Origin of the sequence: Janthinobacterium sp. CG_23.4 (assembly GCF_029892305.1) — a bacterium.
Taxonomy (GTDB): domain Bacteria; phylum Pseudomonadota; class Gammaproteobacteria; order Burkholderiales; family Burkholderiaceae_D; genus Janthinobacterium; species Janthinobacterium lividum_D.
In genome coordinates, this window is record NZ_JARXUX010000001.1 from 461372 (window position 1) to 517081 (window position 55710).

Annotated in this window: 52 protein-coding genes (2 of these 52 only partly in view); 30 read left to right on the top strand and 22 right to left on the bottom strand. The window is 61.5% G+C overall.

What is annotated here, in order from left to right:
- The 4 genes in view from metW to H4V96_RS02080 are tightly spaced (at most 34 nt apart) and all read left to right on the top strand, a layout consistent with a single transcriptional unit that may run on beyond the window.
- Positions 1-313, top strand: partial view of a methionine biosynthesis protein MetW gene (gene metW / locus H4V96_RS02065; RefSeq protein WP_010393150.1) — the 3' portion only. It extends 299 nt beyond the left edge of the window; 313 of the gene's 612 nt are visible here — the last part of the coding sequence; the start codon falls outside the window, past its left edge; its stop codon occupies positions 311-313.
- Complete coding sequence (locus H4V96_RS02070) at positions 313-1572, top strand: AmpG family muropeptide MFS transporter (RefSeq protein ID WP_196856106.1); 1260 nt, start codon at positions 313-315, stop codon at positions 1570-1572. The genes metW and H4V96_RS02070 overlap by 1 nt, the downstream gene beginning before the upstream one ends.
- Positions 1553-2455 carry a M48 family metallopeptidase gene (locus tag H4V96_RS02075; RefSeq protein WP_010393154.1) on the top strand — a complete coding sequence of 301 codons (903 nt, stop codon included), beginning with the start codon at positions 1553-1555 and terminating at the stop codon, positions 2453-2455. The genes H4V96_RS02070 and H4V96_RS02075 overlap by 20 nt, the downstream gene beginning before the upstream one ends.
- 34 nt (positions 2456-2489) lie before the next feature.
- Positions 2490-3368 carry a pseudouridine synthase gene (locus H4V96_RS02080; RefSeq protein ID WP_010393156.1) on the top strand — a complete coding sequence of 293 codons (879 nt, stop codon included), beginning with the start codon at positions 2490-2492 and terminating at the stop codon, positions 3366-3368.
- Positions 3369-3374: 6 nt separating this feature from the next.
- On the opposite strand, the gene H4V96_RS02085 is transcribed toward H4V96_RS02080, so the two are convergent.
- Positions 3375-4151: an exodeoxyribonuclease III gene (locus H4V96_RS02085; RefSeq protein ID WP_010393158.1), complete on the bottom strand. Its 777-nt coding sequence runs from the start codon at positions 4149-4151 to the stop codon at positions 3375-3377.
- A gap of 108 nt (positions 4152-4259) precedes the next feature.
- On the opposite strand from H4V96_RS02085, the gene pyrE reads away from it, so the two are divergent.
- Positions 4260-4922 (top strand): orotate phosphoribosyltransferase, encoded by a 663-nt coding sequence (pyrE, locus tag H4V96_RS02090; RefSeq protein ID WP_196856105.1) that lies wholly within the window; start codon positions 4260-4262, stop codon positions 4920-4922.
- On the opposite strand, the gene H4V96_RS02095 is transcribed toward pyrE, so the two are convergent.
- Both H4V96_RS02095 and H4V96_RS02100 read right to left on the bottom strand, forming a co-directional pair.
- Positions 4919-5161 (bottom strand): GNAT family N-acetyltransferase, encoded by a 243-nt coding sequence (locus H4V96_RS02095; RefSeq protein ID WP_157998689.1) that lies wholly within the window; start codon positions 5159-5161, stop codon positions 4919-4921. The two genes, pyrE and H4V96_RS02095, sit on opposite strands and share 4 nt — an antisense overlap.
- The gene (locus H4V96_RS02100; protein ID WP_196856104.1) at positions 5161-5904 is read right to left on the bottom strand and encodes a sulfite exporter TauE/SafE family protein; all 744 of its coding nucleotides are present in this window, start codon (positions 5902-5904) and stop codon (positions 5161-5163) included. The genes H4V96_RS02095 and H4V96_RS02100 overlap by 1 nt, the downstream gene beginning before the upstream one ends.
- Before the next feature lie 125 nt (positions 5905-6029).
- Between H4V96_RS02100 and H4V96_RS02105 the strand changes: the two genes are divergently transcribed.
- The 4 genes from H4V96_RS02105 (at position 6030) to H4V96_RS02120 (ending at position 8635) form a co-directional block, all read left to right on the top strand.
- A complete protein-coding gene (locus H4V96_RS02105) occupies positions 6030-6923 on the top strand; it encodes a LysR substrate-binding domain-containing protein (protein WP_196856103.1) in 894 nt (297 codons plus the stop codon).
- A 21-nt stretch (positions 6924-6944) separates the two neighbouring features.
- Complete coding sequence (locus H4V96_RS02110) at positions 6945-7820, top strand: alpha/beta fold hydrolase (protein ID WP_010393170.1); 876 nt, start codon at positions 6945-6947, stop codon at positions 7818-7820.
- Between the two features lie 93 nt (positions 7821-7913).
- Complete coding sequence (locus H4V96_RS02115) at positions 7914-8105, top strand: YqaE/Pmp3 family membrane protein (RefSeq protein ID WP_010393172.1); 192 nt, start codon at positions 7914-7916, stop codon at positions 8103-8105.
- Positions 8106-8170: 65 nt separating this feature from the next.
- Complete coding sequence (locus H4V96_RS02120; RefSeq protein ID WP_196856101.1) at positions 8171-8635, top strand: carboxypeptidase regulatory-like domain-containing protein; 465 nt, start codon at positions 8171-8173, stop codon at positions 8633-8635.
- 59 nt (positions 8636-8694) lie between these two features.
- Here the strand turns inward: H4V96_RS02120 and H4V96_RS02125 are convergent, their stop codons facing one another.
- From H4V96_RS02125 to gatC, 4 genes are all read right to left on the bottom strand, one after another.
- A complete protein-coding gene (locus H4V96_RS02125; protein WP_196856100.1) occupies positions 8695-9732 on the bottom strand; it encodes an oxidoreductase in 1038 nt (345 codons plus the stop codon).
- A 119-nt stretch (positions 9733-9851) separates the two neighbouring features.
- Positions 9852-11327 carry an Asp-tRNA(Asn)/Glu-tRNA(Gln) amidotransferase subunit GatB gene (gene gatB, locus H4V96_RS02130; RefSeq protein ID WP_280721170.1) on the bottom strand — a complete coding sequence of 492 codons (1476 nt, stop codon included), beginning with the start codon at positions 11325-11327 and terminating at the stop codon, positions 9852-9854.
- Positions 11328-11364: 37 nt separating this feature from the next.
- Positions 11365-12861, bottom strand: coding sequence for an Asp-tRNA(Asn)/Glu-tRNA(Gln) amidotransferase subunit GatA (gene gatA / locus H4V96_RS02135; RefSeq protein WP_196856098.1), 1497 nt, complete (start codon positions 12859-12861; stop codon positions 11365-11367).
- Positions 12862-12912: 51 nt separating this feature from the next.
- A complete protein-coding gene (gene gatC, locus H4V96_RS02140) occupies positions 12913-13215 on the bottom strand; it encodes an Asp-tRNA(Asn)/Glu-tRNA(Gln) amidotransferase subunit GatC (protein ID WP_010393184.1) in 303 nt (100 codons plus the stop codon).
- A 351-nt stretch (positions 13216-13566) separates the two neighbouring features.
- Here gatC and H4V96_RS02145 point away from each other — a divergent pair, with 351 nt between their 5' ends.
- From H4V96_RS02145 to H4V96_RS02170, 6 genes are all read left to right on the top strand, one after another.
- Positions 13567-14610, top strand: coding sequence for a rod shape-determining protein (locus tag H4V96_RS02145; protein ID WP_010393186.1), 1044 nt, complete (start codon positions 13567-13569; stop codon positions 14608-14610).
- A gap of 101 nt (positions 14611-14711) precedes the next feature.
- A complete protein-coding gene (gene mreC / locus H4V96_RS02150; RefSeq protein ID WP_196856097.1) occupies positions 14712-15782 on the top strand; it encodes a rod shape-determining protein MreC in 1071 nt (356 codons plus the stop codon).
- The gene (gene mreD, locus H4V96_RS02155) at positions 15779-16291 is read left to right on the top strand and encodes a rod shape-determining protein MreD (protein ID WP_010393191.1); all 513 of its coding nucleotides are present in this window, start codon (positions 15779-15781) and stop codon (positions 16289-16291) included. Before mreC ends, mreD begins: the two co-directional genes overlap by 4 nt.
- 12 nt (positions 16292-16303) lie before the next feature.
- On the top strand, positions 16304-18271 hold the full coding sequence (mrdA, locus tag H4V96_RS02160) for a penicillin-binding protein 2 (protein ID WP_070345828.1): 1968 nt from the start codon (positions 16304-16306) through the stop codon (positions 18269-18271).
- A 73-nt stretch (positions 18272-18344) separates the two neighbouring features.
- A complete protein-coding gene (rodA, locus tag H4V96_RS02165) occupies positions 18345-19460 on the top strand; it encodes a rod shape-determining protein RodA (protein ID WP_010393195.1) in 1116 nt (371 codons plus the stop codon).
- On the top strand, positions 19460-20503 hold the full coding sequence (locus H4V96_RS02170) for an SPOR domain-containing protein (protein WP_010393197.1): 1044 nt from the start codon (positions 19460-19462) through the stop codon (positions 20501-20503). The genes rodA and H4V96_RS02170 overlap by 1 nt, the downstream gene beginning before the upstream one ends.
- Before the next feature lie 69 nt (positions 20504-20572).
- Here the strand turns inward: H4V96_RS02170 and H4V96_RS02175 are convergent, their stop codons facing one another.
- The 7 genes from H4V96_RS02175 to argS are packed head-to-tail and all read right to left on the bottom strand — an operon-like array spanning position 20573 to position 26803.
- On the bottom strand, positions 20573-21271 hold the full coding sequence (locus tag H4V96_RS02175) for an SPOR domain-containing protein (RefSeq protein ID WP_196856096.1): 699 nt from the start codon (positions 21269-21271) through the stop codon (positions 20573-20575).
- Positions 21265-22023, bottom strand: coding sequence for a type III pantothenate kinase (locus tag H4V96_RS02180; RefSeq protein WP_196856095.1), 759 nt, complete (start codon positions 22021-22023; stop codon positions 21265-21267). The genes H4V96_RS02175 and H4V96_RS02180 overlap by 7 nt, the downstream gene beginning before the upstream one ends.
- Positions 22024-22027: 4 nt before the next feature.
- The gene (locus tag H4V96_RS02185) at positions 22028-22831 is read right to left on the bottom strand and encodes a biotin--[acetyl-CoA-carboxylase] ligase (protein WP_070345826.1); all 804 of its coding nucleotides are present in this window, start codon (positions 22829-22831) and stop codon (positions 22028-22030) included.
- Between the two features lie 15 nt (positions 22832-22846).
- Positions 22847-23629: an SDR family oxidoreductase gene (locus tag H4V96_RS02190; RefSeq protein ID WP_070345825.1), complete on the bottom strand. Its 783-nt coding sequence runs from the start codon at positions 23627-23629 to the stop codon at positions 22847-22849.
- A 46-nt stretch (positions 23630-23675) separates the two neighbouring features.
- Positions 23676-24347, bottom strand: coding sequence for a thiol:disulfide interchange protein DsbA/DsbL (locus tag H4V96_RS02195; protein WP_010393206.1), 672 nt, complete (start codon positions 24345-24347; stop codon positions 23676-23678).
- A 9-nt stretch (positions 24348-24356) separates the two neighbouring features.
- Positions 24357-25073: an SPOR domain-containing protein gene (locus H4V96_RS02200; RefSeq protein WP_280720671.1), complete on the bottom strand. Its 717-nt coding sequence runs from the start codon at positions 25071-25073 to the stop codon at positions 24357-24359.
- A 20-nt stretch (positions 25074-25093) separates the two neighbouring features.
- The gene (argS, locus tag H4V96_RS02205; RefSeq protein ID WP_070345823.1) at positions 25094-26803 is read right to left on the bottom strand and encodes an arginine--tRNA ligase; all 1710 of its coding nucleotides are present in this window, start codon (positions 26801-26803) and stop codon (positions 25094-25096) included.
- Positions 26804-27179: 376 nt separating this feature from the next.
- On the opposite strand from argS, the gene rsmB reads away from it, so the two are divergent.
- From rsmB to H4V96_RS02245, 8 genes are all read left to right on the top strand, one after another.
- On the top strand, positions 27180-28607 hold the full coding sequence (gene rsmB / locus H4V96_RS02210; protein WP_196856093.1) for a 16S rRNA (cytosine(967)-C(5))-methyltransferase RsmB: 1428 nt from the start codon (positions 27180-27182) through the stop codon (positions 28605-28607).
- A complete protein-coding gene (locus H4V96_RS02215; protein WP_196856092.1) occupies positions 28579-29211 on the top strand; it encodes a DUF4390 domain-containing protein in 633 nt (210 codons plus the stop codon). Before rsmB ends, H4V96_RS02215 begins: the two co-directional genes overlap by 29 nt.
- Positions 29211-31508, top strand: a complete 2298-nt coding sequence (locus H4V96_RS02220) for an ATP-binding protein (RefSeq protein ID WP_029496041.1) — start codon at positions 29211-29213, stop codon at positions 31506-31508. Before H4V96_RS02215 ends, H4V96_RS02220 begins: the two co-directional genes overlap by 1 nt.
- 98 nt (positions 31509-31606) lie before the next feature.
- On the top strand, positions 31607-32326 hold the full coding sequence (locus H4V96_RS02225) for a response regulator (protein WP_010393218.1): 720 nt from the start codon (positions 31607-31609) through the stop codon (positions 32324-32326).
- Positions 32323-32724: a GTPase gene (locus H4V96_RS02230; RefSeq protein WP_196856091.1), complete on the top strand. Its 402-nt coding sequence runs from the start codon at positions 32323-32325 to the stop codon at positions 32722-32724. Before H4V96_RS02225 ends, H4V96_RS02230 begins: the two co-directional genes overlap by 4 nt.
- Before the next feature lie 165 nt (positions 32725-32889).
- Positions 32890-33147 (top strand): DUF3567 domain-containing protein, encoded by a 258-nt coding sequence (locus H4V96_RS02235; RefSeq protein ID WP_010393222.1) that lies wholly within the window; start codon positions 32890-32892, stop codon positions 33145-33147.
- 77 nt (positions 33148-33224) lie between these two features.
- On the top strand, positions 33225-34004 hold the full coding sequence (locus H4V96_RS02240; RefSeq protein WP_029496042.1) for a class II glutamine amidotransferase: 780 nt from the start codon (positions 33225-33227) through the stop codon (positions 34002-34004).
- 148 nt (positions 34005-34152) lie between these two features.
- Positions 34153-35433, top strand: a complete 1281-nt coding sequence (locus H4V96_RS02245; protein ID WP_070346562.1) for an EAL domain-containing protein — start codon at positions 34153-34155, stop codon at positions 35431-35433.
- Between the two features lie 111 nt (positions 35434-35544).
- Here the strand turns inward: H4V96_RS02245 and H4V96_RS02250 are convergent, their stop codons facing one another.
- Together H4V96_RS02250 and metH are read right to left on the bottom strand one after the other, a co-directional pair.
- Positions 35545-35916 carry an SPW repeat protein gene (locus H4V96_RS02250; protein ID WP_196856090.1) on the bottom strand — a complete coding sequence of 124 codons (372 nt, stop codon included), beginning with the start codon at positions 35914-35916 and terminating at the stop codon, positions 35545-35547.
- Positions 35917-36039: 123 nt separating this feature from the next.
- Complete coding sequence (gene metH, locus H4V96_RS02255; protein ID WP_196856089.1) at positions 36040-39834, bottom strand: methionine synthase; 3795 nt, start codon at positions 39832-39834, stop codon at positions 36040-36042.
- 275 nt (positions 39835-40109) lie between these two features.
- On the opposite strand from metH, the gene H4V96_RS02260 reads away from it, so the two are divergent.
- The 3 genes from H4V96_RS02260 (at position 40110) to H4V96_RS02270 (ending at position 43552) form a co-directional block, all read left to right on the top strand.
- Positions 40110-40259 carry a hypothetical protein gene (locus tag H4V96_RS02260; protein ID WP_280720672.1) on the top strand — a complete coding sequence of 50 codons (150 nt, stop codon included), beginning with the start codon at positions 40110-40112 and terminating at the stop codon, positions 40257-40259.
- Positions 40260-40495: 236 nt separating this feature from the next.
- Entirely contained in the window at positions 40496-42973 is a 2478-nt protein-coding gene (locus H4V96_RS02265) for an IPT/TIG domain-containing protein (RefSeq protein ID WP_280720673.1), read from the top strand.
- Positions 42974-43144: 171 nt separating this feature from the next.
- The gene (locus H4V96_RS02270) at positions 43145-43552 is read left to right on the top strand and encodes a 4-oxalocrotonate tautomerase family protein (protein ID WP_196856087.1); all 408 of its coding nucleotides are present in this window, start codon (positions 43145-43147) and stop codon (positions 43550-43552) included.
- On the opposite strand, the gene H4V96_RS02275 is transcribed toward H4V96_RS02270, so the two are convergent.
- The 3 genes from H4V96_RS02275 to def all read right to left on the bottom strand — a co-directional run bounded on the left by H4V96_RS02275 (position 43553) and on the right by def (position 46109).
- Positions 43553-44455, bottom strand: a complete 903-nt coding sequence (locus tag H4V96_RS02275) for a LysR family transcriptional regulator (protein WP_196856086.1) — start codon at positions 44453-44455, stop codon at positions 43553-43555.
- Between the two features lie 34 nt (positions 44456-44489).
- Positions 44490-45446: a methionyl-tRNA formyltransferase gene (gene fmt / locus H4V96_RS02280; RefSeq protein ID WP_010393238.1), complete on the bottom strand. Its 957-nt coding sequence runs from the start codon at positions 45444-45446 to the stop codon at positions 44490-44492.
- 120 nt (positions 45447-45566) lie between these two features.
- Positions 45567-46109, bottom strand: a complete 543-nt coding sequence (gene def, locus H4V96_RS02285; protein ID WP_196856085.1) for a peptide deformylase — start codon at positions 46107-46109, stop codon at positions 45567-45569.
- A 304-nt stretch (positions 46110-46413) separates the two neighbouring features.
- On the opposite strand from def, the gene dprA reads away from it, so the two are divergent.
- The 3 genes from dprA (at position 46414) to H4V96_RS02300 (ending at position 51121) form a co-directional block, all read left to right on the top strand.
- Entirely contained in the window at positions 46414-47526 is a 1113-nt protein-coding gene (gene dprA, locus H4V96_RS02290) for a DNA-processing protein DprA (RefSeq protein WP_196856084.1), read from the top strand.
- A gap of 94 nt (positions 47527-47620) precedes the next feature.
- Positions 47621-48085: a DUF494 domain-containing protein gene (locus tag H4V96_RS02295; protein ID WP_196856083.1), complete on the top strand. Its 465-nt coding sequence runs from the start codon at positions 47621-47623 to the stop codon at positions 48083-48085.
- A 357-nt stretch (positions 48086-48442) separates the two neighbouring features.
- The gene (locus H4V96_RS02300) at positions 48443-51121 is read left to right on the top strand and encodes a DNA topoisomerase III (protein ID WP_196856082.1); all 2679 of its coding nucleotides are present in this window, start codon (positions 48443-48445) and stop codon (positions 51119-51121) included.
- A gap of 152 nt (positions 51122-51273) precedes the next feature.
- Here H4V96_RS02300 and H4V96_RS02305 read toward each other — a convergent pair whose 3' ends face one another.
- From H4V96_RS02305 to H4V96_RS02315, 3 genes are all read right to left on the bottom strand, one after another.
- Complete coding sequence (locus H4V96_RS02305) at positions 51274-52011, bottom strand: hypothetical protein (RefSeq protein WP_082261021.1); 738 nt, start codon at positions 52009-52011, stop codon at positions 51274-51276.
- 76 nt (positions 52012-52087) lie between these two features.
- Positions 52088-53509, bottom strand: a complete 1422-nt coding sequence (locus H4V96_RS02310; RefSeq protein WP_196856081.1) for an alkaline phosphatase — start codon at positions 53507-53509, stop codon at positions 52088-52090.
- Between the two features lie 29 nt (positions 53510-53538).
- Entirely contained in the window at positions 53539-54939 is a 1401-nt protein-coding gene (locus H4V96_RS02315) for an alkaline phosphatase (RefSeq protein WP_261980950.1), read from the bottom strand.
- A 355-nt stretch (positions 54940-55294) separates the two neighbouring features.
- On the opposite strand from H4V96_RS02315, the gene H4V96_RS02320 reads away from it, so the two are divergent.
- On the top strand, positions 55295-55710 hold the 5' end (the start) of the coding sequence (locus H4V96_RS02320) for an MBL fold metallo-hydrolase (protein ID WP_196856080.1). It continues 454 nt past the right edge of the window; the window shows 416 of its 870 coding nt (coding positions 1-416); the start codon lies at positions 55295-55297; its stop codon lies off the right edge, out of view.

Consider the following 55710-nt stretch of genomic DNA (forward strand, 5'->3'; position numbering starts at 1 on the left):
CGAGCCGCTGCTGCGCGACATCGTGCGCGTGGGTGCCGAAGCCATAGTTTCGTTCCCCAATTTCGCCTACTGGCCACACCGCGTGGCATTGCTCAAAGGCCGCATGCCGGTGTCGAAATCGTTGCCCTACCAGTGGTATGACACGCCCAATGTGCGCTGCGCTACCATCAATGATTTCCGCGAACTGGCCGAGGAATGCGGCCTGGAAGTGATCGACTGCGTGGCCTTGGCCGAAGGCAAGATGGTCTCCGTGCTGCCGAACTTGCGCGGCGACCTGGCCGTCTTCCGCCTGCGCAAAAAAGCGGTGCATTGATGACGATCAGTCCGGTGCCAGGCTGGCGTTCCTACGCCAATGGCCGCATGCTGGCCGTGCTGGTGCTGGGCTTCAGTTCCGGCCTGCCCCTGTTCATCCTGCTGTACTTGCTGCAGGCATGGCTGGCCAAGTCGGGCTTGAACGTCAAGGCGCTGGGGCTGTTCGCGCTGGTGCAGTTCCCCTACATCTGGAAATTCCTGTGGGCGCCCCTGATGGACCGCTACCGCATTCTGGGATTGGGGCGCCGGCGCGGCTGGATGGCCCTGACGCAGGTGGCGCTGTTCTTCTCTATCGGCGCCATGGGCATGCTCGATCCACTCACGCAGATCGGCCTGATTGCCGCTGCCGCCGGCTGGGTCGCCTTTCTGTCGGCCAGCCAGGATATCGTCATCGATGCCTGCCGGCGCGAAATCCTTGCCGATAACGAGCAGGGTCTGGGCGCCGCCGTGATCGTCAATGCCTATAAAGTGGCGGGCATGGTGCCGGGCGCACTGTCGCTGATCCTGGCCGACCGCATGCCGTGGCAGCCCGTCTTTTGGATCACGGCCGCTTTCATGTTGCCTGGCCTCGTCTGTACCTTGCTGATCAAGGAACCCACCGTCTACGGCACGCCGCCAAAGACCATGCGCGAAGCCATCATTTTGCCGTTCCAGGAATTCATCGCCCGCGATGGTTGGCGTAACGCAATGTGGATTCTCGCCTTCGTATTACTCTACAAAATCGGCGACAGCATGGCCACGGCGCTGGCGACCAAGTTCTATCTCGACCTGGGCTTTTCCATGACGCAGATCGGCCTGGCCGCCAACACCACGGGTTTCTGGGCCAGCCTGGCCGGTGGCGTGGTGGGCGGTGTGTGGATGCTCAAGCTGGGCATCAACCGTGGTCTGTGGGTGTTTGGCGCGCTGCAGGCGATCGCCATCCTCGGTTTTGCCTGGCTGGCGCAGGTGGGGCCGAACACCATGCTATTGAGCGCCGTGATCGGTTTTGAAGCTTTTGCCAGCCTGGGCTTGGGTGCGGCTGCCTTTGTCGCGTTCCTGTCGCGCACCACGGACCCGCGCTACACGGCCATCCAATATGCGCTGTTTTCCAGTTTGAGTGCCGTGCCGCGCACCCTGATCAATGCCTCGGTGGGCTTTCTGGTCGCCGAACTTGGCTGGTTCTCGTTTTTCATTGTTTGCTTTTTCCTGGCCTTCCCGGCCATGCTGATGCTACCTAAAATTGCCCCATGGAGGTCTGCCAATGGCACCAATATTCCCTAAACGTTATGTCGTCCTGGCCAGCCTGTGCGCGGCCACCGCGCTGGCACCACTATCTGCCCACTCGCAGCAGCAGGTGGTGCAAGACGGCATTAATGTGCGTCCCTTGTCGAGTTCGCGCATCTTTGCCGGCGGTGCCGATTTCAATGAACAATCGAAGCAGCAATACACGCAGCTGGTCAACGAAGCGAGAGAAAAAAATGCGCTGCTGCCCGCCAGCGACCCGCAGGTCAGGCGCCTGCGCGCCATCGCCCAGCGCATCATCCCCTTCGCTACGCGCTGGAACGAGGCGGCGGCCAACTGGAACTGGCAGATCAACCTGCTCAATTCGGACGAGGTGAACGCTTTTTGCATGCCGGGTGGGCAGATCGCCTTTTACAGCGGCATTATTGACAAGCTCAATCTGACCGACGATGAAGTAGCCATCGTCATGGGGCATGAAATTTCGCACGCGCTGCGCGAACACGCACAGGCGCAGGCCGGCAAGGGCAACCTGGCGGCCGTCGGCGCCAAGCTGGCCGGCGCCGGCTTGTCGGCCTGGCTCGGCATCGATCCGAGCATCACCAGCACCGCCACGAATATGGCGGCGCAGGGGGTGATGCTGAAGTTTTCGCGCGACGACGAACGCGAGGCCGACCTGATCGGTATGGACCTGGCCGCGCGCGCCGGCTTCGACCCGCGGGCCGGCGTCATCCTGTGGCAGAAAATGGCTGCCGTAAGCAAGGGCGCGCCGCCGGAATTCCTCTCGACTCATCCTTCCGGCAAGGACCGCATCTCGCAGATGAATAGCCATATGGCGCAAGTGCTGCCCTTGTACGCGCGCAGCAAGGGCGTCAGCGTGGACGCCTTGCCGCCGTACCGCAGCAGCGCCATCGCCGCGCGCTAGGATGTCTTCGCTTCGCAGCCCTGTGCCGCTACCCATGCGCGACGGCGTCGCGCCCAGCTATCTGTGGCTGCCGGAGGGGCAGTGGCCGGACATGATCAGCTTCCTGCTCGAGCGCTATCCGCAGATCAGCGCCGCGCAATGGCAGGACCGCATGGGGCGCGGCGAAGTGGTCAACGGCGACGGTGCCGTGCTGGGCCCCGACAGCGCCTACCGGCGCGGCATGCGCATTTTTTATTACCGCGAGCTGGAACGCGAAACGCCGATCCCCTTTCACGAGGAGATCCTGTTTCAGGACGCGCATTTGCTCGTCGTCGACAAGCCACATTTTCTGCCCATGACGCCGGGCGGGCGCTTCGTGCAGGAGACCTTGCTGACGCGACTGAAGAAACAGCTCGACAGTGCCGACCTGACGCCGATCCACCGCCTCGACCGCGAGACCGCTGGCGTGGTCATTTTTTCGCGCCAGATAGCCAGTCGCGGCGCCTATCAGTCGCTGTTCCAGCGCCGCGAAGTGCGCAAGACGTACGAGGCGCTGGCGCCTATCCTGAGGCGCGGCGATTTTCCGCTCGATTTTCCGTTCACTTACCGCAGTCGCATGGTCGAGGGCGAGCAGTTTTTCCTCATGCGCGAGGAAGCGGGCGAGCCGAACTCGGAGACCGTCATCGATGTGATCGAGCGGCGCGGCGACCTGTGCCTGTACCGTCTGCAGCCGCATACGGGGCGCAAGCACCAGTTGCGCGTGCACCTGGCGGCACTCGGCATTCCCATCGTCAACGATGCGTTTTACCCGCTGGCCCTGCCATGCAAGGAAGACGATATGTCGCAGCCTTTGCAGTTGCTGGCACGCGCGATCGATTTCACCGACCCTTTGAGCGGCGAGCCGCGCCACTTTGAGAGCCGGCGCAGCCTGTGAGGGCGCTTACGCCTTGATGGTGTAATCGATGATCAAGGGCGCGTGGTCGGAAAAACGTTCGTCCTTGTACACGCTGACCGTATGCGCCTGCGCCGCGATGCCAGGGGTGGCGACGTGGTAATCGATGCGCCAGCCCACGTTCTTCGCGTAGGCCTGGCCCCGGTTGCTCCACCACGTGTACTGCTCTTCGCGTTTATCCAGGCCACGGTGCACGTCGACATAGCCCACTTCGTCGAAGACGCGCGTCAGCCACGCGCGCTCTTCCGGCAGGAAGCCGGAATTTTTCTTGTTGCCCTTCCAATTTTTCAGGTCGATTTCGTGGTGGGCGATGTTCCAGTCGCCGCAAATGACCACTTCGCGTCCCAGGGCCTTCAATTCCAGCAGGTGCGGCAGGAACAGCTCCATGAAGCGGAACTTGGCTTCCTGGCGCTCCGGGCCGGACGAGCCGGACGGGCAGTACACGGAAATGACGGATAGTTTGCCAAAATCACAGCGCACATAGCGCCCTTCGGCATCGAATTCGGGGCTGCCGAAACCGATATGCACGGCGTCCGGTTCCACCTTGCTGTACACGCCCGTGCCCGAATAGCCTTTTTTCTCGGCGTAGTGGAAATGGCCATGATAGCCGTGCGGGTTGAGGAATTCCGGCGTCATGTCGGGCAGTTGCGCCTTCAATTCCTGCACGCAGATGAAATCGGCCGTTTGCGTGCCCATCCAGTTGAAAAAGCCTTTTTTGGCGGCAGAACGGATGCCGTTCAGGTTGGCAGAAATAATTTTTGGCATAGGTCTAGAGTGAAAGGACGCTGGCCTGGGCCGGCGGGCGCGGCATGGCGATTGTCTCGCCGGTGCGCGCGGATTAAAATACAGGCACTTTTAAAAAATGAGGCTAATGTGAATAATTTACGCCAGCAGTTTATCGCGTTTTCAGTATCCAAGGGAGTCTTGCGGTTTGGCGAGTTCACCACCAAGGCCGGACGCCAGTCGCCGTATTTCTTTAACGCGGGCCTGTTCCATGACGGCGCCACCCTGGCCGAGCTGGCGCAGTTCTACGCGCAGACCCTGCTCGACTCGGGCGTCGAATTCGACATGCTGTTCGGCCCCGCCTACAAGGGCATCACGCTGGCGTCGGCTACAGCCGTGGCGCTGGCCGGCAAGTGCCGCAACACCTCGTTCGCCTTTAACCGCAAGGAAGCCAAGGACCACGGCGAAGGCGGCACCATCGTCGGTGCCAAGCTGCATGGCAAGGTCGTCATCATCGACGATGTGATCTCGGCCGGCACCTCGGTGCGCGAATCGGTAGACATGATCCGCGCCGCCGGCGCCGAGCCATGCGCCGTGCTGATCGCACTGGACCGCATGGAGCGTTCGGGTCCGGACGGCCAGCTGTCGCCCAGTTCGGCAGTGCAGGAAGTATCGAAACAGTATGGCATTCCCGTCATCTCGATCGGCAACCTGGACGACTTGTTCGGCTACCTGAATGGCGCGGGCGCCGATCCGGAACTGCTGAAATATAAAGAGGCTGTTTCCGCGTACCGCAATCGGTATGGAATTTAAGTAGTCCTCTCCAGCAGCGCCCGCAGCCGCGGGTCGCTGCAGGTAGCGCTGGCCGATGGGTGGCATTGCAACAAGCGCCGCAACAGCGCGCCGCCGATGCCGCGCCGCCGGAACGGCGGTTTCACGAACAGCATGTTCACCGTCACCCCGTCCGCGTACTTGCTGATGTCGAGCATGGCCACTTGCTGGCCGTCGATCCACGCGCACAGCGCCCTGTCGCCTTGCCAATCGATGTGCATCACGCCAGCCATGGCTTGAGCGCCGCATGCAGGCCGAGGGCGAACAGCCCGGTAAAAAAGCAGCGCTTGAATACTTCTTGTGCGATGCGCCCGCGCAGCCATTGACCGGCCAGCATACCGGCCAGCGCCGGCAGCAGCGCATACGCGGAAGCGCCGGCCGTACCGAGGCTGAAGTCGCCGTGCACGGCCAGGCTGGCCGCCAGCGCAATGGTCGATGCCGTAAAAGCCAGTTCCAGCGCCTGCACCAGCGCATCGCGTGGCAGTCCCAGTGCCTGCAGATACGGCACGGCGGGGATGACGAACACGCCCGTGGCGGCCGTCACCAGCCCCGTCGCCGCGCCCGCCATGGGTCCCAGCCAGGCTTCGTGCCGCGCCGGCACGCGCAACTGCAGCGAGAATAATCCCGCCAGCGCATACAGCATCAGCGCCACGCCCAGTGCGACGACGGCCCCGATACCGCTGTCCTGCGGCAGCAGGGCGCCACCTGCCAGCGTGCCGGCCATGACGGCGGCCAGCATGGGCCACAAACGGCGCAGCAGGGCGTGCAGGCCGGGACCGGCCGCCAGCTGCCAGACATTCGTCACCAGCGACGGCACGATCAGCAGCGCTGCCGCCTGCACGGGCGGCATGACGAGACTGAGTGTGCCCATGGCCACGGTCGGCAGGCCCAGTCCGACTACGCCCTTGACGAAGCCTGCGACGAGGAAGCTGGCGCCGACGGCCAGCAGGAATGACGTCTCCATCTTTTTATCCCAAATTGATTTTGCGTGGATTCTGCGCTTGCCCGTGACTTTCGCCAAGGTGGATTATGTTGAGTCAGCCTAAGGGATAGCCGAAGGCTGATAAGATGGCGAAAAGGAGAGCTGTCATGCGTTTTGATCTGGTCGATTTGCAGCTGTTTGTCAACGTGGTGGAGGCGGGCAGCCTGACGGCGGGCGCCGCGCACAGCCATCTCGCATTGGCCTCCAGCAGTGCACGCGTGCGCGGCATGGAAGAGATGCTGGGCATGCCCCTGCTGCTGCGCGGGCGGCGCGGCGTGGCGCCGACACCGGTAGGGCAGACGTTGCTGCATCACGCGCGCCTCGTGTTGCTGCAAATGGAGAAAATGCGCGGTGAGCTCGGCGAATTTGCGCTTGGCTTGAAAGGGCAGTTGCGCCTGCTGTGCAACACGGCTGCACTCAGCGAATTTTTGCCCGAGGCGCTGGGCGCTTTCCTCGACCGCCATCCTAACCTGACCATCGACCTGGAAGAGCGCCTCAGTTACGATATCGTCAAGGCCGTCTCGGAAGGGCTGGCCGATATGGGCATCGTGTCCGACTCGGTCGACATGCGCGGCTTGCAGACGTTTCTGTTCCGTCCTGACCGGCTGGTGGTGATCGCGGCGGCCGATGGCGTGCATCACCGCGCCTTGGGCCATGATGGCGCCGTCGACTTTGCCAGCTTGCTCGATCACGATTTCATCGGCCTGGCCGACGACAGCGCGATGCAGCAGTACCTGGGCATGCACGCGGCGCGCCTGGGCCGCCCGCTGAAGGTGCGCGTGCGCCTGCGCAGTTTCGATGCCGTGTGCCGCATGGTGGCCAGCGGCGTTGGCATCAGCGTGGTGCCTCTGGCGGCGGCAAGCCGCTGCCAGCAGACGATGGCGCTGCGCTGCCTGGAATTATCCGATCCCTGGTCGGTACGCAATCTGACTATTTGCGTGCGCCAGTTCAGTGAATTACCCCTGTATGCGCGCCAGTTGATCGATCATTTGAAAGCGTGACAGGGCATGACAGGAGCAGCGATGCGTTTTTCAGAAGACAAGATGGCCAGCCTGCTGTGCAGCGACCGGGTCGAGCGGCCCATCCACATCTGGCAGCCGCCACCGCCACTACAGCCGCGCGCCGTGATCCTGGCGATCCACGGCGGCATGGCGCATGCGGGCGACTATGTCACGCCGGCGCTGTTCTTCCGCCAGCACGACATCGCCACCGTCAGCTTCGACATGGTCGGCCATGATGGCAAGCGCAAGGTCGATATCGCTTCCTTCGACGCCTTCCTCGACGACGCGCAGCTGTTCCTCGCCTGGGTCAAGCAAACGTATCCGGGCGTGCCGATTTTTGTCATGGGCCACTCGATGGGGGGCTTGATCGCCACCCACCTGGGACTGCGGCGTTTTGCGGGCGACCCGGCCATCAAGGGATTTGTCATTTCATCGCCGTATTACGTGAATGCGATTCCCGTGCCGCAGGTGCTGCAGATGCTGTCGGGCTGGCTGGCCAGGCGTTTCCCCCTGATGAAAGTGCCGCTGGGCAATCTGACCATGTTGCTGACGCACGATCAAGCCATCACTGCACGCCATTTCCAGGACGAGCGCGACGGCATCCGCGCCAGCGCCGCGTCGGTACGCTTCGCCCATGCATTGACGTCGGCGCAAAAGCAATTGGCGGGTGGCTTGTCGGATTGGCGCTTCCCCCTGTTTGCCGCAGTGGCGGGCGACGACAAGCTGGCCAACAGCGGCGCCACGGAAAGCCTGCTGCGCAGCGTGCCCGATGGCCTGCTCGACTACCATTTCTACCCGGCCAATTACCACGAGAATTTCAATGAAGTGAACCGCGAGACGATCTTTGCCGCGATCCTGGCCTGGATGGAAAAACTGTGTGTGCCAGCAGCAGTGTGAGGCACAGGTATCGTTATAATCGGCTTAGCTGAATTGACTGCCGGCGTGCCGGCCCGGTCCCCGCGGCACAGGGGAATACTCAAGGAACGAACGATGCGCTTACTGATTGCCCTGATACTCCCGTGGCTGACCTTTTTTACCATCGGCCGCCCGATTGCCGGCATCATTTGCCTGATCCTGCAAATCACCGTGATCGGCTGGCTGCCAGCGACGATCTGGGCCGTGTATGCGCTGAGCCAGTACAAGACGGACCAGAAAATCGCCGAGGCCATGCGCCGCCGCTGATCGTGTTCTAACGCTGGCTTAAGCTGCGTTTCCCATCTTGATTCAAACAACATAAGGACAGTGAGATGGCACCAGACAAACGCGGTACCTTGAGCCTGGCGGCGGCGATGCTGGCCGGCGCGCTGTTGTTGGGAAGTGCAGCGCAGGCGCAGAGTGTTAGCGCTTTGCCGCCTGTGCAAAAGAGCGGCGCGGTGCAATACCTGAGCGGCGGCATCGGCCTCGATGAGTCGTCTGCCATCAAGAGTGCGAGCCGGCATTGGCCCTTGAGCCTGGTGTTTTCCGTGCAAACGGCGGGCAAGGCGCAATTGGCCTCCGACGTGAAGCTGGAAATACGCGATGCCAAGGGCATCATGGTGCTGGAAACGACGGCCAGCGGACCATTCCTGCTGGCGAAACTGGCGCCTGGCAGCTACAGCCTGCGCGCCACCCTGGCCGGCCAGACGTTGGAACGCCAGGTGCAGGTCAAGGCGCGATCGTCGGCGCGCGTGGAACTGGTCTGGCCGGCGGGAACGAACCAGGGCCAGTCTTGATGCCGCGCGTCGTGCTGCTGGCCGCCTTCATCAGCTGACCCTGATCCACTGAGCTTGCATCAGCTGACCGCGAGCACGCGGCCTTCTGCCGCGCTTTGCTGTGCCAGTTCGATCAGGCGTATCGTCGCCGCCGCATCTTCCGCTGCCACGGGCGCCGGTGCGTCGTGGCGAATCGCGTCGGCCATGCCCTGGTAAAAGTCCTGGTAGCGGCCCGCCTGCATTTCCAGGTGTTCGCAATGTCCGTCCGGCTGCGTGCCCAGGTGTAGCGCGCCGCGCACGGGGTCCTTGCCCCAGCCAGGCTGTCCCGGCCTGCCGCCCGCCTTCAGTGCATCTTCCTGCGGATCGAGGCCAAACTTGACGAAACTACCCTTGTCGCCATGCACGGCGAAGCGCGCCGTCGGCGCCTTCACCAGGCAGCCGGCTTGCAGCACGACGCGCAGGCGCTCGTAGTACAGCACAAGGTGGAAATAATCGACTGCCTGGGCGCCATCACGCTGCAGCACGATATCGGCAGACAGTTTTTGCGGCTGGCCGAACAGCTGCATGGCCTGGTCCAGCATGTGCGGGCCCAGGTCGTACAGCAAGCCGCCACCGGGCGCGTCGGACTCGCGCCAGCGCTGGCGGATCTCGGGGCGGAAACGGTCGAAATGCGATTCGACGCTGGTGATGCGCCCCAGCGTGCCTTGTGCCAGCAACGCCTTCAGGGTCAGGAAGTCGCCATCCCAGCGCCGGTTGTGGTACACGCTGAGCACCAGCTTGCGCTCTTGCGCCAGCGCGATCAGGCTCTGCGCTTCAAAGCTGGAAATGGTGAATGGCTTGTCGACCACCACATGCTTGCCCGCTTGCAGGGCCGCCAGGGCCAGGCTGAAATGCGCTTCATTGGGCGCGGCGATGACGACCAGCTCGATGGACGGATCGGCAAACAGCTGCGCCGCTTGCGCATACACGGTGGCGTTCGGCCAGTCCTTGTGCACGAGGTCCGGCTTGCTGGAGGCGACGGCCGTCAATTCCAGGGCGTCGACGCTGGACAGCACGGGGGCGTGGAAGGTGGCGCCGGCAAAGCCGTAGCCGACCAGGCCGGTTTTGATCTTGTTCATGGCGGGTTCACAGGTGCGTCGAAGAATCCATGATCATACCTGCAAGCGTGCGGCGCCAGCACCAATGCGGCGCATAAAAAAAGGGATGCCGCAGCATCCCTTCCTGGCAAGCGGGGAGCTTATCCCGCCAGCTTGGCCTTCAGCAGTTCCGTCAGCTGGGCCGGATTGGCCTTGCCTTTGGATGCCTTCATGGCTTGTCCGATCAGCGCGTTGATGGCCGCTTCCTTGCCGGCGCGGTACTGCTCTACCGACTTGGCGTTGGCCGCCAGGACTTCATCGACGATGGCTTCCAGTGCGCCCGTGTCCGAAATCTGTTTCAAGCCCTTGGCATCGATGATGGTATCGACCAGATTTTCGTCGTTTGATTTGTCTTCCCACATGCCGGCGAAGACTTCTTTCGCCGCCTTGTTCGAGATCGTGCCGTCGGCGATGCGCTTGAGCATGGCAGCGAGCTGCGCGGCGCAGACGGGGGCGTCGTCCAGGTCCACGCCTTCGCGGTTCAGGGTCGACGCTACGTCGCCCATCAGCCAGTTGGCGGCGGCCTTGGCGTTTTCCTTGCCGGCCTTGTCGACCACGGCGACGAAATAGGTGGCCATGGCTTTCGATTGCGTCAGCACCAGAGCATCATATTCAGGCAGCGCGTATTCGCTGATGAAGCGCGCGCGCATGGCGGCCGGCAGTTCCGGCATCGAGGCCTTGACCGTGGCGATCCACTCTGGCGAGATAACCAGCGGCGGCAGGTCAGGGTCCGGGAAGTAGCGGTAATCCTGGGCGTCTTCCTTGCTGCGCATTTCGCGCGTTTCCTTGCGATCCGGATCGTACAAACGCGTCGCTTGCACCACCTTGCCGCCGTCTTCGATCAGCTCGATCTGGCGGCGCACTTCGACGTGCACGGCTTCCTCGATGAAGCGGAAGGAGTTCAGGTTCTTGATTTCGCAGCGGGTGCCGAATTCCTTCTGGCCGACAGGGCGCACGGAGACGTTGACGTCGCAGCGGAACGAGCCTTCCTGCATGTTGCCGTCGCATACGCCCAGCCACATGACCAGCGAGTGCAGGGCCTTGGCGTAGGCCACGGCTTCGGCGGCGCTGCGGATTTCCGGTTCCGAGACGATTTCCAGCAGTGGCGTACCGGCGCGGTTCAAGTCGATGCCGCTCATGCCCGCATAGTCTTCGTGCAGCGATTTACCGGCGTCTTCTTCCAGGTGGGCGCGCGTCAGGTTCACCGTCTTGGTGACGAATTGGCCATCCTTTTCATAGCCGAAGGTCAGCGCGCCGCCGATGACGACAGGGTCTTCGAACTGGCTGATCTGGTAGCCCTTGGGCGAATCGGGATAAAAATAGTTCTTGCGCGCGAAGACCGAGTGCGGCGCCACCGTGGCGCCAACGGCCAGGCCGAAGCGGATCGCACGGTCGACGGCTTGCTTGTTCATGACGGGTAGCACGCCCGGTAGCGCCAGGTCGACGGGGCTGGCCTGTGTGTTGGCGTCGGCGCCGTACTTGATCGGCGAACCGCTGAAAATTTTGGATTCGGTCGTGAGTTGCACGTGGTTCTCAAGACCGATGACGACTTCCCATTGCATAGTGTTCTCGCTTATTTTTTGGTGGCGCCGCCATGGCGGCGCGAATTTTTTCTTAGATGCTGGCAGTTGCGTTGCCTGGAGCGCGTGTATGCCAGTCTGTCACTTGCTGGAACTGGTGGGCCACGTTCAGCAGCTTGGCTTCGCCAAAATAATTGCCGATGATTTGCAGGCCGACGGGGCGCTTGGCATTTTTTTCGCCGCTGCCGAAACCGCAAGGGATCGACATGCCGGGCAGGCCGGCCAGGCTGGTCGACAGGGTGTAGATGTCGGCCAGGTAGTTCGCCACCGGGTCGTCCGTCTTGTCGCCCAGGTCCCAGGCGACAGTTGGCGCGACCGGCCCCATGATGACGTCGCAGACGGCGTTCGGGCCATTTAGTACGGCGTCGAAATCTTGCGCGATCAGGCGGCGGATTTTTTGCGCCTTCAGGTAGTAGGCGTCGTAGTAGCCGTGGCACAGCACATAGGTGCCGACCATGATGCGGCGCTGCACTTCCGGGCCGAAGCCCTGTGCGCGCGATTTCTTGTACATGTCCTGCAAGTCCTTGTACTCGGTGGCGCGGTGGCCGTAGCGCACGCCGTCGTAGCGCGACAGATTGGACGACGCTTCGGCCGGCGCGATCATGTAGTAGGCGGGAATCGACAGGGCGGTGTTCGGCAACGAGATGTCGACCAGGGTGGCGCCCAGCTTTTCATATTGCGCCAGCGCGCCGCGCACGGCCGCTTCCACGTCCTTGGCCAGGCCCTCGCCGAAGTATTCGCGCGGCACGCCGATGCGCAAGCCCGTCAGGGGCTGGCCCAGTTCGCGTGAAAAATCTTCCGCTACGCCGCCCTGTTGCGGTGACAGGCTGGTCGAGTCGCGTTCGTCGAAGCCGGCCATGGCGCTCAAGAGCAGGGCGCAGTCTTCGGCCGAGCGGGCCATCGGGCCGCCCTGGTCCAGCGACGAGGCAAAGGCGATCATGCCGAAGCGCGAGACGCGGCCATAGGTGGGCTTGATGCCGGTGATGCCGCAAAACGCGGCTGGTTGGCGGATTGAGCCGCCCGTGTCGGTGCCGGTGGCCGCTGGCGTCAGGCCGGCAGCAACGGCGGCGGCCGAGCCGCCGGACGAGCCGCCAGGCACTGCTGTTGTATCCCAAGGATTCTTGACGGCGCCGAAGGCCGAGTTCTCGTTGCCGGAACCCATGGCAAATTCATCGCAATTGACCTTGCCCAGGGTGACCATGCCGGCCGCCTGGAATTTTTCCACCACGGTGGCGTCAAACGGGCTGGCGTAGTTGGCCAGCATCTTCGAGCCGGCCGTCGTGCGCCAGCCTTTAGTGACGAACAGGTCCTTGTGCGCGATCGGCACGCCCGTCAATGGCGTGGCCGTGCCGGCGGCGATGCGCGCATCGGCTTCGGCAGCTTGCGCCAGGGTCAGATCACGGTCGACGTGCAGGAAGGCGTTCGAAGTGTCCGCTGCGATGCGGTCGAGGAAGTGCGTCGCCAGTGCAACGGCGGAAATTTCCTTGTTCTGCAAAAGCGTGGACAGCTGTTTGATGGATTTTGTATGCATGGCGTTTCTATTTTGATATTCGACGGGAAGACAAAAGCATGGAGCTGCGCTTTACTCGATTACTTTTGGTACCAGATAGAGTCCATCCTGGACTTTCGGTGCCACGGCCTGGTAGGCCTCGCGGCGATTTGCCTCGGTGGCAATGTCCTCGCGCAAGCGCAAGGCGATATTGTCCATGTGGGCGGCCAGCGGATGGCTCAGGGGGGCCACGCCATCGGTATTGACGGCTTGCATTTGTTCCGCCAGTGCAAAAATCTTGTTCAATTGGGCCAACGACGTGACGGCCTGATCGTCGGCCATTTCGAGTTGTGCCAGGTGGGCGATGCGTTTTACGTCGGAGAGTGTCAGGGACATGGCGAATGGCGCGGAGTGCCGCGCATTAGTATTAAGTTGGCGTTTTGATAAAACGCGAGTATGTACTGCTCTTTTGCGCATAAAAGCCAAGGAATGCCGCGTAATTTGCGGCTGCAAGAGTCGCACTTTTCCATGGTTTTTGAGCAAATCGCATTCAAATTATAAGGTAGAATGGCGGGTTAATGCGTTGCCGGCGCTGATGGACTGCTGCCGCAGCATAGAAAAGATTGCGCAAGCGCTAAGCGACACCCGAGAAAATCGTCTTCATGGATTTTCATGGGGCCTGAAAGCGCCCGCTTTGAAACTCCCCATAAACAGCTTTTGCGCAGCTCGATGCGCTACAGGACACTCATGTTTGGTTTTTTACGCAGGTATATCTCCACCGATCTGGCCATTGACTTAGGCACGGCCAACACCCTTATCTATGTGCGCGGCCTCGGTATTGTCCTGGACGAACCATCGGTCGTCGCCATCCGCCAGGAAGGCGGTCCGAATGGCAAGAAGACCATTCAGGCAGTCGGCAAGGAAGCCAAGCAAATGCTGGGCAAGGTGCCGGGCAATATCGAAGCGATCCGCCCGATGAAAGATGGCGTGATCGCCGACTTCACCGTGACCGAGCAGATGCTCAAGCAATTCATTCGCATGGTGCACGATTCGAAATTCTTCCGTCCATCGCCGCGCATCATCATTTGCGTGCCGTGCGGTTCGACCCAGGTCGAGCGCCGCGCAATCCGCGAATCGGCGCTCGGCGCCGGCGCATCGCAGGTTTACCTGATCGAAGAACCGATGGCTGCGGCCATCGGCGCGGGCTTGCCCGTGTCCGAAGCGACCGGCTCGATGGTAGTCGACATCGGTGGCGGTACCACGGAAGTGGGCATCATTTCGCTGGGCGGCATGGTCTACAAGGGTTCCGTGCGCGTGGGCGGCGACAAGTTCGATGAAGCCATCGTCAACTACATCCGTCGCAACTACGGCATGCTGATCGGCGAACAAACGGCCGAAGCCATCAAGAAGGCCATCGGTTCGGCTTTCCCTGGCTCGGAAGTGAAGGAAATGGAAGTCAAGGGCCGCAACCTGTCCGAAGGCATTCCGCGCTCGTTCACCATTTCCAGCAACGAGATTCTCGAAGCGCTGACCGACCCGCTGAACAACATCGTCTCGGCCGTGAAGAACGCGCTAGAACAGACTCCGCCGGAACTGGGCGCCGACATCGCCGAAAAAGGCATGATGCTGACAGGCGGCGGCGCACTGCTGCGCGACCTGGACCGCCTGCTGATGGAGGAAACCGGCTTGCCGGTGCTGGTGGCCGAGGACCCGCTCACCTGCGTGGTGCGCGGTTCCGGGATGGCCCTGGAGCGTATGGACAAGCTCGGCTCGATCTTCTCCTACGAATAATCGGATCAACGGGCCGGAGAGCGGGTCTCCGGCTTTGGTTTTGGCGCCGGCGTTCGACCGGGGCTTGCACGTTGGCGTACTGCGCCTGATTATTGGATGTCATGGAATACAGTCCTCCGCCACTTTTCAAACAAGGCGCTTCCGCCCGCGTCAAGATGATGGTGTTCGCCGGCATTTCTATCGCCCTGTTGCTGCTCGATTCGCGCATGCACGCCTTGACGGCCGTGCGCCAGGCAGTCGGCACCGTGCTGTACCCGGTGCAGATGGCTGCCCTGGTGCCGCGCGATGTGGTGCTTGGCGTCGGCAACTACTTTTCTTCGCTGTCCGCGCTGGAAAAACAGGTGCGCGACCTGAAGCACGAACAAATCGCCTCGGCACAGATCATGCAGCAGGCGCAGCTCAATATCGTTGAAAACAAGCAATTGCGTAAATTGATGGAGGCGCGCGAACGCGTGCCCGTCAAGACCCTGATGGCTGAAGTGCTGTATGACACGCGCGATTCTGCCACGCGCAAGCTCGTGCTGGACCGGGGCATGCAGCATGGCGTCGAGCTGGGCCGCCCCGTGATCGACAACCTGGGCGTGGTGGGACAAGTCACGCGCGTGTTTCCGTTCACCTCGGAAGTGACCTTGCTGACCGATGAAGAACAGGCCATTCCGGTGCAGCTGCTGCGCAACGGCGTGCGCAGCGTGGCCATCGGCCGCGGCAAGTCCGGCACCATGGAGCTGCGCTTTACGGCCCCCACCGCCGACATCCAGATCGGCGATATCGTTATTACCTCGGGCCTCGACGGCCTGTACCCGGCCGGCCTGGCCGTGGCGCGCGTGACGCTGGTCGAGCGCAATGCGCATGGTCCATTTGGCCGCGTCGTGTGCCAGCCTCTGGCCGGCATCGAACGCAATACCCAACTGCTGATCTTGATGACCTCGCCCGAGATGCCGGCCCGCCCGCCGAGCGAAGAAGTCAAGACGGGCCGCAAGATCGCTGGCAAGATGGCGCCGATCAAGGAAGCGGCCAAGGAGCCTGCTGCCGGTGCCGTGCCCGTGCCGGCGCCCGCCACGCCGGCCGCCAAGCCGGCCGCCAAGCCACCCGCCAGCCCGCTTCCCAAACCGGCGGCGCCTGCGGCTGCCACCACACCAGTTGCCGTGCCACCGAAGGAAGCGACACGATGAACCGCCCGCATTACATCCTGCTGCCGGTCAGCCCCCTGTTCATCGGTTTTTCCCTGCTGTGCGCTTTTCTGCTGAACCTGCTGCCGTGGGGGCAGTTCGTCGGCGTGCCTGATTTCGTCGCCCTGGTGCTGGTTTTCTGGGGTGTCCACCAGCCGCGCAAGGTCGGCATCGGTATGGCGTTCTTCATGGGTTTGATGATGGACGTGCACGACTCGACCCTGCTGGGCGAGAATGCCTTGGCCTACACCTTGCTGTCCTACTTCGCCATCATGATGCACCGCCGCGTGCTGTGGTTCCCCATCCTGACCCAGGCGCTGCACGTACTGCCGCTGCTGCTGCTGACGCAGGCCTTGCAGTTGCTGACGCGCCTGATCGTCTCGGGCCGTTTCCCCGGCTGGCTCAATTTCATCGAGAGCTTCGTCGCCGTGGCCCTGTGGCCCTTCGTCACATGGCTCCTGCTGGCGCCGCAGCGCCGCGCCGTGGACCGTGACCATAACCGGCCGATTTGACGCGCGCCTGCCATGACTGAACTTAAGAATACCGAGCGCGAACTGCATTTTTTCCGCATGCGCCTGAGCATCCTGGGCGCGCTTGTCTTTCTCTGCTTTTCACTACTGCTGGCACGCTTCATCTGGCTGCAGGTGATCAAACACGAAGACTACGCGACCAAGGCCGAAGACAACCGCATCGCCGTGGTGCCCATCGTGCCCACGCGCGGTCTGATCCTTGACCGCAACGGCGTGGTTTTGGCGCGCAATTACTCGGCCTATACGCTGGAAATCACGCCATCGAAACTGAGTACCAGCCTCGATTCGGTGATCGACGAGCTGTCAACCCTGGTGCAGATCGACATCAAGGATCGCCGCCGCTTCAAGAAGCTGCTGGAAGAATCAAAGAATTTTGTCAGCGTGCCTCTGCGCACGCGCCTGACGGATGAAGAAGTGGCCCGTTTCACGGCCCAGCGTTTCCGCTTCCCCGGCGTGGAGGTGCAGGCGCGATTGTTCCGCCAGTATCCGATGGGCGAGGTAGCGTCGCACGTGGTCGGCTTCATTGGCCGCATCAACCGCAATGAAGCCAAGGCGCTGGACGAGGGCGATGACGCGGCAAACTACAACGGCACCGACCATATCGGCAAGGAAGGCCTGGAAAAAAGCTATGAAAAGCAGTTGCATGGCACCACCGGCTACGAAGAAGTGGAAGTGTCGGCCGGCGGGCGCGCCATGCGCACCTTGTCGCGCACGGCAGCGACGCCTGGCAATAACCTGATCCTGTCGATCGACATCGAATTGCAAAAAGTGGTCGAGGAAGCGTTTGGCGAATGGCGCGGTGCGGCCGTGGCGATCGATCCGGCCACGGGCGATATCCTGGCCTACGTCTCCAAGCCCGGCTACGACCCTAACCTGTTTGTCGACGGCATTGACCAGCAAAGCTGGAATGAACTCAATACCTCGCTGGACCGGCCGATGGTGAATCGCCCCCTATCGGGCACCTACGCGCCAGGCTCGACCTTCAAGCCCTTCATGGCGCTGGCCGCCCTTGAATTGGGCAAGCGTACGCCGAGCCAGTCGATTGCCGATCCCGGCTTCTTCATCCTCGGCGGCCACACCTTCCGCGATGACAAGGTGGGTGGCCATGGCACGGTGGATATGCACAAGTCCATCGTCGTATCCTGCAACACCTATTACTATCAGCTGGGCCGCGATATGGGCATCGATGCCATCCACGACTTCATGAAGCCGTTTGGCTTCGGCCAGTTGACGGGTATCGACCTGAATAATGAAAAGACGGGCGTGCTGCCGTCGATGGAATGGAAGCGCAACCGCTTCAAGGCGCCACAGCAGAAAAAATGGGTGGGCGGCGACACGATTTCGGTGAGTAACGGTTCCGGCTACAATTCCTATACGCCGCTGCAAATCGCCCACGCAACAGCCAACCTGGCCAATAACGGCGTGGTGATGAAGCCGCATCTGGTGAAGATCATCGAAGACGCCGCCACGCGCGCGCGTACCCTGACGGTGCCGAAGGAAAGTTACCGCATCGCGCTCAAGCAGGAAAACATCGATACCATCAAGCGCGCCATGGTGGGCGTGACCAGCGAACAGGGCGGCACGGCCGCGCGCATCTTCGCTGGCGTGCAGTATACGGTGGGCGGCAAGACGGGTACGGCGCAGGTGGTGGGCATCAAGAAAAACGAGAAGTACAATGCCAAGCTGCTGGCCGAGCGCCTGCGCGACAATGCCTTGTTTACGGCCTTCGCGCCGGCCGACAAGCCGCGCATCGCGATTGCCATCGTGGTGGAAAACGCGGGCTTCGGTGCCGGCGTGGCTGCGCCGATTGCGCGCAAGGCGCTCGACTATTACCTGCTGGGCAAGCGCCCAAGCGACAAGGAAAAAGACACTACCAAGGTGCCGAAGGAAGATGTCGACGAAGTGCGCACCCTGGAAGAAATCACTGATGAGCAGGCTGCCCCGGCGGCGCCTGCCAGGTAACAATGAAACGTTTCCCATTACGCGAGGCGCACGCGATGGCGGCGCGCCAGACCCCAAGGCAATAAGGAAGCACATGCCCATTAACGAGAGGCGCTCGCTGTGGCGGCGCGCCAAGCCCTATCTGGCGGTGTTTGATCCGCCGCTGATGATCATCATCCTGATGCTGCTCTGTACCAGCCTGCTGACCCTGTATTCTGCCAGCATCGGCATTCCCGGCAAGATCGAGGACCACCTGCGCAACATCTTGCTGTGCTTTTTCGTCATGTGGGTGGCAGCCAACGTCACGCCGCAGATGATGATGCGCATCGCCGTGCCCGCGTACACGGTATCGGTGATACTGCTGGTGGCCGTGGCGTTGTTCGGCACGATCAAGCTCGGTGCGCGGCGCTGGCTGCATCTCGGCGTGATCGACATCCAGCCGTCCGAGTTCCTGAAGATCGCCACGCCCCTGATGCTGGCCTGGTTCTTCCAGCACAATGCGGGCGCCCTGCGCTGGAAATCGTTCCTGATGGCGGCCGTGCTGTTGCTGGTGCCCGTCTACCTGATCGCGCGCCAGCCCGACCTGGGCACGGCACTGCTGGTGGTGGCGGCCGGCTTTACCGTCATCTTCCTGGCGGGCCTGTCATGGAAAGTACTGGCCGGCTTGCTGATCACCTTTGTTTGCTGCCTGCCGATCGCCTGGTCGCATCTGCATGATTACCAGCGCGACCGTGTAATGATGCTGATCGACCCGACCAAGGACCCGCTGGGCAAGGGCTTCCATATTATCCAGTCCATCATCGCCATCGGCTCCGGCGGCATGACGGGCAAGGGCTGGACGCACGGCACCCAGGCGCACCTGGAATTCGTCCCGGAGCGCACGACCGATTTCATCTTCGCCGTGTATTCGGAAGAGTTCGGTCTGGTGGGTAATCTGATGCTGATGCTGATGTATTTGCTGCTGGTGGGACGGGGCATGATGATCGCCGCCAACGCCCCCAGTTTTTTCACTCGCCTGCTGGCAGGAGCGATCACAATGATTTTCTTTACGTATGCGTTCGTCAACATGGGCATGGTCAGCGGCATCGTGCCGGTGGTCGGCGTTCCCCTGCCTTTCCTCAGCTATGGCGGTACCGCGCTGCTGACGCTGGGCGTGGCCACCGGTATCCTGATGAGCATCCAGCGTCATCGCAAGCTGGTGCAGACCTGATGCGCGCGCCTTTCGATACCTTCGCCATGCGCGGGCTGGGCTTGCTTGCTTTGCTGAGCCTAGCCGCCTGCGGCACCTCGCCGCTCAAGCCTGCAGCCAATAATGTGCCGCTGCCGTCAGGCGGCAAGGCCAAGTCCGCCGCGCGCCCGGATCCGACCCTGCCGGTGTTGCCGGCGGCCGGCTCCGGGCGCGGCGGCTACTACAAGGATGATGGCCCGGGCGACAATCCGCCGGCCAACCTGCGCGATGTGCCGGATGCGGAAGTGCGCAACGAGCCGTATTCGACGCGCTCGAATCGTCCCTACGTGGTGTTTGGCAAGACGTACACGCCGATTACCGACAACGAACCGTTCACGCAGAAGGGCACGGGCACCTGGTATGGCAAGAAATTCCATGGCCAGCGCACTTCGTCGGGTGAAATCTACGATATGTACAAGATGACGGCGGCCCATCCGATCTTGCCGATTCCCTCGTATGCGCGCGTGACGAGCATCGACAGCGGCGCGCAGGTGATCGTGCGTATCAATGACCGTGGTCCCTTCCACGCCACGCGTGCGATCGATGTATCCTACACGGCGGCGCTGAAACTGGGCTTTCTGGGCAAGGGTAGCCATCAGGTAGTGGTGGAACGCTTGCTGCCAGCCGATATCGACGCCATGCTGGCGGCGCGAGCGGCGCCCAAGCCTGTACCGTCGGTGGTGGCCATCTCCATCGATACGCCAGTGGAAACGGGCACCGTGCTGCAGCCGCAGGTGTCGACGCAAATGCTGCCCGTCGATGCGACGCTGGCGATGCCGGCTCCGGCGGCGCTGCTGAGCGGCTTTTATTTGCAGTTGGGTGCCTACTCGCGCGCCGATAATGCGGAAACCGGGCGTGCGCGCCTGGCACCGTACGCGGCGGGCCTCGGTACGCTGGCGGTGGTGCAGGCAGGCAATTTGTTCCGTCTGTACGGCGGACCGTTCTCCAGCCGTGCCGATGCGGCCCGCGCAGCGGCGAATTTGCCGGAATCGACAGGCATCAAGCCCATCGTCATTCAAAGATAAAGCACCTGACAAAAGCGTAGCGAGCATCGCAGCTTGCCATCGCGACGCGCACCACGTTTGGTCAGGTGCTTACTTGCAGCTGCGCAGTTCCTGGTCCGGGAACTGTACCTTGATCTTTTCGAGGCGCGCGCGCGTAGCGGCATCGAGGTCGCGGAACTGGTAGGCCATCTGCTTGCTGGCGCTGTAGCGTGGCGCGATGCGGGCGCTGTGCACGCCCTGCCTGTTGAGCGATGCCAGCTGGTTTTGCGCGCCGCCTTCCGACTTGAAGACGCCCAGTGAAATGCCCCAGCGCAGCGCGCTGCCTTCATTGATGATGAAGTAATTCGTCACGCCCAGCTGCTTCAACTCGCCGGCCTTGCGGTCGGCGCCTTCCTTGCTGCCCTGCGGCGGGATGTACACCATGTAGCTGGAAATGTCTTGTCCGGCCACGTTGCGGCGCGACTGGCGCTCGCCCAGGTCCAGCGCTGCCACTTGTGCCTCGAAGCGGCGCCCGTCAGCGAGCAGGAAATTGCCCACCTCCGTGCAGGCATACGATGTTGGCGGCTCCGGTACGGCCGGTGCTGGCGTCGCAGCTGCCTCGGCGGGCGTTGGCGCAGCCGGTGTCATGGCCTGCTCCTGCGTCAGCAAGCTGAGCTTGTCCGCCTGCAGCTGGTTTTTCAGGCGCGCCGGTTCGCGCGTCTCGCTGCGAAAACTGCCCAGATAACCCTGGCCGATGGCCAAGACCAGCAGGTTGATACCGGCCAGCAGCCAGAAGACGAATTTCAGCATACGTGGTTTCCTTGTGTTCCTGCGGCACCGGCGCGCGCGGATGCCTGCAGGCCGAGCATGACGATATTGTCCACCAGCTGCAGCGGTACCGCCAGTGCCAGCGCCGGCGCGATACGCGCGGCGGCGCCGCCTGACAGCAGGCAGGCGCTGGCGCCGTGCATGCGCACTGCCCGTTCGATGGCGCCCGCTTGCGCGGCCAGGCATCCACTCAAAATGGCATCGTCCGTGTTGTCGGCAAAGCCGGCTGGCAGCGTGATGTCGCCGGCGATTTGCGGCAGCTGCGCTGTGTTGCGCGCCAGCGAACTGGCCATCAATCCCAGTCCCGGCAAGATCATGCCGCCGAGGAAAACGCCATCGGCCGTGATGGCATCGATGGTGGTGGCGGTGCCGCAATTGGCGACGATGACAGCTTGGCCAGGCGCCAGTACACGCGCGCCGATAGCGGCGGCAAAGCGGTCGCAGCCCAGCTGCGACGGCTCGCGGTAAGCGTTCCTGATACCGGCCAGTTGCGCCAGTGAGGCAAAGTCGCGCGCAGCTACCGGCAGCAAGGCCCGCAGGCGCATGCCGATGGCGCTGCCCGCGACGTTCGACAGCAGCGCTGCGCTGATGGCGAGCTTGGCCCATTGGCCTGCCAGCGTGTCGATCTGCGCATGCGCGACAGCGCCGCTGGCCAGCCAGCCGCCGACGTCACTTTCGGCGGCCACGAGTGCCCATTTGATGCGCGTATTGCCGGCGTCTATCAGCAGTAGCATGTACTTACTCCCCGCTCAGGCGCAGCGACACGTCGCCCGATATGATTTCCTGCAAGCCGCCCTCGGTGTGCAGCAGCAGGCGTCCCAGCTGGTCCACGCCAGCAGCCATGCCTTGCTGCAGCAGCTGGCCGTTGTCGAGGATGTTCACGCGCTGGCCCTGCCAGGCGTGGAGCAGATTCCAGCGTTCGGTAAACGGCGCGAAGCCGGTGTCGTCGAATTCGGCCAGCACGCCGGCCAGACGGCTGAGCAGGGCCGCCACCAGCGTATTGCGTTCCATCTGCGCCAGCCAGGGTACGGCCGAGACGCTGCGTCCGATCTGCTGTTCCAGCGCATCGGGCATCAGCAAATTGATGCCACAGCCAATCACGGCCCACACGCCGCCACTGTCGTTGCCCTGTGCCTGCTGCGTCTCGACCAGGATGCCGGCCAGTTTATGGCCATCCTTGAGTATGTCGTTCGGCCACTTCAATTGCACCGGCACGCCCAAGGACGTCATGCTTTCTGCCAGCGCCACGCCGACGGCCAGTGGCAGACCGACCAGTTGATGCAGCGGCCCCTTGAAGCGCCAGGCTAGCGAGAACATCAGGCTGGCGTCCGGCTGCGACACCCAGCGCCTTCCGGCGCGTCCGCGTCCGGCCGTCTGCTGGCCGGCGATGCGCAGGGTCGGCCCAGTCAGTGTGGCGCAGCGCGCCAGCAGGTCGGCGTTGGTCGAGCCAGTTTCGCCGACTACTTCGATGGCTACGTGGGAGGCGCCCGCGGCGCAATGGGCGGCGATGGCCGCGCTGTTCAGGTCTGAGTGCTTCGTCATTTTTTTTGGGTGGTTTTACTGGCTGTCGCCGGATGGCTTGCTACGCGCCTTGTGCGGCGCATTCGCGAAGGCCATGTCGTAGATGGCATTGGGCAGCACGCGCAGCAGCTTGGCGACGACGCCCATCTGCCACGGGATCACGCGGTAACTGTCACCGTCGGCGATGGCGCGCGCGGCGCGCGTGGCGAATTTTTCGGCCGGCATCAGGAAGGGCATGCGGTAGGCGTTGAGGCGCGTCATCGGCGTGTCGATGTAGCCGGGTGTGATGGTGACGACCTTGATGCCGGCCGGCTTGAGTTCCAGGCGCAGCGATTCGCAGTAGCTGATGACGGCTGCCTTCGAGGCGCTGTAGGCTTCGGCGCCTGGCAGGCCGCGTATGCCGGCCACGCTGCCGATGCCCACCAGGCGTCCGCTGCCCTGGGTTTTCATGGCAGCGATGAAGGGAGCGAAGGTGGCAACGGTGGCCGTGACGTTGATGGCGATGAGGCGCGCGAAGGCGTCGAGGTCTTCCGCGTGTTCGGTCAGAGTGCCGAACGACACGCCGGCGCTGGCGATGACGATATCGATTTGCCCGGCATGGGCGATGAAGTCCTGCGCCGCGTTTTTCAGCGCGGCGTGGTCGCACACATCGACGGCGTAGGCGCGGTGGCGTTCAGGGTGGGGCAGGGAGGCGATCAGCTGCTGCAGCGTATCGCCGCGGCGCGCCAGCAAACCGAGGCTGGCACCCTGGCGCGCATATTGCCGCGCCAGGGCGGCGCCCAGTCCGCTCGACGCCCCGGTGATGAAAACGCTGCGCATCAGGCGATGCGCGCGTGCCAGGGCAGCGCCAGGGAGCTAGACATGCTTATTTCTTTTCCGCTTTGGCTTTCGCAAGCAGCACGTCCATCACGCTGAGCGCCTGGGCATTCAGCTGCTCTTCGTTCTTGGCCGACTTGCTGCCTTGATCGGCTTGCGACGGCGACGTGATGTAACGGCCATCGATGGCGATCATGGGCCAGAAGCTGACGTTATAGCCTTGCATCATGGCGTCGGCACGGCGCACGCGCGCCGAGATCCCCATCGAACGGTAGGTGTCGATGAATTTTTGGCGTTCCACGCCCTGCTTGGCGACGAAGTCGAATACGGCGTCGTCGGTGGCCAGGCGGTTGCGCTCCACATGCATGGCGTGGAAGACGCTGGTGTGCAGCTTGTCGAGCAGGCCCATCGCTTGCAGGGTGAAGAACAAGCGCTGCTGTGGCGCCACGCTGTCATCGCGCGATACGTGCACGCGCTTGAAGACGATGTTGTCGCCCTGTTTCTTGACCCAGGCCGCCAGTTGCGGTTCGAGTACATTGCAATGCGGGCAGTAATACGCAAAAAATTCTGTCACTTCGATTTTCTTGCCCGACTCCGTCGCCTGCGGCGTGGCCAGGGTTTCGTACTCGACGCCATTCTTCGGCTCGGCCGGCGAGGCCGATGCGCCCAGGGCCGCAGTGCACAGGGCGGCGGCAAACAGTACTTGCTTCAAAAAACGCATGCTGGTTCCTTATTTTTGGTTGCGCACGACGGCGACATCGATGCCGTTTTCAGACAGCTTGGTGCGCGCGCGATTCATCGATTCGAGCTGGTTGAACGGACCGATACGCACGCGGTGCAGCACGCCGGCATCGGTGTTGCGGTCACTGATGGCCGCTTCGAAGCCCAGCAGCGCCAGTTTGCCGCGCGTGCTTTCGGCATCTGACATGTCATGGAAGGCACCGGCCTGCAAATAATAAATCCATTTTTCGCTGGCGGCATCGGCCTTGGCTTCAGCCTTCGTTTCGGCCTTGGCTTGCACTGCCGGCGCGGCGGCCGGCGTTTTCGGCGTCGGCTTGTCTTTCAGGGTACCGATCAATTCCTGTAATGCGTCCGGCGGCGGTGCCTTCGGCTGCTGCGCGGTAGCTGTCGCGGGCGCCACTGGCTGCGTCGGCGTGACGATCTCGCGTGGCTCCTTGGAGAAGTCGCGCGCCGCTTCCTTGGCCGCTTCCTTGTTGCCGTACATCGGCTTGTTCGGGTCGCTGATCTGGCCGGCCGTCGGTTCGGCCGATTTGCCAGCCTTGCCCGACTTGTCGGTGAAGGGCGAGGTACCCTTGGTGATCACCAGGGCAACCGCCACGGCGATGCCCAGGCCGATGACCAGGCCGATGATGATGCCGACCAGGGTATTACCCTGCTGGCGTCGGATCGGCCAGGTGCGCGAAGCGCAAGAGGAAGCGTGATTCATAGGCGGTATGACCTTCGCGATTACATTTTGTTCGGCGCGGACACGCCGATCAGTGCCAGACCGTTGCGCAGCACTTGGCGCGCGGCGATGACGAGGGCCAGGCGGGCCAGCTTGACGGCTTCGTCCTCGACCAGCACTTTTTCGGCGAAGTAGAAGCTGTGCAGGTTGGCAGCCAGGTCGCGCAGGTAGAAGGCGACTTGATGCGGTCCCAGTTCCGCTTGCGCGCGCGCCAGCATTTCCGGATAGGCGGCCAGGGTCGCCAGCAGGGTCGCTTCGGTCGGCGCCGTCAGGGGAGACAAGTCAACGCCGGCGACCGTGCTTTCATCACCGCCCCAGTTTTCCAGGATGCGGCAGATGCGCGCATGCGCGTACTGCACGTAATACACCGGGTTTTCATCCGTAGTTTTCAGCGCCACGTCGACGTCGAAGACGAATTCCGTGTCCGCCTTGCGCGAGATCAGGAAGAAGCGCACGGCGTCGCGGCCCTTGGTGATGTCGCCGCCGCCCGACCATTCGATCAGGTCGCGCACGGTGACGTAGGAGCCGGCGCGCTTGGAAATTTTCACTTCTTCGCCGTCCTTCATGACGGTGACCATCTTGTGCAGCACGTAGTCAGGGTAGCCTTGCGGGATGCCCATGTCGACCGCTTGCAGGCCGGCGCGCACGCGCGCAATGGTGCCGTGGTGGTCGCTGCCCTGGATATTGATGGCCTGTATGAAGCCGCGCTGCCATTTCACCAGGTGATACGCCACGTCCGGCACGAAATACGTGTAGCTGCCGTCCGTCTTGCGCATGACGCGGTCCTTGTCGTCGCCGAAGTCGGTGGTGCGCAGCCACAGTGCGCCATCTTGCTCGTAGGTGTGGCCTGCCTTGATCAGCGTTTCGACCGCGCTATTGACCTTGCCGTCCGCGTACAGCGACGATTCGAGGTAGTAATTGTCGAACTTTACGCCAAACGCCTGCAAGTCGATATCCTGCTCGTTGCGCAGGTAGGTGACGGCGAACGGGCGAATCGACTCGATGTCATCGATGTTGCCATTGGCAGTGGCAGGCTGGCCGTCGCTGGCCGAGACGGTCTTGCCGGCCTTGAAGTCGTTGGCAATGTCGGCAATGTAGTCGCCGTTATAGGCGGACTCGGGCCATTCGGCGTCGCCCGGCACGAAGCCGCGCGCGCGCGCCTGCACCGAATTGGCCAGGGTCTGGATCTGCACGCCCGCGTCGTTATAGTAGAACTCGCGCGTCACCTGGTAGCCTTGCGCGTCGAACAGCGAGGACAGCGCGTCGCCCAGCGCTGCCTGGCGGCCGTGTCCCACGTGCAGCGGGCCGGTCGGGTTGGCCGAGACGAATTCCAGGATGACCTGCTGGCCGGCGCCTGCCGTGCCGCGGCCATAGCTGTCGCCTGCACCGAGGATGGCCTTCACCACGGCCTGCTTGGCGGCGGCGCAGACGCGCACGTTGATGAAGCCGGGACCGGCGATTTCCACTGCCTCGATCAGGCCCTGGCCAGCCGGATTGGCCAGTACGGCCGCGACGATGGTTTGCGCCAGTTCGCGGGGATTCTGTTTCAGCTGCTTGGCCAGTTGCATGGCGATGTTGCAGGCGACGTCGCCATGCGATGCGTCGCGTGGTCGCTCGAGCACCACGGATGGCTCAAGCGAAGTGCCGGCCAGGACGGGAGCGAGGGCGGCCTGGAACAGGGCGATGATTTCTTGTTTCTGTTGGGCGAGCATGAGCAGGATGGCGGTGGAACCGCGTTAAGAATGAATAGAATGAATCACAAAGCAAAACGGACGGCCAGTACCGAGGCCGCCCAGACTGCGTTAATTATACTGGTTTGCCGGCGGGAACAATACGCTTGCTGGCAAGGTTGCCGAGCCAGCACATTTCTCGATATTGTCAGGATAACATGCCCATGTTGGTGCATGAAAACATCAGCACGACCCATTCTGCTTGTATATATGCAGTTTTTTTCCGTAAATTGCCCTTATCGCTGCAATCGCTTGGGCCAGAGGGCGCCACAAACGCTACAATCGACCCTTTATTGATGACGCGCGGCCGCGTATTTTCCTCCATGCCGCCAGCCGCGCGCAGCCACACCGGATAACTATGAACAAGCGCCCCACGCTGAAATTGAAAACCAAGCCGGCGCCAGGCCAGGCGTCCGCCTCTGCCGCACCGAAATTGCGTCCCAGCTATCATCCTGACCTGAAACCGGTCTTGCAGCCAGGCTTTCAGCCCGATTTGCGCGCCGACTCGCTGGCGTTCTGCCTGCTCGGCGCCGCCAATGCCGTGGCGCAAGTGCGCACGGGCACGGCCTTGCCGCAGGCGCTGGCCAAGGTATTTACGCAATCGAATGCCAGCCCGCAGGCGCGCGGCGCAATCCAGGATATTTCCTACCGCACCATGCGCCAGCTGGGCCGCAGCGAAACCCTGGTCGGCCTGATGACGTCGAAGGCGCCCGAGCCGCCGATGCTCGCCGCGCTGCTGTGCTGCGCACTGTCGCTGATGTCGGCCGAGCCGGACGAGCAGCCGTACGAAGAATTCACCGTGGTCGACCAAGCTGTCACGGTGGCCACCTCGCATCCTGACCTGGCGCACGCCAAGGGCATGGTGAATGCCGTATTGCGTCGCTTCTTGCGTGAGCGCAAGTCCTTGCTGGAAGCGGCCCTGCAGCAACCGGTGGCGCAATGGAATTATCCGCAATGGTGGATCGATTCACTGCGCCTGGCCTATCCCCGCGACTGGCAAGCCATTTTGACGGCCGGCAATGCCGTGCCGCCCCTCACCCTGCGCGTGAATCGTCGCAAGAGCACGCTCGAAGCGTATCTGGCCGTGCTGGCCGAAGCGGGTATCGCGGCGCGTCAGGTGGGACCGTTTGCCGTGCGCCTGGATAAGCCCATCGGCGTGGCGCTGATTCCCGGCTTCGAGCAGGGCGTCGTTTCCGTGCAGGATGCCGGTGCGCAACTGGCCGCACCGCTGTTGGACTTGCAAGATGGCATGCGCGTGCTCGACGCCTGCGCGGCGCCCGGCGGCAAGACTTGCCATATCCTGGAACTGGCCGATGTGCAGGTCACCGCCATCGACGCCGACGCCAAGCGCCTGCCGCGCATCGCGGAAAACCTCGAGCGCCTGGGCCTGGACGCAAGATTGAAGGCGCAGGATGCGCAATCGAGCGCGTGGTGGGACGGCCAGCAGTACGACCGCATCCTGGCCGACGTGCCGTGCACTGCCTCGGGCATCGTGCGCCGCCATCCGGACATTCGCTGGTTGCGCCGCAAGGGTGATGCGTTCCAACTTGCAACACTTTCCGCCAAAATTCTGGACAACCTGTGGCAGATGCTGCGCCCCGATGGTAAATTGTTATTCGTGACATGTTCATTGTGGCCGCAGGAGTCCGAGGCGCAGGCGGCGGCATTTGCGGTGCGCAATAATGCCACCCGATTGACAGCGCCTGGCCAGCTGTTGCCAACTGGCAGCGCGGAGCAGGACCATGACGGTTTGTTCTATGCGCTATTCCAAAAAAATGCGGCTTGAGCGATCCGGCGAACCTTTTCCTACCGACACCACCGGCACACTCGTGACAACACGCATCTTCCGACTCCTGGCCCTGTTGCTGATGCTGGCATGCAGCATGCCGCGCGCGCATGCCGCCGACGTGGTCGACATCACCCGTGCCTACATCGAGTCGAGTGAGGAGGGCTACAAGCTGGCCGCCAGTTATTCGTTTGATCTCAATCACGACCTCGATGATGCCGTGCAGCATGGCGTGCCGCTGTATTTCACGACGGAAATCGAACTGACCCGGCCTCGCTGGTACTGGTTCGATGAAAAAGCCATCGTGGCACGCCAGACCAGCAAGCTGTCGTACAACGTGTTGACGCGCCAGTATCATGTGTCAGGTGGTGGCTTGCAACAAAGTTTCCCCACGCTCGACGACGCATTGTTTTTGATCCGCCGTCCCAGCCGCTGGCAGGTGGCGCGCCGCGGCGCGCTGAAAGTGGGACAGACGTATAACGTCACCTTGCGCATGGGCATGGACCGCGATTACCTGCCCAAGCCGATACAGGTCAATGCCTTCAACAATAGCGACTGGCGCCTGGCTTCGAATAAAAAAACCTTCTTGTACACGGCGGAGTAGTGAGTCAAGTATTGCGCTATCTTTTGGTGGTGGGCGGCGGCATTGTCAGTATCTTGCTGTTCCTGCTGGCGTCGGCTTCCAATAATTCCGGCTTTTTCGACCGCTATTACACCTGGCTGCTGGGCCTGAACGCCGCCGTGGCCGTGGCCCTGCTGGCGTTGGTGGGCATTTCCCTGGGGCGCCTGTACGCGCGCTACAAGAGCGGCAAATTTGGTTCCAAGCTGATGACGCGCCTGGTGATGCTGTTCGCCGCCGTCGGTATCCTGCCGGGGCTGGTGGTTTTCCTTGTCTCCGTGCAATTCGTATCCCACTCCATCGAATCCTGGTTCAACGTCAAGATCGAAGCGGCGCTGGAATCGGGGATTGAGCTGGGTCGCGCCGGCCTCGATGCGGCCTTGGTCGAACTGGACCACCGGGGACACAAGGCCGTCAAGGAACTGGGTGCCGACCCGGTGACCAGTCCGGCCGTGCTGACGAGCCTGTTGCGCGAAGAGGGCATGCAAAATGTGATGATTGTCAGCGGCGACGGCGTGCTGCTGGCCAGCGCCGGGCCGCACAGCGCGGCCGACTTACCCACCCCGGCCATGCTGGTGCAGGCTGCTGCGCCAGCCGGTTATGCCTCCGCCGAAGGGGGGCTGGAATTGCACGACGATGGCACGGAGTCGGGTGGTGGTGGTTTCCGTGGTGGCATGCCGGCATCGCTGGGAACGGCCGCCAGCCTGCGCCTGCGGGTGCTGGTGGGCGTGCCGGGACCCTCCGTCTCACCACGCTACCTGCAACTGCTGCAGGCGGTACCGCCCAAACTGGCGACCAATGGCGAGGTGCTGCGCGCCGCCTACAGCGAATACAAAGAACGTTTTGTCGCGCGCGTGGGCTTGCGCAAGATGTACATGGAAATTCTCACCTTGACCCTGCTGCTGGCGATCTTTGGCGCCATCGGCAGCGCTTTCCTGATCGCCGGGAAGCTGGCCCAGCCCCTGCTGCTGCTGGCCGAAGGCACGCGTGCCGTGGCCGAGGGCGACCTGTCGCCGCGCCCCATCGTCGCGACCAAGGATGAACTGGGCACACTGACGCAATCGTTCAACATCATGACGCGTCAGTTACTCGACGCGCGCACGGCCGTGGAAAGCAACCGCGCCGCGTTGCAAAACGCCAAGGCCCACCTGGAATCGGTGCTGGCGAACATGTCGGCTGGCGTGATGGTACTCGACGGCGATTTCAAACTGGTGACGTGCAATGAATCGGTCGAGCGCATCTTGCAGCATTCGGGCATGAGCACGGTGGGCCAGCCGTTGGCGAATATTACTGGAATGGAAGAGTTTGGCGGTGCCATCATCAGCGCCTTCACGGCGCAAAGCGCGCAATCGGCCTCGGGACGTAACCAGCAGCGCCTGCACTGGCAGCGCCAGATCGAGATTCCGCGCCGCCTCGGCAGTAGCGCCGACGAGCATGACATCACCTTGCTGACGCGCGGCTCGCGCTTGCCGCTGGAGTCTGGCAGCGGTTACATCGTCGTGTTCGATGATATTTCCGACGTCATTTCCGCGCAGCGCTCGATCGCCTGGGGCGAGGTGGCGCGCCGCCTGGCGCATGAAATCAAGAATCCACTCACGCCCATCCAGTTGTCGGCCGAGCGCCTGCAGATGAAGCTGGAGGGCAAGCTGGAGCAGTCCGACGCCGACCTGCTCAACCGCGCCACCAGCACCATCGTCAAGCAGGTCGACGCGATGAAGCGTATGGTCGATGACTTCCGCGATTATGCGCGCACGCCGCCGGCCGTGCTCATGCCCTTGCGCCTGAACGAACTGATCGAAGAGATCCTGAATCTCTATCTGCGCGGCGATGATGGCGATATCATCCACCCGCAGCTGGCGCCGAATCTGCCGATGGTGATGGGCGATCCGACCCAGCTGCGCCAAGTTATCCATAACTTGCTGCAGAACGCGCAGGACGCCATGGCCGACCTGCTGCCGGACTCGCCGCATCCGCGGATTGACGTAAGGACGGAAGCAATTCATTATCGCAGTGCGGACGGCGGCGTGAAAATCGCCGTGCGGCTCGCCATCACCGACAATGGCCCTGGTTTCGCGCCAAAAATCCTGGCGCGTGCCTTCGAACCTTATGTGACGTCGAAGGCGCGCGGCACGGGATTGGGCCTGGCGATGGTAAAGAAAATTATCGATGAGCACGGCGGACGCATCGATATCGAGAACCGGGTCGACGGCAATGGCGCTTCGCTGGTCATTTTGCTGTTAAAGTTAGCTCCCGACACTTCCGCGCAGGATTTCCTGGCGTGAGGGTCTGGTTTAGTATTTAAAACACTAATAAAATCATAGTTGTCCGCCGTGTGCATCTTGTGCGCGACGGCCGGCGAAATGAGGAAGGCAAGACACGAATGGCAAACATACTCGTAGTGGATGATGAAATGGGTATCCGTGAGTTGCTCTCGGAAATATTGGGAGACGAAGGACATGCTATCCAGCTGGCCGAAAATGCGCAGCAGGCGCGTGAAGCGCGTGCCGCGGGCGCGCCGGATCTGGTACTGCTCGATATCTGGATGCCCGACACCGATGGCGTGACCCTGCTCAAGGAGTGGCAGCGCGATGGCTTGTTGACCATGCCGGTGATCATGATGTCGGGCCACGCCACCATCGACACCGCAGTCGAGGCGACGCGCATCGGTGCCATGAACTTCCTGGAAAAACCGATTGCCCTGCAAAAACTGCTGAAAGCGGTCCAGCAAGGCTTGACGCGGGCACAGGAAACCGTGCGCGCGCCGAGTGTGGCGCCGCGTGCAGTCGCACCCGTGGTGGCCGAGGAAAGCAGCCATCCAGTGCCTAGCTTTGGCGGCAGCGCGCCGCAACAGCTGATGGTGCGTCCAGGCATCGCCGTAGCGGCGGTGGCCGAAGGCCATGGCTATAACCTGTCGTTCGATTTGCCGCTGCGCGAGGCGCGCGATGCGTTCGAGCGCATGTACTTTGAACACCATCTCGGGCGCGAAGGCGGCAGCATGACCCGCGTGGCGGAAAAAACGGGCCTGGAACGCACCCATTTGTACCGCAAGCTGAAACAGCTAGGCGTCGAACCGGGCAAGCTGGCCAAGAAAAGCCTGTGACGACAGGCGTGCGGCGTCCAACGCCGCTGACCCTGGTCAGCGGCGGGAGCGCCGCCGCACGAGAGGCAGCCATCGCGCAAGCCTTGGCGCCGCATGAAGCAGCTGCCGTGATCCTCGAAGGATTGGCCGATGGCAACGCCATGCTGGCCGACCTGGCGGCGCAAGTCCCCCCTTCTTTAGCGTTTCCATTGCAATTGTTGCGCATCGCACCCGGCTGCCTATGCTGCAGCGGTAATCTCGTATTGCGTGTAACATTGAATCGTTTGCTGCGCCATCCACCGGCGCGCTTGTTTGTCAGCTTGGCAGACGCCTCGCACATCGAACAATTGCGCATCTGGCTTACGGCCAGCCCCTATGATGGCTTGCTGGCGCTGCAAGCCGACATAGCGGTTTCCTGAGCGCGACTGATTGACGATTTCAACATGGAATGATGGCAATTGCATTTGCATCTCGTTACAACTCTGTAGCCCGTTGGATGGTGCGGCGCTTGAAATGGCGGCGTATCAGCCCCACCTCTGTTCTGAAACCGCAGGAGCCTCTCCTGCCTGAGCGAAGGATGCAAAATGAATCTGATCTATAACAGCGAGCAATACAGCGTGGTGGAATTTGGCGCCGACGTCGACCTGGAAGCGCTGCGTTTTGGCGGCTATGAAATCGTCGACAAGGGTGGCAAGCGCGAAACCTTTATCGCCGGCGTCCTGGCCCAGCATTTCCGCCGCGACGTCACCGAATTGATCGCCAGCGAACCCAGCATGGAAGAAATCGATGAATTTTTGGGCAGCTACGATTCCCTCATGAGCCAGCCAGTGCTGTTGCATTAGTCGCATGGCTATCACCACCATACCAATCCGCCGGGCGGCATGGTATGGTGGCCGGGTTATCCTGCTGCAAACAGACCATGTGCCAACTTCTTGGAATGAATTGCAATGTTCCTACGGACATTGTATTTAGTTTTACCGGCTTCGCCATGCGCGGCGGCCAGACCGATACCCACCACGACGGCTGGGGCATCGCCTTTTTCGAGGGCGCCGGCGTGCGCCATTTCGTCGACCACCAGGCGGCGATCGCCTCGCCCGTGGCCGAACTGATCAAACGCTATCCTATCAAGTCGCGCAATGTCATCGCGCATATCCGCAAGGCCACGCAAGGCCGGGTAGCGCTGGAAAACTGCCACCCCTTCGTGCGCGAACTGTGGGGCCGCTACTGGGTATTTGCGCATAATGGCGATTTGAAAGAATTCTTTCCCGTGCTGACAGGTAGTTACCGTCCCGTCGGTTGCACCGACAGCGAGCTCGCTTTCTGCTACCTGCTGCAGGAGCTGCACGCGCGCTTTGGCGATGCCCCGCCGGCGTTGCCGCAACTGCACGCTGCCTTGGCGCAGTTGTTGCCCAGCATCGCCGCCCACGGCACCTTCAACATGATGTTGTCGAGCGGCGAGGCGCTGTTTGCCCATTGCTCGACCAGTCTGCATTATTTGGTGCGACAACATCCGTTTCCAACTGCTAAACTCTCTGACGACGACCTGAGCGTGGACTTTTCCCAGGTGACGACGCCGCAGGACCGCGTGGCCTTGATCGCTACTCAGCCTCTGACGACAAATGAGCAATGGACGGCGTTTGCGCCGGGCGAATTGAAATTATTTGTCGACGCAATAGTGCAAGAGATGCCAGTGGCCTGATTTGGCCTAATTTGTTGACGACAATACGCTTGATTACTGCCAAAATACTCACAGTGCGGGCAAAAATTCAGCTAAAGTATTGTCAATAGTGAACCTTGATGCGGGCGCCGCGCTGCCGGTGTCACTCGACCTGATTGATGAAGACTTAATGATCGATATTTCCAGCAACGACATCACCCCGAAACCCTTGCGCGTGCGCGAGTTTTATCTGGGGCGACAACCTATCCTTGACCGCAATCAAGCCCTGTTTGGCTATGAGTTGCTATTCCGCAATGCTCCGGTAGGCCCCGCCAATATTTCCAGCGACCTGTCCGCCACGGCATCCGTGATCGCCCATGCCTCCCAACTGGGAATGGAACGGGTCATCGGCGATGCGCTCGGTTTCGTCAACGTCGATGCCGACGTGATCATGAGCGACATTTTCGTGTTTTTGCCGCGCGAAAAAGTGGTGCTGGAAATCGTCGAATCGATGCTCGTCACGCCGGAGGTGCGCGCGCGCATCAGCGAACTGGTCGGGCATGGCTTCGCCTTCGCGCTGGAAAACGTGGTGTCGGATACGTCGCAAGTGCAGCAGTTGTTGCCACTGGTGCAATATGTAAAGATGGACATGAGCACGGTCGACCCGCAAGTGCTGGCAGCGCTGGCACCCCGTTTCAAGCAGGAACAAAAGAAACTGGTGGCGGAAAAGGTCGAGACACGCGAAGAATTCAAATTGGCGCTGGACCTGGGCTTCGATTATTTCCAAGGCTATTATTTTGCCAAGCCCGCCATCATGACGGGCAAGAAACTGTCGCCTTCGCAACTGGCGGTCATGGAGCTGATGACCTTGGTCACGTCCGATGCCGGCAATATGGATATCGAGCGCGCCATCAAACGCGACGTGTCGCTGGCCCTGAATCTGCTGCGTCTGGTGAATACGCCTGCCGTGGGCGCGCGTCAGCGCATCGATTCGCTGAGTCAGGCCGTGACCGTATTGGGCCGTCGCCAATTGCAACGCTGGCTGCAAATCATGCTCTACGCCGAGCCAAGCAAGCGCGGCCACAGCATGACGCCGCTGCTGATGCTGGCCACCACGCGCGGCCGCTTGCTTGAACTACTCGCGCATAAACTGCGCCCTAACAATGCCCACCTGGCCGATATCGCCTTTACGGTCGGCATCATGTCCCTGATGGATACCCTGTTCGGCGTGCCGATGTCGGAAATCCTCACGCAGATCGAAGTCACCGATGAAGTGGCCGCCGCACTGCTGTCGCGCGAAGGCTTCTACGGCGACTTGCTGCGCTTGGCCGAATGCATCGAGCGCATCGAAGACATGGAAGGCGAGATCGTGCCAACCTTGCGCGACCTGGCCATGTCGCCGGACGACCTGGTGGAGCTGGAAATGGCTGCCTACGAATGGAGCGATAACGTTGTCAGGTATGCGCTGTAGGTCGGATTAGGTGGGGCCGCCGAGGCCCAAAGGGCCGTAATCCGACAACATTGTTGGCGCGTTCTTCAAAAGCCCTGCACGGCGATGCCGTGACAGGGCTTTTTTGCGCCGCTACGCTGCCGCACCGGGCCAGTGCTTGTGCAGCTCGGGGTCGGTGCGCAGTTCCCACAGGGCCAGCACGACGACGGCAATGCCGACGAGCAACTCGTTCCACAGGACGACGCGCTGTTCGGCCAGCCGCAAGATCCACGGCGATGTGGCGACCCAGACGCCCACCAGCAGGTTGACGACGACGGCCCAGAAATACGTCTTGTACAGGTCGAAGGCGGCCAGCACGGCGATCACCAGGCCCGAAACCAAGGCATTGAGCATCTGCGGCGAGCCTTCGGGATAGGAAAAAGCCCAGGGTGAGACGAGCAGCCACAGGCCCAGCAACAGGATCAATTGATCTTGCCAGCGTTTCAGTTTGAAATTGCTTGCCATATTACCTCCCTTGGTTGACCCTGAGCAGTCAGGAAACGGGCCGGAGCGGGCATGCAGCATGCCGACCGGCATACTGCGTTAGTGCGCTGCGGCGCGCGATAAGTTCCGCGCGCCTTGTACATATCATGACAGATTCGGTGCCAGCCAGCGTTCCACGTCCTCTATCTTGGCACCGCGGCGCTTGGCCATGTCTTCTACCTGGTCCATGCCGATCTTGCCGACCACGAAGTATTTCGACTCCGGGTGGGCGAAATAGAAGCCGGAGACGGCCGCGCCCGGGAACATGGCATATGATTCTGTCAACATCATGCCGATTTCCTCTGCCTGCATGACGTCGAACATCTGTTTCTTGACGGTATGCTCGGGGCAGGCGGGGTAGCCGGGCGCGGGGCGGATGCCGACATAGTGTTCGCCGATCATGTCGTCGTTGCTCAGCTGCTCGTCTGGCACATAGCCCCATAAATCCTTGCGCACGCGCTCATGCAGGTACTCGGCAAACGCTTCGGCCAGGCGGTCTGCCAGAGACTTGAGCATGATGGACGAGTAATCGTCATGCGCATCCTCGAAGCGTTTCTCGTATTTCTCGATGCCCAGCCCGGACGTGACGGCAAACATGCCGATGTAATCCTTCACCCCCGATGCCTTAGGCGCAATGAAATCGGCCAGGCACTGGTTCGGCCGTTGCACGCCATCGACCACGGGCTTGACGCCCTGCTGGCGCATGCCGTAATACGTAAACGCCACCGTACTGCGCGTATCGTCCGTGTACACCTCGATATCATCGTCATTGACGCTGTTTGCCGGCAGCAGGGACACGACGCCATTGGCCGTCAGCCAGCGCCCATCGATGAGTTTTTTCAGCAAGGCCTGGCCTTCTGCGTACACCTTGGTGGCCGCGTCACCGACTACTTCATCGGTCAAGATGGCCGGGAAGGGGCCGGCCAGGTCCCAGGTCTGGAAGAACGGACCCCAGTCGATATAGTCGGCCAGGGCGGCCAGGTCGACGTTTTTAAAGACGCGGCGACCAATGAACTTCGGTTTCATCGGCGTGCACGGGCCGTCGAAGGGCACGAGCATCTTGTTGGCACGCGCCTGCGCCAAAGGCAGGGTGGGCAGCGCCTTCTTGTTGGCGTGCTGCTCGCGGATGCGCGCGTAATCGAGTTCGATGTCTTGCACGTATTTGTCGCGCTGTTCCGGCGTCAGCAGGGATTGCGCCACCGAAACGGAACGCGAAGCGTCCGGTACGTAAATCACGGGGCCATCGTAATTGTGCGCAATTTTCACCGCCGTGTGGGCGCGGCTGGTGGTGGCACCGCCGATCAAGAGGGGAATCTTGAGCATGCGGAAATGATCGTCGCGCTGCATTTCCTTGGCGACATACGCCATTTCTTCCAGTGACGGCGTGATCAAGCCCGACAGTCCGATGATATCGGCGTTTTCCACTTTGGCACGCGCCAGGATTTCCGAGCACGGCACCATCACGCCCATATTCACCACTTCGAAGTTGTTGCACTGAAGAACGACGGTGACGATATTCTTGCCGATGTCATGCACGTCGCCTTTGACGGTTGCCATGATGATCTTGCCCTTGGGCTTGGCGACGATGCCCGTGCGCTTTTCTTCCAGCAGTTTTTCTTCCTCGATGTACGGAATCAGATGGGCCACCGCTTGCTTCATGACGCGCGCCGATTTCACCACTTGCGGCAGGAACATTTTTCCCTGGCCAAACAGGTCGCCAACCACATCCATGCCCGCCATCAAGGGGCCCTCGATCACGTGGATCGGGCGTCCGCCATTGTGCAGCAGTTCCAGGCGTGCTTCTTCCGTATCTTCGACGATGAATTGCGTGATGCCGTGCACCAGCGCGTGCGACAGGCGCGCCTGCACCGTGCCTTCGCGCCAGGCCAGGGTTTGTGCCTCGGCCTTGCCGCCCGCCTTCAGTGTGCCGGCAAACTCGATCATGCGTTCGGTCGAGTCTTCGCGCCGGTTCAGCACCACGTCTTCCACGCGCTCGCGCAATTCCGGGTCCAGGTTGTCGTACACGCCCACCATGCCGGCGTTGACGATACCCATCGTCATGCCGGCCTTGATGGCGTGGTACAGGAAGACGGTATGGATGGCTTCGCGGGCTGGATCATTGCCGCGGAAACTGAACGACACGTTCGACACGCCGCCCGAAATTTTCGCGTGCGGCAAGTTTTCCTTGATCCAGCGGGTGGCGTTGATGAAGTCGACGGCGTAATTGTTGTGCTCTTCGATGCCGGTGGCGACGGCAAAAATATTCGGATCAAAAATGATGTCTTCCGGTGGGAAGTCGAGCGCATCGATCAATAAGTGATAGGCGCGCGCGCAAATTTCAATCTTGCGCTCGAAGGTGTCGGCTTGCCCCTTTTCATCGAAGGCCATGACGATCACGGCGGCGCCGTAGCGGCGGCACAGTTTCGCTTGGCGCAGGAATTCTTCCTCGCCTTCCTTCATCGAGATGGAATTGACGATGGCCTTGCCCTGCACGCATTTCAAGCCAGCTTCGATGACCGACCATTTCGACGAGTCGACCATGATGGGTACGCGCGAAATATCGGGTTCCGAGGCGATCAGGTTCAAAAAGCGCGTCATGGCCGCCAGCGAGTCGAGCATCGCCTCGTCCATGTTGATATCGATCACTTGCGCGCCATTTTCCACTTGCTGACGCGCCACGGACAAGGCTTCGTCGTATTGCTCGTTGAGAATCATACGCGCGAAGGCCTTTGAGCCCGTGACGTTGGTGCGCTCGCCCACATTGACGAACAGTGATTCTTCGTTGACGACGAACGGTTCCAGACCGGCCAGGCGCAAGTCGTGCGATGGCGCCGGCACGCTGCGCGGTGTGTTTTTCGACAGTAACTCGCCGATGGCAGCGATGTGTTCAGGCGTGGTGCCGCAGCAGCCGCCGGCCATGTTCAAGAAGCCCGCATCGGCGAATTCGCGCAGCAGGGCCGACGTGTCGGCTGGCAACTCGTCGAAACCCGTGTCGCTCATGGGATTGGGCAAGCCCGCGTTCGGGTAGATACACACGAAGGTGTCGGCGATCTTGGCCAGCTCTTGCGCGTACGGACGCATCAGGGCGGCGCCCAGCGCGCAGTTCAGGCCGATGGTCAGCGGTTTCGCGTGACGCACGGAATTCCAGAAGGCCGGCACGGTCTGGCCGGACAGGATGCGCCCCGAGGCGTCCGTGACGGTGCCAGAAATCATCAGCGGCAGGCGTGCGACGGTTGGATTTTGCTCGTAGAACAGGTCGATGGCGAACAGCGCCGCCTTGCAGTTCAAGGTATCGAAAACGGTTTCCACCAGCAGCACGTCGGCGCCGCCTTCCACCAGGCCCTGCGTCTGCTGCAGGTAGGCCGCCACCAGTTGGTCGAAAGTGACGTTGCGCGCGGCCGGGTCGTTCACGTCGGGCGAGATCGATGCCGTCTTCGGCGTGGGCCCCAAGGCGCCGGCAACGAAGCGCGGTTTGTCGGGGGTGGAATATTTATCGCAGGCGGCGCGTGCCAGCTTGGCTGCCTGAACGTTCATTTCATAGGCCAGGTGGGCCATGTGGTAATCGTCTTGCGCGATCGTCGTGGCGCCGAAAGTATTCGTTTCGATCAGGTCGGCGCCGGCGGCCAGATAGCGCTCGTGGATTTCCTGGATGATGTGCGGCTGCGTCAGGGTCAGCAGCTCATTGTTGCCCTTGACGAACAGTTCACGCGCACCACTGTCGGCTGGCGCGGCGAAATCGATGAAGCGGCCAGCGGGGCCGCCACGGTATGCTTGTTCGTCGAGCTTGTATTGCTGGATGATCGTGCCCATGGCGCCGTCGAGAATCATGATCCGTCGCGCAAGAATGGCGCGCAAGGTGGCTTCGGTCGGGGACATGGCGGGGATCACGGTATCGTTCATTTCATGCTTTCAATAGGCAAACGGGCGGTGGCGCGGCGACAAGACAGTGACGAGGCGGTTGCGGGTCAGCCTGATCGGCTGTCGCAGATTGCCTGCCGGGTAGGGCGGGCAGGAGGTGGCAATCGCCGGATCTCACCGGGTCTAAAATTATACGGCATCAGGCTGCTTTAGTTTTCAGCAAAAGCGCTCGCAGCTCAGTTCGCCGTGGTTCGCGCAACACAACGGCGCCATGGCCAGTGCCGTGGCGGCAAGCGGGCGTCCCCGCTGACAATGACATGCCTGAAAATCCAGGCAAAAACGTTCATTTTTCCACCCGGGTTATCAGGAAAATATCTTGTCCGGGCGGTGCAGAAATGCTTCCATTGCGCGTGCCGTCTCTGCCTATTTTTAATGAGTTGAATGGCAATCGCGATAAAGGAAAATAAGTTTCAATGAATCTAATACAGAGTGAATGAAATGATTCTCTGAATGTAATTTGCCAAGCAGATTTTTAGTTATTATCGAAACCGATTAAATTAAAAGTATCAATAGTTGCCTTATGGAATCGAATTGGCTGATAATAGTCATTCCTGGAAATTAAATTCTCACTAAAAATCACCAATATGTTACATTTTACTTTTGCGCTTCCCTGTATTGCGCAGCATCAATATGGATCCCAGCCATGAAAAACCATTTTCTTATTGCATTGTTTCTCATGCTGGGCCTGTCCGCTTGCGGCGGAGGCGGGGGTGGAGGCGATAGCGTGGTGTCGACCACCGCCGGTAATCCGGTGGTGATTCCTGCCGTGACGGCCGTCTCGGCGACGAATGTTGCCGTTGGTGGCAGCCTGGTGGTGACGGGCACGAATCTGAGCCGTGTGACGGCCTTCCAGGTGGGCGGCGTGACGCTTGTCATCGGCGCCGCCAGCGACAGCAGCGTGACCTTGGCCATGCCGGGCCTGCCCGTCACGGGCGCCTTGAGCCTGGTCAGCGCCAGCGGCACGGCGGCCACCAGCTATAACGTCAATGTGTACCTGCCATTAAGCGTGGGCAGTGTCGCGCCATTGGCAGGCGAAGTCGGTTCCAGCGTGACGATCACGGGTACCGGCATGGGCGCCGTGACGGATGTGAAGTTTGGCACTGGTGCGTCGGTGAAGCCGCAAAGCCAGACCGCCAGCAGCATGACCGTGCTGGTGCCTGCGGGCGCGGCAACGGGAACGCTGACGGTGAGCGGTCCGTACAATAATGTCATCAGCAGCGACACCTACACGGTCTTGCCGAGCGTGGCAGTGACGTCGATCAGCACGTTCGTCAACGGCGCCACCTTGTCGGTGACTGTGCAGGGCAGCAACCTCGACCAGGTTAGCAGCGCTTCCGTCGGCAGTACGCCTGCGACCATCGTCAGCGCCAGTGCCAGCCTATTGGTGTTGTCCGCACCAGCTTCAGCAACGGGTAACGTGATGCTGTCTGCCACTTCGCGCATAGCCGTGAATGCGGGCACGGTGTCGGCCTTCACCCTGAGCAGCATTGATTTCGCGCAGGTATTGAACCTGAACGCCAGTAATGGAGCCTTGCGCCTGACGCGCGGTAAATCGGCCGCCGTGCGCGTGTCCGTGCTCGGCACCCAGGCGGGCCGCAGCAGCCCGGCCGTGACCCTGAACGCCACGGCTGCCGATGGCAGCAACCTCGGCAGCATCAACATGAATGGCCCGTCGGTGTTGCCGACGACGAAAAGCGATTACAGTTTCAACGGCAATTTCAGTGCCGTTTTGCCGGCAGGCTGGATCTTCCCCGGCGTGCGCGTGCGCGTGACTGCCGTGGGCAATGATGGCACGCAGGTCAGTCAGGAAGCGGCGCCGACCGTGTCCAGCGCGGCGCGCATCCGCCTGGTACTCGTGCCCTTGAGCACCGATGATGGCTTGGCACAACTGCCTGACGCCGAGGTGATTCGTACTGCACTGACTCGTGTCTATCCGTATGCAGCAGAAAATATCAGCATTACTACGCTTGCCCCACTGAGCATACCAGGTAGCAGCACGGCCGACGGTTGGTGGAACACGACGCTGGAAACCCTGAACAATAAGCGTGCTCAGGAAGATAGTGGCGCCTATTATTATGGTTTTTTGCCGAAAATGTCGTCCACCCGCGTCGCCGGCCTGGCCTACATCAACAAGCGCACCGGCAGCAGCGGCGATTTCACGGCGGCTATCGGCCTGGACGCCAGGTTCAACAACAATGCCGCTGTCGATCCCTTCGCCAATAGCTGGCCTCAATGGCTGACCACGCTGGTGCATGAGCTGGGCCACAATCACTCGCTGGAACACGTTGCCTGCGGCAGTCCTGCGAATGCGGATATCTTCTACCCGTATACCAATGGCGAGCTGGGACCGCAACCGCTGTACAACAGTGACTATGCGGGCAGCATTGGCCAGCTGAGCAAGGCAGTCTATGGCAGCACGGCGATGAAGGACGTAATGAGTTATTGCAGCGGTGCCTGGTTCTCGGACTATAGCTATGCGCGGATACAGCAATTCCTGGAAAAGCGCAGCACGCTGATGACAGGCAGCAATGTACTTGCCGCCAGCATGTCCGAGCCCGAGCATGGCTATCTGACCATTTCCGGTCGCATCACTACCGCCGGCGTGGGGCTGCGTCCTGCCGTTGCCTCCTCGGCGCGCATCGGTAGCGCTGCCAGCGGCAGTGGCCATGCATATACCTTGCGGGTGTTGACAGCGTCAGGGCAGACGATTGATTTGCCTTTCGATGGCGTGTCCGTGGCCGACCATGGCGGCACTGCCATGCGCCATTTCCGCGTCAGCTTCGCCAATCCGGGAGACATCAGTGACGTGGAAGTGCTGGAAAATGGCAAGGCTTTGGCCAAGCTGGAGCGTCCCGCGCGCCGCAGCAAGGCCGCCGCCAACGAGGCGACGTTTGAGGCGACCCAAAGCGGCGGCAAGCTGGCGCTGGCCTGGAATGCCGACCTGGAGCCATACGCAGCCGTGCTGCACGTAGGCGTCGATGGCCGCAAGACTTTGGTCGCCAGTGAGTTGACGGGCGGCAAAGCCAGTGTTGATGTGAGCGCCTTGCCGGCCGGTGGACGTTACGAGGTCAGCCTGTCGTCGTCCGTGGGCGGACGTTTGATGCAGGTGCAGCGCCGCTAGGCAAGGGCGCTGAATGCAAAAAGGGCTTGCCGCGGCAAGCCCTTTTTTTATTTCATTTTTTATAGGCGCAGGCATTGGTGCACATACTGCACAGATCCTGTGCCTGGCGCAGGCTGCCACTTTCCATCGCGCCTGCCTAGAATGTGTCTTCATCAACTTGCGGAGCTTCCCATGCCCATCCTGAACCTGCTTTTATCCAGCGCGCCTGATGCGCGCCAGTCCGCGGCCATCGCCGCTACCCTGAGCGCCTTGACGGCGCAGTTGCTGCACAAGGCACCCGAATTGACGTCGGTGGCAATCAGCCATGCCGATGCGGCGCACTGGTTTGTCGGCGGGCCATCGCTGCAGGCGCAGGGCAAGACGAGTTTTTTCCTCGATATCCTGATCAGCGATGAAACCAATACGGCAGCGGAAAAGACCGCGTATATCGCCGCCGTGTTCGCGGCCATGCAGGAGTGTCTGGGCGAATTGCATGACGTCAGCTATATCCACGTGCATGACGCGCGTCAGGCGGCCTGGGGTTATGCCGGCTTGACGCAGCAGTTTCGCGCCATGCGCAAGGCGCTGCTGCAGCCTTGATCAATCCCAGTAGCGATCCTGATAGTGCTGCACGGCAAAATCGACGAAGGCCCTGACCTTGGGCGACAACTGACGGCTGTGCGGGTACAGTGCGTACAGGGTTCGTGGACGCAAGGTGTAGCCGGGCAATACCTCCAGCAGCTTGCCGCTGCGCAGCGCATCGCGCACGATGAAGGCGGCTGCGCCGGCGATACCCATGCCGCCCACGGCGGCCTCGCGCAGTGCGATGCTGGTATTGGCTTGCAGGCTGCCGCGTACGGCAACCTTGTGCACGCTGCCGCCGGCGTCGGTGAACAGCCATTCTGCCGGCTTGTCGCCGGCTGTGTACATCAAGCAATTGTGCTGCGCCAGGTCTTGCGGCGTGGCCGGATGGCCATGGCGGGCCAAGTAGGCGGGCGAGGCAACTGCCAGCGTGCGGCTGCTGGCCAGCTGGCGCGCTACCAGAGTGGAATCGGGCAAGCCGCGCGCCAGGCGCAGCGCCACATCGAAGCCATCGTCGAGCAGGTCGACGATGCGGTCATTACAGACGAGGTCGATGTGTATGTGTGGGTAGTGCCGGGTGAAGGCAGGCAGCCAGGCGGCCAGTTCCAGCGTGCCGAAGGCCGTCGGTGCATTGATGCGCAGGCAGCCGGACGGCTGCGCCTGGTGCATGGCGACGGCGCGGTCGGCCGCATCGAGCGCGTCCAGGATGTCGCGGCTGGCCAGATAGTATTCCCGGCCGGCGGCCGTCAGGGCGAAGCGGCGTGTCGTGCGATTGAGTAACTGGGCACCCAACTGGCTTTCCAGCTGGCGGATCTGGCGCGACACAATGGAATGCGAGATGCCCAGCGCGGCGCCGGCAGCCGTGAAACTGCCCAGTTCCACGACGCGGCGCAAGGCGCGCAGGGTAGTCAGCTGGTCCATGCAGTGCTGGCCGCCGGGCTAGTTGGGGGCTGAATTAAACGAAACGTTTGCCTTCGAGCGGGAAGCCCTTGATGAATTCGGCTGCCGGCAGGCGCTTGCCGCCCGGTTTTTGCAGTTCCGTCAGGCGCAGTGAGCCATTGCCGCAGGCCACGACGATGCCGTGCTGGGCGTCGGCCGCGAGTACCTGGCCTGGCGCTTCCTTGCTGTCCGCTTCGAGCACGTCGGCGGCCCAGATCTTGATGGTCACGCCATCGACCTGGCCGCAGGCGCCGGGGAAGGGGTTGAAGGCGCGAATTTTCAGGCCCAGTTCCAGCGCCGGCTGGCTGAAGTCGAGCGCGGCCTCGTCCTTGGCGATTTTTGCGGCGTAGGTCACGCCCGCTTCCGGCTGAGGTACCGCTTCCAACGGCTGCTGCTGCATCTTGCGCAGGGTCTCGACGATCATCTTGCCGCCCAGCATGGCCAGCTTGTCGTGCAGGCTGGCGGTCGAATCGCCCGCTTCGATGGGCATGCGCCCGATGGCCAGCATGGGGCCCGTATCGAGGCCTTCTTCCATCTGCATGATGGTCACGCCTGTTTCATCGTCGCCGGTCTCGATGGCGCGGTGGATAGGCGCAGCACCGCGCCAGCGTGGCAGCAATGAAGCGTGAATATTGATGCAGGGTTTGATGTCGAGCGTGCTGCGCGGCAAGATCAAGCCGTAGGCCGCCACGACCATCACATCGTAGTCAAGCGACAGCAGGCGCGCGTGGGCCGCTGTTGCCTCGGCGGCGCGCTGCGGGTCCTTGCTGTCCATACGCAGCGACAACGGTTGCAGCACTTCGATGCCATGCTGCTGCGCGTATTGCTTGACGGCCGAGGCATGCAATTGCATGCCGCGTCCTGCAGGGCGGTCGGGCTGGGTCAGCACCAGCGGGATATCGAATCCCGCTTCGTGCAAGTCTTTCAGTGCCGTGGCGGCGAATTCAGGCGTGCCTGCGAAGATCACTTTCATATGCATCCTTGACGTGAGGTGCGCAGGCCAGTGCCGGAGGCGCCAGGCTGGCGTGGTATAACGACTACTGTTGCTGCTTAGTCTATCAGCAGTGCCGCAAAAGCGGCGGACAATGTGTTTTCAGAAACGGCGATTTTGTGCGCGCAGGCTCGCTTCGCGTTCGAGACCACGGAGTTCCTTGACCATCTTGGTCTTGATGCGGTTGCGCTTGAGCGGCGACAGGTATTCGACGAATACCTTGCCCAGCATATGATCCATCTCATGCTGGATGCAGACGGCCAGCAAGCCGTCGGCTTCCTGCTCGAACTGCTTGCCGTGGCGGTCCAGCGCGCGCACCTTGATGCGGGCCGGGCGCTCGACGCCATCGTAGACGCCAGGCACGGACAGACAGCCTTCGTCGTAGATCTGCTTTTCTTCGCTGGCCCAGGTGATTTCCGGGTTGATCAGTACTTGCAGCTGGTTTTTCTCTTCGGTGATGTCGATCACCATCATCTGGATATGCTCATCCACTTGCGACGCGGCCAGGCCGACGCCGGGGGCTTCGTACATGGTTTCTGCCATGTCGTTGATCAAGGTTTGCAGGCGCTCGTCAAATTCGGTGACAGGCTTGGCGATCGTGTGCAGGCGAGGATCGGGGTAACGCAGGATATTTAATATGGACATACGGATTCGACTGGTTAAGGTGGGCGCCGGTGCGCCAGATTATTCATGCCAGGGCCATACGGACGATGGCAGGGCTATTTGTTTTGAGTACGCTACGGTAAGGCGCGTGTGGCGCAACGGCGCGGCAGATGCGTTTGCCAGTGCGCTATTCGTTTGCTGCAAAGAGAAATTTTATCACAGACGCTCATGACGCTGTGCATGAAGGGCCGTTTTGCCGCGCCATGGCACGCATCCTTGCGCGTGTCGGTATCGCGCGTGCGCCACGGCGCTAGCATGGGATGCTACAGCACACAGTGAGGTTGTCATGCATGCAATGTCAACGACGGCAGACACGGCCACGGAATTGGCCGGCTGGCTGCGCCTGCAGCATCTGCCCGGCGTGGGGCCGGTGGCGGCGCGCGCCTTGCTAGCCCGCTTCGGCTTGCCGCCGCTCATCTTTGCCGCCCCGTTCGATACCTTGCGCGAGGTGGTGCCAGCCAGCGTGGCGCGTGCCATCGTGCAGCCGCCCAAACCGGTGGCCAACAGCCAGTTGGCGCTCACCTTGCAGTGGCTGCAGCAACCCGGCAATGCCGTGCTGACCCTGGCCGATGCCGCGTATCCGCCCCTGCTGCTGGAAATCGCCGATCCGCCGCCACTATTATATGTACGCGGGCGGGTGGAACTGCTGTCGCGTCCCAGCGTGGCCATCATCGGCAGCCGCAATGCCAGCGCGCAAGGCATGCACAATGCGGCCGCCTTTGCCCACGCCCTCAGCGCGGCAGGCTTGAGCATCATTTCCGGGCTGGCGCTGGGCATCGATACGCATGCGCACGAGGGCGGCTTGCGCGGCGTGGGCGCTACCGTGGCCGTGATCGGTACGGGCGCCGATTTGGTGTATCCGCGCCGCAACTTTGATCTGGCGCAAAGAATTGCCGAGCAGGGCTGCATCGTCAGCGAATATGCGTTGGGCTTGCCGGCCATGCCTGCTAATTTTCCGCGCCGAAACCGCTTGATCAGCGGCCTGGCGCGCGGCGTGCTGGTGATCGAGGCGGCCGCACACTCGGGTTCACTGATCACGGCGCGCCTGGCCGGCGAGCAGGGGCGCGATGTGTTTGCCTTGCCCGGCTCCATTCACGCCACCCTGGCCAAGGGTTGCCATGCGCTCATCAAGCAGGGCGCCAAGCTGGTCGAGTCGGCCGATGACGTGTTGCAAGAGTTGCGCTGGCTGGGCTGCGTTCCCGGCGTCCCTAGCGTGCGGCCAGCGGTGCAAGAAGAGACGCCGCTACTGGCCGCACTGGGCCATGATCCCCTCGATGCCGATACCCTGGCCGCGCGCAGCGGCCTGGCCATGGGCGCGCTGATGGGCCAATTGCTGGCGCTGGAGCTGGCAGGCTTGCTTGAACGCCTGCCGGGAGGCCTGTTTCAACGCTGTAAATGACAACTTGTCACTGGTGTGGCGGGCTTGCCGCGCGGCGGCGCTTTGTCGGCGCACACCCTTGTGCCGATGCGAACTTAGCTGATAAAGTAGCGTCATGTTCGATATCCTGGTGTACCTCTACGAGACTTACTATCGCCCCGACGCCTGCCCCGAGCCGGCTGTCCTGGCGCGCAAGCTGTCGGCCGTCGGTTTCGACGACGTGGAGATTTCCGAAGCGCTCGTCTGGCTGACGGACTTGAACGCCATGGCCGGCGTCGAGCAAACCCTCACTGCCAGCTGCACCGGCACGCGCTTCTACGTGAAGCAGGAAAGCGAGGTGTTGGGCACGGCCGCCATCGGCTTCATCCAGTTCCTGGAAAGCGCCAAGGTGCTTTCGCCGCTGCAGCGTGAAATCGTCATCGAGCGCGCGCTCGCGCTTGACGAGGCTCCCGTTTCGCTGGGTAAGCTGAAAGTCATCGTGCTGATGCTGCTGTGGAGCCAGGGCAAGGAACCGGATGCCCTGATGTTCGATGACTTGTTCGTCGACGACGAAGACCTGCCTCCCCGCCTGCTACACTAATAGAAACGTCCATCGCAGCGTGGCGCTTCCTTGCCCTGAATCTTGTGTGCTGAACCTGGCTATGCTGCCTGCGCTGTCTTGCGCACAATTGCCAGACTGACCTTGACCCTGACGCCGCTGCAGCGCCACCCCTTGACGATGTGCGGCAGCAGCGGGCACGCTAAGCGATGGTGTTTGCGTCTGTGCATTCCTGCTTGCAGATAACTTGCCGAATTCTTCAATAGGCGCTTATCATTGGTCGCTTGACAAGACTACAAGTCACCAGGCCTTGCGCAGACAAAAGCGTCGGCGCCTGGCAATGCACTGTATGATGCGCATGCTGAAACTATCCTAGAGCATTTTTCGAGACTAAAAAATATGACAAAAACCCTCATCATCGCCGAGAAGCCTTCTGTCGCGAACGATATCGCGAAGACGCTTGGCGGCTTCACCAAGCACGATGAGTACTTTGAATCGGATGAATACGTCCTGTCGTCCGCGGTCGGCCACTTGCTGGAGATCGCCGTACCGGAAGAATTCGACGTGAAGCGCGGCAAATGGAGTTTCGCGCACCTGCCGATGATTCCACCGTATTTCGCGCTGAACCCGATCGCCAAGACGGAAGCGCGCCTCAAAGTATTAAACAAGCTGATTAAACGCAAAGACGTTACCACCCTCATCAACGCATGCGATGCGGGGCGTGAAGGCGAGCTGATTTTCCGCCTGATCGCGCAAAATGCCAAGGCCAAGCAACCGGTCAAGCGCCTGTGGCTGCAGTCGATGACGCCGGGCGCCATCCGCGACGGTTTTTCGCACCTGCGCAGCGATGAAGAAATGCTGCCGCTGGCAGACGCGGCGCGCTGCCGCTCGGAAGCCGATTGGTTGATCGGTATCAATGGCACGCGTGCCATGACCGCGTTCAATTCGAAAGAAGGCGGTTTTTATCTGACCACCGTGGGGCGCGTGCAGACGCCGACGCTCTCCATCGTGGTCGAACGCGAAGACAAAATTAAAAAATTCGTGCCGCGCGACTTCTGGGAAGTGCGCGCCGAATTCGTCTGTGCGGCCGGCATCTATGAAGGCCGCTGGCTCGACACGAAGTTCAAGAAGGACGAGAACGACCCTGAGAAGCGCGCCGAGCGCCTGTGGAGCAAGACGGCTGCCGATTCGATTGCCACCGCTTGCCGCGGTCGCCAAGGTAACGTCACGGAAGAGTCGAAGCCGACCACTTCGATGGCGCCGGGCCTGTTCGACCTGACCAGTTTGCAGCGCGAAGCGAACTCGCGTTTCGGCTTTTCGGCCAAGAACACCCTGGGCCTGGCCCAGGCATTGTATGAAAAGCACAAGGTATTGACGTATCCGCGTACCGATTCGCGCCACTTGCCGGAAGACTACATGCCGACCGTGCTGCAGGCGCTGGAAACGGTCAAGGACAATAGCAACTACCACCAGTTCGCCAAGCAGATCATCGACAAGGGCTGGGTCAAGCCGAACAAGCGCATCTTCGACAATACCAAGATTTCGGATCACTTCGCGATCATCCCGACGACGATCGCGCCGAAAAATCTGTCCGAGCCGGAACAGAAGCTGTATGACCTGGTCACGCGCCGCTTCATGGCGGTGTTTTTCCCGCCTGCGGAATTCCAGGTCACCACGCGCTACACGGAAGTGTCCGGTCATCAGTTCAAGACTGAAGGCAAGGTCATGACCAATCCGGGCTGGCTGGCTATCTACGGCAAGGAAGCGTCGACCGATGCTGACAAGGAAAGCAATGGCAATGGCAACCTGGTGCCGGTGGCCAAGGGCGAGACAGTGCAGACGGAAAGCGTCAGCGCCAACGGCCTGGTAACCAAACCGCCAGCGCGCTACACTGAGGCGACCTTGCTGTCGGCCATGGAGGGCGCTGGTAAGCTGATCGACGACGACGAGCTGCGCGATGCGATGGCCGGCAAGGGGCTCGGCACGCCAGCGACGCGCGCCGCCACCATCGAGGGCTTGTTGACGGAACGCTATCTGATCCGCGAAGGCCGCGAACTGATTCCAACGGCCAAGGCTTCGCAGCTGATGACCTTGCTCAAAGGCTTGGGCGTCAATGAATTGACGGCGCCGGAGCTGACGGGCGAGTGGGAATACAAGCTGTCGCAGATGGAAAAAGGCAAGATTTCGCGTGAAGAATTCATGCGTGAAATCGCACAGATGACGCAAATCATCGTCAAGCGTGCCAAGGAATACGATAACGACACCATCCCGGGCGACTATGCCACTTTGGTAACGCCATGCCCGAATTGCAGTGGCCTGGTGAAGGAAAACTACCGTCGTTTCGCCTGCACCAAGTGCGAATTCTCGATGAGCAAGACGCCCGGTTCGCGCCAGTTCGAAATCGCCGAAGTGGAGCAATTGCTGAAGGACCGTACCATCGGCCCGCTGCAAGGCTTCCGCTCGAAGATGGGCCGTCCGTTCGCCGCCATCCTGCGTATCGTGCGCGATGAAGAGATCAAGAATAGCAAGCTGGAATTCGATTTCGGCCAGAATGACGAAGGCGAAGATGGCGAAGGCGTCGATTTCACGGGCCAGACGCCTGTGGGACCTTGCCCCAAGTGCAACGCTGGTGTGTACGAGATGGGCCTGGCCTATGTGTGCGAACACAGCGTCGCCAAACCGAAGACTTGCGATTTCCGCAGCGGCCGCATCATTTTGCAGCAGGAAATTTTGCCTGAACAAATGATGAAACTGCTCAACGATGGCAAGACGGACTTGTTGCCGGGCTTTGTTTCGCAGCGTACCCGTCGCCCGTTCAAGGCCTTCCTCGTGCGCGGCAAGGATGGCAAGGTGAGCTTCGAGTTTGAAGAGCGCAAGGCCAAGCCGGGCGCCAAGCCGGCAGCCAAGAGCAAGGCGGCAGCGACCGAGGCGGAAGGCGAAGCAGGCGCAGTGCCAGCGAAGAAAACGGCCGTCAAGAAAGCGGCAGCCGTGAAGAAGGCACCGGTGAAGAAGGCAACGGCAGTGAAAAAGCCGGCCGCCAAGAAGGCGCCGGCGAAGAAAGCGGCAGCGGCGCAGTAAGGCGCCGCCAGCGAGCAAAAAGCCAGGGTTTCCCTGGCTTTTTTTACGTCCTGAAGCTGTGCCTCAAGACGCAGTGTGGCAGTCTGGCACTGTGGCCGGTGTCAGCAGTCGTATTTCCTTGAGCACTTCAGGCGCGGCGTGGCGTCTTGTGCTTAGTCGAGGTAGTCCGAGTATTCGCGCTGCGCGTAGTTTTGCAAATTGGCCCACGGCTGCGCCTTGCTGACGCTCGGCTGCAGCTTGACGTCGACCCGGCGATAGAAGGTATTGGCGCGGTCGCCGCTTTCGATGAGCAGGGGAATCTGCTTTTGCTCATCCCACAGGATACGCTGGAACACGCCATTTTTTTCCACTTCGCGCCAGCGTGCGCCCGGCACGTTCGATGTCTGTTTCGACAGCGGCATGGCGTTCACCAGTTTCGGGTCCAGCAGATAAAAACTGTTTTCCCAGGAACCGTCAAAATTGACGTTTTCGTACTCGGCCTTGGGGACGGAGACGACGATCTTGTCGTGCGCATCGATGTATTCCACGCGTACGGTATTCTTTTCCAGCATCACATGGCGCGGTATCAGCACGGGATTGAAATGCTTGTGTTCATGCTGCGTGGCCGTGGCCGTGACCGAGGTTTTCAAGGCGACTTTCTTGTTCTCGCCGTGGCTGTGGCCTGCATGCGCGTCGGTCGACGGCGCCAGTACGCGCTCAACCCAGACATGGCCGGGGCGGCGCAGCATTTTTTCTTCGTAGCGGCTTTCGCGTGTCACGCCTTCCGGCGTCAGCACGCGGCTGTAATAGGTGATGGCCAGGTCCAGGTCGGCGGGAGCGGCAGGGGCGGCCGCCTGCGCGCCAGCAGCGAAGCCGGCGGCGAGGAGGACGGCGATCAGGGTCGATTTCATGGTGTTGCCTTTATCGTGCAAACGGGGCGGAGGGCATATGCCATCCGCCCCTGTGGGGTTACCGTATTGAGGCAGATCAGAGGCCGAATGCCGCCTTCAGCAAGTCAAATACCTTGGTGTTGTCCAGCGTGCCCTTGAAGGCCTTGGCACCGGCGCCCGTGGCCAGCAGCTTGACGTCGCCGCCGCCGTGGGTTTCGCTGGCCAGACGCACACCTGTTTCTTGCAGGTAGTTGTCGGACAGGGCCGTGGCGCTGTCGATGTTGGTGCGCAGGTCAGGGCGGTTCGGGCCGTTGCCAAACACCAGCGTGGTGTAGGTATTGCCGTCTTCATCCTTGCTAGGCTGGTTATCCTTGTAGCCACGGTTGATGTCGAGGATAGGATTGCCGCGCTTGCCATAGCCGTTGAACGCCAGCGTGTGGTCGTGGTCAGCCGTGACGACGATCAGGGTATTTTCCAGCTTCGGATCAGTTTCCTTGACCTTGTCGATGGCCGCCTTGATGGCGTCGTCGAAGGCGATGGTGTCCGTCAGCGCGCGCTTGGCATTGATGCCGTGCAAGGCGTGGTCGATGCGGCCACCTTCGACCATCAGGAAGTAGCCAGTGCTGTTTTTCGACAGCAGGTCGATGGCTTTCAGCGTCATTTCCGACAGGCTAGGCTGGTTGGCACCGTCGGCCGATGGCTTGGTCGTGCGGTCCAGTTCATAGTCGAGGTGGCTCTTTGCGCTGTACAGGCCGATGAACTTCTTGCCGCTTGGCGCCGCTAGCATTTCCGCTTTCGTCGCGGCCACGGTGTAGCCCTTGGCCGCGAATTCCGTCAACAGGTTGCGACCGTCGACGCGGCCGCCCTTGTTGCTGGCCGACCAAGGCGTGAAGTGATTGCGTCCGCCACCCATCAGCACGTCGACGCCGTCACCGAGGGCCGCGTTGTAGCCGGCCCCGCCCGGCGCCGTTTGCGCGGCGATGGCGTATTGCGCATTGCGGTTGCAGATGTGCGAGAAGGTCGCAGCCGGCGTGGCGTGCGTCAATTCCGTGGTGGTGATGGCACCCACAGCCTTGCCCTTGGCTTTCGCCAGTTCCAGGATGGTCGGCACGCTCTTGCCGCTTGTCGGGCAGTTGTCCACGCCCAGGTTGCCGTTAGTGTCGCGGCCCGGATCAACGGCGATGGTTTCCTTCGCCATCGAGATGACTTCATTGTTCATCTTGACGCCGGTCATGTAGGCGGCCATCGATGGGGCGCTGTCCGTCGTTTGCGCATCGTTCGAGAACGTCTTGATGCGCGCCGTGCGTTCCAGCTTGTCCATGTTCAGGCTGCCCTCTTCCTTGTACTTGAAGATGCGCGCCGCCGTCACGACGGAAGGGCCCATGCCGTCGCCGAGGAAGAAGATGACGTTCTTGGCGTCGGCGGCGTAGGCGCTGGCGACGCTGGCGGCCACGAGCGTAGTGAGCAAGGAGAGTTTCAGGGCCGATTGCAGTGCGGCGGGTTTCGATGCAAGTTTCATGTGCTTGTCCAATTCTTGTGTCTTGGGGATTACAGACCGCCGGCGGTCTTGACCAGGCCGAATACGGTGGTGTTGTCGATGGTGCCCAGGAAGGTTTCCGAACCTTTGCCGATGGCGCCCAGGAAGACGTCGGTACCGCCGTGGGTTTCATTGCCGACCGCAGTGCGTATCGCCGCTTCCTGATGGTAGGTGTTGGCGCTGGTGACGCTATCGTCCAGGCTTGCCATGGCGGCGCGGCTCGATTGCGTGCGTTTTTCGCCATTGCCGAAGCCGATGATCGAGTACGGTGCGCCGTCCAGGTCTTTCTCGACCGCGCCGGTGACGTAGTTCTTCACCACGCCCAGCACGCCCGCGTTGCCGGCAGCGGTCTTGCCCGTGCGCTTGGCGTAGCCGTTCAGCACCAGGGTGTGGTCATGGTCGGCCGTGACGACGATCAGGGTATTGGCCAGGGTCGGATCGGTGAGCTTGGCTTTTTCGATGGCGGCCTTGATGGCGTTATCGAACGCGACGGTGTCTTGCAGGGCCTTCTTGGCCGTCGTTTCGTGCAGCGCATGGTCGATGCGACCACCTTCGACCATCAGGAAATAACCCTTCTTGTTCTTGGCCAATACATCCATGGCCTTGGTGGTCATTTCTGCCAGGCTAGGTTCTTTGGTCGCATCGCGGTCCAGGTCGTAGCTCATGTGGCTGGAAGTGAATACGCCGAACAGGCGGTCCGTCTTGGCAGCATCGACGGCCTTGAAGTCGGTGGCGTTGTTGGCGATGGTGTAGCTCTTCGCTTTCAGTTCGGCCACCAAGTCGCGGTCGTCGGAACGCTTGCCGCCGTTCTTGAATGGCGTAAAGAATTGCGCGCCGCCGCCGAGCACCACTTCCAGGCCCGTGCTGCCCAGGGCGTTGTTATAGCCCGCGCCGCCTGGCACGAGGGCCGCAGCGATATCGTTTTCCAGGTCGCGGTGGCAGATGTGCGCGTAGGTGGTTGCCGGTGTGGCGTGCGTCACGCGCGCCGTACTGACGACGCCGGCCGCGTAGCCTTTGGCCTTGGCCAGTTCGATCAAGGTGGTCGCTGGCGTGCCGTTGTTGGTGCCGCAGTTGTTGACCAGCTTGTTGCCGTTGGCATCCTTGCCCGGATCGATGGCGAGCGTGTTGGCCGACATGGAAATGACTTCATTGTTCATCTTTACGCCCGTCATGTAGGCGGCCATCGAGGGCGCGCTGTCGGTGACTTGTGCATCGTTCGAGAACGTCTTGACGAAGGCCGTTTCTGGCAGCGTGTCCATGGTCAGGTCACCGTCTTCGCCCACCGAGTAGATGCGCGCTGCCGTCATGGTGGTCAGGCCCATGCCATCGCCGAGGAAGAAGATGACGTTTTTCGGTGGGACTTCGGGTGCCACGTCTTCTTTTTTGGCATCGCTGCCACAGGCGGCCAGCATCAGGGTAATGGCGACGCTGCAGCCAGCGACGGAAATTTTTCTGCGTGTCATGTGGTTCATCCGGCTTGGTTTGAAAGAGCTAGCAAGATAGCAAGCTAATGTGACATCCTCATGACGTTGTGACACCTTCTGTAACGCTGCGACGCCGACGTCGTTGGTGTCGTTTTTGCGCACACCATGACTGTAAAAAAACAGCGTATCGCACTGGCGCTGCTGCCCGCCCGTGCTGGCCAGGGGCCGATTGCAGCGATGATTGTGCCGAAATGCGCAACAAACAATTGCTATTTACTCGGTTTTTCTACCGGATTAAGCAACGTAATATGCAGGCATCCCAATCATTTCCTGAAGGTACATCATGTTCTCCAAATCCATCAGCAGCGTTCTTGTCGCCACCGTGTTTGCCGCTGGCGCCGCCTCGGCAGCCAGCAGCGCTCCCTTGACCCTGGACGTGTTCAATCCGGGCGAAGCGGCCATTTTCCCCGTCGCTTCCGTGCTGGTCGCGGGCCAGCATGATGCAGTGCTGATCGATGCGCAGTTTTCGCGCGCCGAAGCGCAAAAGCTGGTGCAAAAGATACACGCCAGCGGCAAGAAGCTGACGGCCGTGTACATCAGCCACAGCGATCCCGATTTTTACTTTGGCCTTGATGTGATCAAGGCAGCGTTCCCGCAGGCAAAAATCCTCGCCACGCCGGAAACCGTGGCCGAAATCCGTCGCAAGGCCGATGCCAAGGTCGCCTACTGGGGCCCTATCCTGAAAGACAATGCGCCGCA

What these genes read in the sequence shown, in the direction of transcription:
- H4V96_RS02070 (WP_196856106.1), top strand. Translation starts at nt 313, where the DNA reads ATGACGATCAGTCCGGTGCCAGGCTGGCGTTCCTACGCCAATGGCCGC.
- H4V96_RS02075 (WP_010393154.1), top strand. Translation starts at nt 1,553, where the DNA reads ATGGCACCAATATTCCCTAAACGTTATGTCGTCCTGGCCAGCCTGTGC.
- H4V96_RS02080 (WP_010393156.1), top strand. Translation starts at nt 2,490, where the DNA reads ATGCGCGACGGCGTCGCGCCCAGCTATCTGTGGCTGCCGGAGGGGCAG.
- H4V96_RS02085 (WP_010393158.1), bottom strand. Translation starts at nt 4,151, where the DNA reads ATGCCAAAAATTATTTCTGCCAACCTGAACGGCATCCGTTCTGCCGCC.
- H4V96_RS02095 (WP_157998689.1), bottom strand. Translation starts at nt 5,161, where the DNA reads ATGCACATCGATTGGCAAGGCGACAGGGCGCTGTGCGCGTGGATCGAC.
- H4V96_RS02100 (WP_196856104.1), bottom strand. Translation starts at nt 5,904, where the DNA reads ATGGAGACGTCATTCCTGCTGGCCGTCGGCGCCAGCTTCCTCGTCGCA.
- H4V96_RS02105 (WP_196856103.1), top strand. Translation starts at nt 6,030, where the DNA reads ATGCGTTTTGATCTGGTCGATTTGCAGCTGTTTGTCAACGTGGTGGAG.
- H4V96_RS02110 (WP_010393170.1), top strand. Translation starts at nt 6,945, where the DNA reads ATGCGTTTTTCAGAAGACAAGATGGCCAGCCTGCTGTGCAGCGACCGG.
- H4V96_RS02115 (WP_010393172.1), top strand. Translation starts at nt 7,914, where the DNA reads ATGCGCTTACTGATTGCCCTGATACTCCCGTGGCTGACCTTTTTTACC.
- H4V96_RS02120 (WP_196856101.1), top strand. Translation starts at nt 8,171, where the DNA reads ATGGCACCAGACAAACGCGGTACCTTGAGCCTGGCGGCGGCGATGCTG.
- H4V96_RS02125 (WP_196856100.1), bottom strand. Translation starts at nt 9,732, where the DNA reads ATGAACAAGATCAAAACCGGCCTGGTCGGCTACGGCTTTGCCGGCGCC.
- gatA (WP_196856098.1), bottom strand. Translation starts at nt 12,861, where the DNA reads ATGCATACAAAATCCATCAAACAGCTGTCCACGCTTTTGCAGAACAAG.
- gatC (WP_010393184.1), bottom strand. Translation starts at nt 13,215, where the DNA reads ATGTCCCTGACACTCTCCGACGTAAAACGCATCGCCCACCTGGCACAA.
- H4V96_RS02145 (WP_010393186.1), top strand. Translation starts at nt 13,567, where the DNA reads ATGTTTGGTTTTTTACGCAGGTATATCTCCACCGATCTGGCCATTGAC.
- mreC (WP_196856097.1), top strand. Translation starts at nt 14,712, where the DNA reads ATGGAATACAGTCCTCCGCCACTTTTCAAACAAGGCGCTTCCGCCCGC.
- mreD (WP_010393191.1), top strand. Translation starts at nt 15,779, where the DNA reads ATGAACCGCCCGCATTACATCCTGCTGCCGGTCAGCCCCCTGTTCATC.
- mrdA (WP_070345828.1), top strand. Translation starts at nt 16,304, where the DNA reads ATGACTGAACTTAAGAATACCGAGCGCGAACTGCATTTTTTCCGCATG.
- rodA (WP_010393195.1), top strand. Translation starts at nt 18,345, where the DNA reads ATGCCCATTAACGAGAGGCGCTCGCTGTGGCGGCGCGCCAAGCCCTAT.
- H4V96_RS02170 (WP_010393197.1), top strand. Translation starts at nt 19,460, where the DNA reads ATGCGCGCGCCTTTCGATACCTTCGCCATGCGCGGGCTGGGCTTGCTT.
- H4V96_RS02175 (WP_196856096.1), bottom strand. Translation starts at nt 21,271, where the DNA reads ATGCTGAAATTCGTCTTCTGGCTGCTGGCCGGTATCAACCTGCTGGTC.
- H4V96_RS02180 (WP_196856095.1), bottom strand. Translation starts at nt 22,023, where the DNA reads ATGCTACTGCTGATAGACGCCGGCAATACGCGCATCAAATGGGCACTC.
- H4V96_RS02185 (WP_070345826.1), bottom strand. Translation starts at nt 22,831, where the DNA reads ATGACGAAGCACTCAGACCTGAACAGCGCGGCCATCGCCGCCCATTGC.
- H4V96_RS02190 (WP_070345825.1), bottom strand. Translation starts at nt 23,629, where the DNA reads ATGCGCAGCGTTTTCATCACCGGGGCGTCGAGCGGACTGGGCGCCGCC.
- H4V96_RS02195 (WP_010393206.1), bottom strand. Translation starts at nt 24,347, where the DNA reads ATGCGTTTTTTGAAGCAAGTACTGTTTGCCGCCGCCCTGTGCACTGCG.
- H4V96_RS02200 (WP_280720671.1), bottom strand. Translation starts at nt 25,073, where the DNA reads ATGAATCACGCTTCCTCTTGCGCTTCGCGCACCTGGCCGATCCGACGC.
- argS (WP_070345823.1), bottom strand. Translation starts at nt 26,803, where the DNA reads ATGCTCGCCCAACAGAAACAAGAAATCATCGCCCTGTTCCAGGCCGCC.
- rsmB (WP_196856093.1), top strand. Translation starts at nt 27,180, where the DNA reads ATGAACAAGCGCCCCACGCTGAAATTGAAAACCAAGCCGGCGCCAGGC.
- H4V96_RS02215 (WP_196856092.1), top strand. Translation starts at nt 28,579, where the DNA reads ATGCGCTATTCCAAAAAAATGCGGCTTGAGCGATCCGGCGAACCTTTT.
- H4V96_RS02225 (WP_010393218.1), top strand. Translation starts at nt 31,607, where the DNA reads ATGGCAAACATACTCGTAGTGGATGATGAAATGGGTATCCGTGAGTTG.
- H4V96_RS02235 (WP_010393222.1), top strand. Translation starts at nt 32,890, where the DNA reads ATGAATCTGATCTATAACAGCGAGCAATACAGCGTGGTGGAATTTGGC.
- H4V96_RS02240 (WP_029496042.1), top strand. Translation starts at nt 33,225, where the DNA reads ATGTGCCAACTTCTTGGAATGAATTGCAATGTTCCTACGGACATTGTA.
- H4V96_RS02245 (WP_070346562.1), top strand. Translation starts at nt 34,153, where the DNA reads ATGATCGATATTTCCAGCAACGACATCACCCCGAAACCCTTGCGCGTG.
- H4V96_RS02250 (WP_196856090.1), bottom strand. Translation starts at nt 35,916, where the DNA reads ATGGCAAGCAATTTCAAACTGAAACGCTGGCAAGATCAATTGATCCTG.
- metH (WP_196856089.1), bottom strand. Translation starts at nt 39,834, where the DNA reads ATGAACGATACCGTGATCCCCGCCATGTCCCCGACCGAAGCCACCTTG.
- H4V96_RS02260 (WP_280720672.1), top strand. Translation starts at nt 40,110, where the DNA reads ATGCCTGAAAATCCAGGCAAAAACGTTCATTTTTCCACCCGGGTTATC.
- H4V96_RS02265 (WP_280720673.1), top strand. Translation starts at nt 40,496, where the DNA reads ATGAAAAACCATTTTCTTATTGCATTGTTTCTCATGCTGGGCCTGTCC.
- H4V96_RS02270 (WP_196856087.1), top strand. Translation starts at nt 43,145, where the DNA reads ATGCCCATCCTGAACCTGCTTTTATCCAGCGCGCCTGATGCGCGCCAG.
- H4V96_RS02275 (WP_196856086.1), bottom strand. Translation starts at nt 44,455, where the DNA reads ATGGACCAGCTGACTACCCTGCGCGCCTTGCGCCGCGTCGTGGAACTG.
- fmt (WP_010393238.1), bottom strand. Translation starts at nt 45,446, where the DNA reads ATGAAAGTGATCTTCGCAGGCACGCCTGAATTCGCCGCCACGGCACTG.
- def (WP_196856085.1), bottom strand. Translation starts at nt 46,109, where the DNA reads ATGTCCATATTAAATATCCTGCGTTACCCCGATCCTCGCCTGCACACG.
- dprA (WP_196856084.1), top strand. Translation starts at nt 46,414, where the DNA reads ATGCATGCAATGTCAACGACGGCAGACACGGCCACGGAATTGGCCGGC.
- H4V96_RS02295 (WP_196856083.1), top strand. Translation starts at nt 47,621, where the DNA reads ATGTTCGATATCCTGGTGTACCTCTACGAGACTTACTATCGCCCCGAC.
- H4V96_RS02300 (WP_196856082.1), top strand. Translation starts at nt 48,443, where the DNA reads ATGACAAAAACCCTCATCATCGCCGAGAAGCCTTCTGTCGCGAACGAT.
- H4V96_RS02305 (WP_082261021.1), bottom strand. Translation starts at nt 52,011, where the DNA reads ATGAAATCGACCCTGATCGCCGTCCTCCTCGCCGCCGGCTTCGCTGCT.
- H4V96_RS02310 (WP_196856081.1), bottom strand. Translation starts at nt 53,509, where the DNA reads ATGAAACTTGCATCGAAACCCGCCGCACTGCAATCGGCCCTGAAACTC.
- H4V96_RS02315 (WP_261980950.1), bottom strand. Translation starts at nt 54,939, where the DNA reads ATGCTGGCCGCCTGTGGCAGCGATGCCAAAAAAGAAGACGTGGCACCC.